A 57,671-nucleotide genomic window follows, 5' to 3' on the forward strand; every position below is an offset into this window, starting at 1 on the left:
ATTATGATTCCTCTTAGTTCAAACCGGCTAGCAGTTTATTTTTTATCGATAAAACCCTTCGACTTGGTCTTTGAATTTCTCCAAAACAACTCTTCGCTTTAGTTTCATGGTTGGTGTAAGTTCTTCACCTTCTATGCTCCACAGTTCGGGTAGAAGTTTTATTTTCTTCACCTGCTCCCACTTTCCAAATTGCTGGTTTATTCTATAAACCTCCCGCTCCATTTTATCTATAATCGACGGATGCTGGACAACTTGCTCATTGCTTTTAAATGGCAATTGCTTGATTTCGCAATAGTCTTTGATCCTTTCAAAATTGGGAACTATCAATGCTGCCGGGAATTTTTCACCTTCCCCTAATACCATCACTTGTTCGATAAACATGCTTTCCTTTAACTTATTTTCTAGATAGCCTGGCGCGATGTATTTCCCTCCTGAGGTTTTGAATATCTCTTTTTTGCGATCCGTGATTTTCAAATATTTGCCTTCTGCAATCTGTCCAATGTCTCCTGTATGAAACCAACCATTTTTCATCACTTCAGCAGTTAGCTCTGGCTCTTTATAATAGCCTTGCATTACATTCCAGCCTTTTACAAGTATTTCTCCATCATCAGCCAACTTCACCTCAATACCTTCCATAATCATTCCTGCATAGCCCAATCTGATATCCATTTTTGTTGCCAAGGAGCAGGAAACCAACGGTGTAGTTTCTGTAAGTCCATAGGCCTCACCAATGCGTATACCTGCTGCCCAAAATACCTGACCTAAGCGAGGTTGTAAGGGTGCTGCACCAACCAAAATCAATTCAATGTTTCCGCCTAAAGCCTCCCGCCATTTTTTGAAAATTAGCTTATCTGCTATACGAAGTTTAAGTTTATAGAGTAAACCTTGTCTTTTGTGCGGAACATATTTGAGACCTAAGTTTACAGACCAGAAGAAAAGATTCTTGAGTGGAAATGGCAAATCGTAGCCTTTAGCGATGATTTTATCATACATTTTTTCCAGAAGGCGAGGTACCGCAAAAAACATATGCGGCTTTACTTCTTGAATATTTTCTTTGATGCTCTCCAAGCTTTCAGCATAATATATCTCCGCGCCTAAAGCCAAATAAAGGAAGGTAACCGCACGCTCAGCAATATGACAAAGCGGGAGGAAACTTAAGGTACGTACATTTCCAGGCTGGATGTAATCAGGAAGACGATGCTCATAAGCACACAATATATTTTGCACTATATTATCATGCGTAATCATCACTCCTTTTGGTTTGCCTGTGGTACCGGAGGTATAAACGATCGTAAGCAAATCAGTAGCCTTGATTTCTTTTTTTCGTTCTTGTAGTTCAGCTTTTTTACTCTCATCTGCTAGAGAAAGTAATTGCTCCCAATGCGCAAAGCCTTCTAATTTATCAAAAGCATATATCTTCTGTATGTCCGTTCCTGCTTGAGCTTCTTTAGCTTTGGCAGCAATTTCAGCATCTCCCACAAATACATATTTGGCACTGGAGTGAGCAAAAATGTATTGATAATCGGCTACAGAAATCGTTGGGTACATAGGAATGCTAATTGCACCAATTTGCTGCAATGCCAAATCCACAAAAACCCATTCTGGTCTATTCGAAGAAATGATGGCAACTTTATCAGACTTATCCACACCCAATTCGAGTAAACTTAAGGATAAGTTATCCACAATTGCAATTGTGTCATCGGTCGAGTAATTTTTCCAATTTCCGTTTTGTTTGCTATTCAAGGACTTAGATTGTGGATAACTTTTCTTTTGCCATTGAAGCACATCAAACACTCGAGAAATTTCAATTTTAGGTTTATTGTGTAGAGTAGTTTTCATCTCAAAAAGGAAGAATGGTTTATTGGATATTTCTCCAATTTAAAAAATAAATTTAATTCCTAGCGTCAGCATTTTGCTTGTGATGACCTAGGTTGTAATTTGCTAAGGAATGGCAAAAGATAAAACAGTATATGTATGTCAGAGCTGTGGAGCACAGTCGGCGAAGTGGATTGGCAAATGCCCTGCATGCGGGGAATGGAATAGCTATGTGGAGGAATTTATCACCAAGGAAGCGAAAGGAGCACTAAGCAAAACACGTTCATCTGCCAACCAACCTGTATTACTTTCCGCAGTGGAGTATGAGCAATTGAGCCGCATCAATACCTATGATGATGAACTCAACAGAGTGTTGGGCGGAGGTTTAGTGCCAGGATCCGTTGTGCTGATTGGTGGAGAACCAGGAATTGGGAAATCTACATTGCTGCTGCAAGTGGCACTTGCCATAAAAGGAAAAAAGGTATTGTACGTAACGGGCGAAGAAAGTCAAAGCCAAGTGAAAATGCGTGCTGACCGACTTGGTAATGCTGAATCAGAAATATACTTATTGGCTGAAACCGGTCTTTCAGAAATTATCGATGCTGTGGATAACTTGAAACCTGCCCTTGTTATCATCGACTCCATCCAAACATTACAATCTCGACAGATTGAATCCTCTCCAGGCAGTGTTTCTCAAGTGAGAGAATGCACCAATGAAATTATTAAATCTGCCAAGTCAAGCGGCATTCCATTTATCCTGATTGGTCACATTACCAAAGAGGGAGCGATTGCCGGGCCAAAAGTACTAGAGCATATGGTGGATACGGTGTTGCAGTTTGAAGGCGATCGGCATTTGACCTATCGGATATTGCGAGCACAGAAAAACCGCTTTGGATCCGATGCAGAGCTAGGCATTTATGAAATGCGAGGTAATGGTTTGCGGGAGGTTTCCAATCCCTCAGAAATATTGATTTCGCAGCGAGAGGGAGATTTGAGTGGTGTGGCCATCGGTGCTATGATGGAAGGAAATCGGCCACTTTTGATTGAAGTGCAAGCGCTTGTGACGCCGGCATCTTATGGTACTCCACAGCGAAGCTCTACGGGATTCGACGGCAGAAGGCTCAATATGCTATTGGCTGTGCTGGAAAAGAAAATGGGTTTGCGATTGAGTTCGCAAGATGTATTTTTAAATATAGCTGGCGGAATGCGTATTGAAGACCCTGCCATTGATTTGGCAGTTTGTGCCGCCATCGCTTCTTCATTTCATGATATGGCGATCTCTCATAAAGCCTGTTTTGCTGGAGAAGTAGGTTTGGGTGGTGAAGTACGCGCAGTAAATAGAATTGAAAACCGAATTGCCGAAGCGCATAAATTGGGCTTTGAAGAAATCTATTTTTCCAAGTTTTCGGAAAAGGGATTAGACAAGCGTAAGTTCCCTTTGCATTGGTTTACATCCTCCCGCCTCGATCAGGTTTTTGTGAACTTATTTTAAGCGAAAATTGGTTCCAAAATTGTAGCTGCGCGCTGACATTTGAATTTTTGTCTGCTTATAATTTATTTTCATGGAAAGCTTCCTAACGAATATTTTTGGTTTCAGTAATGATACCTTTCATTTTATAATTTTACCTCTGCTTATATTCCTAGCTAGAGTTACCGATGTATCGATAAATACCATCAGGATCATGATGGTAATGGCAGGAAAGCGCAATATTGCACCGATTTTGGGCTTTTTTGAGGCTTTTATTTGGTTGCTTGCCATTGGACAAATCATCCAAAATATCGATAGCATAGTATCTTATTTTGCATATGCGGGAGGATTTGCTGCCGGTACTTATGTGGGAATGCTTATTGAGGAACGAATTGCCATGGGCAATGTGATATTGCGAGTGATTACACGTGAGCCTGCTCATGCAATGCTGGATAAAATGAAAGCAGATGGACTTCGCTTTACAAGTATAGATGGAGAAGGCAGTCGCGGCCCGGTGAGTTTGATATTTATGGTAATCAAAAGAGGCGAATTGAAAAGCAGGATCAAAAAAGTGCGTGAATATTATCCTAATGCATTTTACTCAGTGGAAAGCGTGCGCCACGTAAGCGACCCATTTATGGAAGGCGAACCAAACCGAGGTATGCTCGCCCGCTATTGGAATTGGAATAGGAAGTGAGTTAGGTTGGAATTTTAGAGGTTCTTTTATTTATTTAAAAGTAGCTAAAAAAGCTCCTTCCCAGCCCAGCCTTGCAGCCCACCGCTGTGGATAATGAGGATTCGCTTGTAAGCTTCCAGTTTCTGTTCAGCCAATAATGTGTCTATGCCATAAAGCATTTTGGAAGTGTAAATTGGGTCTAATAGGATATTATGCGTTTGATAAAAGGTACGAACAAAGTCTATCAATTCGTCTGTCATACGAGCGTATCCACCAAAATGGAAGTCTTGCTGAAGCTGCCAATTGTTGGTGGCTTTGCCAAAAGCACTGAGCTGAAGATTAGTGATTTCCTCTTCCATGAAATTGCCTTTTAGCGCTGAAAATCCAATAAATGCTTGATTGGGTTTTCCTCCTGCCAACCCAGCCAAACTCCCACCAGTGCCGCAAGCATGACATATTAAGTCGAAACCTTCGGGCAATATTTTCGCCCAATCTGCACAAGATTGTACACCGGCAATGCTACTTCCACCTTCAGGAATGTAATATGCACTTTCTGCCAAATGAGCCAAGGCTGGTATAGCCTGCAAGCCTTCCTCTCTTATTTGCCTATAAGCTTGCCTATCTACATAGTGGAGTTTCATCCCTTTTTGACGCGCGAAGGCGAGGGTGGGATTTAGGTGTCGATGTTCCTCACCGCGAATGAGACCAATACATGGCAAATTCAATTCAGCGCAAAGTGCGGCCGCGGCATATATATGATTAGAATAGGCGCCGCCAGCTGTTATTATTTGGGTATAACTTTCCGCAAGAGCCTTTTCGATATTGCCCTTTAGCTTCCAATATTTATTGCCTCCATATTCGGGATGACTTAGGTCTTCTCTTAGTATATAGATTTCCTGTGAAATAGGCTTATGCCAGTTTAACTTAACTATAGGTGGATTTTGATAAGTAGAAAAAGTAAATGGCATACCCGAATTGGCTTCGATTGGTGATGGCTAAAGATACGAAAGCAATAAATGAAGGCGGGAGGTTTTTGCTCTTTGAACTGTCAAATCAAAATTTGAATTGGGACACGGCTTTAGCCCGTCCATAAAAATAACCAACAATTTGATGCGGCTTTAGCCGAATAAACGTGATGGTACATTTAAACTATAGAACAGGTTCAAGAGGCTAATGTCAATTTCTCGAAAGATTCTAAAGTTAAACAATTTGCAATCTTCCCTAAAACAACGTTAAATTCATTCTGACCAATAAGGTCATCGCTATAAATTAGCCAAATCTAAATGCTTTTACTTTCTTGTACTCATAATATTAAATACTTATGGAACCACTTTCATCATTTGCAATAAGTATAGCTGCAGGAATTGTTCTAGAATACTATAATAAAACTCAAGGAACAGTAAAAAACGAGTTAAAGAAAGCATTTGAAAAGGCCTTAAAACTTTGGTGTGTGCATCCCGAAGTACGGGATAAAATGAAAAGTAAGCTGAAAATTGGATTAAAAAAATTCATTGATGAACCAGAATTACTAGCTGATTTACAAAACCAAAATCCGGATTTGTATTCTTTTTTTGAAAAATACAATGAAGCTTTACCTCAATTTACTGCTGCTTATAACTATGTAAAGTGGATAAGAGATTTGGAACGCTATAGAACCGAAGTGACATTTTTATCGAGTATAAAGGATACAGTTGAAGATACAAATAGAAAACTTACAGATTATATTGAAAGCAACTTCCCTGAAAGTACAAAACTACTAGAAGAAGAATGGAAAAGGCAAATTGCAGTCTATAAGGAAAGTATTTCAAGCTTTAAACCTAAAACCGCTCTCAACTTCCTCCTAAAACTAGAAGAAAGTTTTGCTTCAAATAATGCAATGCCATCAAGCCACTTATTGTCATCTATTGAATTCTTAAAAGCCCAGTGTTACGAATTAATTGGAAACCCTAGTAAAATGTACAAAAGCTTTATTAGAGCCAACAATCTAAATTCATCTACAATTCAGTTAAAGGAAAAGGCTTGTTATTCTTATGCAAAAACCGGAGAATCAGAAAAATCAAATTGTTTAGTAAATGAGATTTTAAAACATGATGAGTTTAACTCAATGGCATGGGCTGTGAAGATTATTCTTGATGCAGGAGAGAATTTAGAGTCTCTTATTTTAGCCACCCCGCAAGTTGTTAGAAGTAATTGGAATTTTAAAAGACTGGTATATTTTAACTTATTGAATGAGCGTGATTATAAAAAGCAGATCGAAATTTTCAATAGGTATAACTTCTTAACTGAAAGTTATGATGAGGCGCCTCTCACATTAAGTAAATATAAGAAAGCATTATTTGTCATTGAGATCACTCTTTCTCGATTATTTAGAACGTCTTCAATTGAATATTCTAGGAATCAAACGGACGAGTTAGATTTTATCAAAAAGACGAATAAAATGTTGGGGCATTTCTTAGAACAAATGTGGGAGTCGGAAATAATAACCAATTTTCAAACATTCGAATTCTGTTATTATTTTACTGAATTTGTTTTAACGGATAAGAGGGAGACAGTTCATAAAATGAGGTCATTATTTCGGGAATTAAAGAATAAAAATATATCCTTGATAATGATAATGGCAAATTCTCTTCAATTGATAGGGGAAATAGACGAGGCAATAAAAATTATAAATGAACAAGAATCTAAATCAATTGAAACTATCCATCTTGAGTCATATTGTTATCTGAAAAAATCAGAAATTCAAAATTATATAAGAGTTAGTAAAGACCTACTGACCTCAATTAAGAAGATTGATCTGAATTCAATTGAAATAATAGTACCAATACTGTATGTATTGTATGAAAATAATAGAATCAATGATATTGATTTCCTGAAATTAATTAGTAATAAGGAGTTTGAATCCGAGATCCTTAAAAGTTTTATTTCTTCTATCTATCAAATTCTCAATAAAGAAAATTTAGAAGATAATTTCAAGACTTTACAGTCTATTGAAGATAAAATTATCCAGACAAATTCAGTCATTAAATTCTATATTCCTTATTCCTATTTCATTCTTGAAAAGTGGGAGTTATCAGTCACAACTTTCAATAAATATATTTCTAAAGATAAAGAGTCGCGTGATTTATTCTTTTTTATTCTTGCCCTTGAAAGATCCCTTTCAAACCATAAAGAGCTTCTTGAATTATTAGAGTTCTGGCGAATAAATTTTTCATTTAATGAAGAGTTATTACAAATTGAAGCAAACATTTGCCACCAATTACCTGATTGGGGTAAATGCTTATTGATTTCAGAGAAATTCTTAGCCAAACATAGTACTGATGAATTCTTCCTAGTACTTAAACTAATTTCGATTAATGAATTAGAAATAAAAGATAAGGCTAGCAAAATTAAGTCTCTCGCAATGGTTTTTAAGGATTTTAATTTTAAATCATATACTAATGTACAAAATGTTTATAGGGTACTTATTGAAAATAAGTTTTATCAAATTGGCCTAGATATTTTGTACAAAAATGCATCTAACATTGAAAATATTCAGGCGCGAATGGATTATTTACTAGCAATAGCTCAAATGCCTGAAGGTTATATAAATGAAAAGGAGAAAGTTGAACTAGATAGTTATGTTAAATATTCATTAGAAGGTAAAGTAAACTTTATAAAAATACAGAATGGAAATTCATTAGCTGAGAGATTAATTGGTCTTCATAAGGGAGAATCAGTAAATATTGAAAGACCAATAGTTAGAAACATTGATACTATAATGGTACTTAGGATAATGGATAAGTATCTCTCATTACATGATGAAATACTTGAATATGTTAAATCAAATCCATACTCTGACATTCCTTTACAGTCATTTGATATCAAGGATTCCTCCCTAGAAGGTATAAATGAAACATTTAAAGAACTATTTGGTGCCCAAGGGACAATTCAAAATGAAAAAAAGGAAGGCATTTTTCTTAAATATTATAACTTCAATCTATCTTTTACAGAGCTTATTATTCAAATATATAATAGTAACTACTTTGGTGGATACTTTAACCTAATTAGATTTAAAGAAGGTATTACTCAAATACCCATGATGTATTACCCCCAATACAAATTAAAAGACGATGTAGAAATAGTTATTGATTTTAGTTCACTATTAATACTTTATCAAATATCTAGAGAACACAGTGTCGTTTTTGAGCATAAGTTTTTGATAGCAAAGGGTGTAGTTGAATATATTCGCAATTTTTTAAAAAAAGAAAGATTAGAGCCTAGAGAAAGAATGTCATTAAACATTACTCTTGAGAATGTTTCAGCTGACATAATACCAGAAGAAGCATCAAGAAGCAATGTAATATTTTTAGAAAGACTCTTGAAATGGATTGATTTGAATTGCTCTGAAATTATAGTTATCAGCAAGCTAAATTTTATTCGTAGGTTAGGGAGAAAAATAGAAAATGATTTATTGATTAACCTTCTAATAGAAAATATTACGTTAGTTATGGAAAGCGAAAACAGGATTTTGTTAACAGATGACTCAATTTATTTTAGATTTTACCCTGTTCAAAGTGGGAAGACAATCAGTTCAGAAATGTATTTGAATTCCACCATGGTTGATAATGCAGAGTTCCACCTTGAATTTGTCAAAAATAAATACATTGGGTTTACATATCAATCTAGTACTTTGATTCAAGAATTTAGTAAAAAGCTTAAGGGTCAGCCTAATAATTTTGCTCATTGTATTAGTAATACGGCCTTAAGATTAATTCCAAGCAAAAATACTATACTTACAATAATAGGGTTTTTAAAACAGATTGCATTAAACCCTTTAATTTCAGATGATACATTCAAACAAGAATCAATAAACGCTTTGGTGAACCTTTTAAAAGGTCAAAGAGAAGAAAAGCCATTTCAGATAACTGAATTATTGTTAAAAAAAGAGTTTAAGCTTTTAGGTTCAAAACTTGAATTAGTATTGGAAAGTTATTCTAGTGCACTTCTAATTTTAAGAGTAAGCTAAAACAAAACAGTTTAATCAGTTTTTGAATACCTACAAATAACCTCAACCCTCCTTCTTCCCCTCCCCCAAACCCTCCTCCTTTTTCACTTTCTTCTTCTTACCATCATCAAATAGCATTCGTACAGATGGTGAATAGGTGTCGTCGTATTGGCCGGAGCGGGTGGCCCAGATAAATGCCGCAAGAAAACCTCCCGCGATCACAACGCTAAATAATATCAGGATAATGATTACTTCCATGCTAGATTAATTTTCGCCATTTGGCCAAGCTAGTAATACTAAATGTGGCGAATGACACAACCGTTATGCTACTCAATGGCATAAGTATAGCAGCAAAAATGGGAGTTAGGTTCCCGGTAACGGCGAAGGCCAAGCCTACAATATTGTACAGAAATGAAATGCCAAATGCAGTATAGATAATGCGCTTGCCTATTTTGCTAAAAGAAAGTAAGTCAGGCAGCAAATGGAGTTTTTTTCCATCGAGGATGGCATCACTTGCCGGCGTAAATGTATTTACATCGTCGCTAATGGCGATGCCGGCATGGCTACTTCTTAAGGCTATTCCATCATTGAGGCCATCGCCAATCATTGCTACTTTATTTCCAGCACTCTTTTTAGCAATGATGTATTTCTCCTTATCACCTGGAGTTTGTTTAAAAAACATAGGTGTAGCAGCTGGGAAAATCCCTTCAAGTTCTTTCCTCTGCTGATCCGTATCTCCAGAAATTAGCGAGAGACGATAGTTTGCATTCAAATGTGCGATCGTGTCTTTTATGTTTTTTCGGTATTCTGCTTTGATCACAAATCGGCCTTTGAGTTCGCCATTGATGGCAAGCCATACTTCGCTACCAGAAATTGACTGCTGTGCTTGTATATCCCTAATTCCGTGATTTTGCAAAAAGGTTGCTGAGCCTAGAAGAAGTTCATTTGTACCAATTAGTGCTTTTATTCCAAGTCCGGGCAGCTCAGCATAATTAGAAAGTTGGCTACTTTTGGATGGTGCTAGTTTTAGGAAATCAAGAATTTGTCGGCTGAGAATATGCGTCGATTGGCTAGTCAATAGCGCGACCAATTTCTTGTCTTCCTCAGTCAATTCAGCTCCTTCGAAGCTTACTTTGTTTTTGCCAGTCTGCGTGATGGTGCCAGTTTTGTCGAAAACCAATTCATTAATATCTGCTAAGGTTTCTACCACTAAGGCATTTTTGAGGTAGAATCCATTGCGACCAAATACGCGCATTACGTTACCTAAAGTAAAAGGCGTGGCCATCGACAACGCACATGGACAAGCCACAATCAATACAGCCGAGAAGGCATTGAGCGCTTTTGAGCTATCAAAAACCAACCAATAGGCCAATGCTGCAAATGCTATAAATAGCACTACGATAGTGAAATTTTTGCTAATCTTATTGATGGTGGCTTCTTTGCTCAAATCGGCCTTTTCTTCACCGGCTTCATTCCAAAGGCTCGTTAGGTAGCTTTGCGAGACGGGTTTTATCACTTCTAATCGGACTTGTGAGCCCATTTGCCTACCTCCCGCATATATCAACTCCCCTCGGCCAACTTTCATCGGTTCTATTTCGCCTGAAACGAAACTGTAATCGATACGAGCGTCACCTTCTATCAATCTACTATCCGCTGGTATTAACTCTTGATTTCTGATCATAATATGATCGCCGCAATCGAGGTCATTTATAGGTGTAGAAATTATTTCTCCTTTTATCCATTTACCCACAGCCACTGGGAAATAGGCCTTGTAATCCCGCTCAAAAGACAGGCTTTCGTATGTTCTACTTTGAAACCATCTACCTACCAAAAGAAAAAACAACAAGCCAGCCAATGAATCGAAATAGCCTGCCCCCGTATTTGAAAGCAGCTCATAAGTGCTTCGGAAAAATAATGCAACGATTCCCAATACAATGGGGAAATCGATATTGATAAAGCCTTTTCGCAATGCTTTAAAGGCAGATTCATAATATGGCGTGGCACAAAAAAGAACTACGGGAAGAGCCAAAGCTAAATTTAGGTAGCCAATAAATACACGAATTGATTCATCGCTAAGTCCTTCGAAGCCAAAATATTCCGGAAAACTTAGAAGCATAATATTGCCAAAGCAAAAGCCGGCCACGCCTACACGTAATACCAATCCATTGCTGATCTTTTTCCCTTTTTTTCCTTCATAATCTTGCAAGGAAAATTCGGGTTCATAGCCAATGGTTGTGAGAAGTTCCGCAATTTGCTTTAAGCTAGTTTCCTGCGGATTGTAATCTAGTCTGAGCTCTTTGCTAAGGAAATTAACGCGGGAGGATATAATTCCCTCACTAAGTTTTGCGAGGTTCTCGAGTAGCCAAATGCATGAGCTACAATGAATTGCTGGTAATGAAAGACGTACTTTCTCTCTATCGTCCGAGGCAAAGTCAAGCAGTTTTGATTTGATGTCAGCATTATCCAAATAATCGAATTTTCCTTCGAACTGTCTAGCTTTTAGCCTGATGCCGGGATTTTTTTCAAGATCGTAATATTCACAAAGATCATTTTCGCTTAGGATTTCATATACAGTTTGGCAACCAAGGCAACAAAAGTCCTTGTCATGTATATGAATATGCTCATCTTCGATTGGGCCTCCACAATGATAGCATTCAGTAGCTACAAGTTTCTGCACGGGTTTTTCTTCCACCTCAATTGCCATGTTGATCGAATCATAAATTAGTGATGCAAAGATGCAGATGCAAGCTATCCGAAAATATGATATTGGTCAGCAATTGTGATTTGCTGTATAAATGCTTGAAAGTTAAATATTTCTAAGGCTGATTAAACTATGTCATAGCATTTGCAATCAAAGCATTGTGATTTGGAAAAACTAAACAAAAAATAATATGAGAAAGCAAATGATTTTCACTTTGGCATTACTGTTTGTAAGCCTAGTGAGTGCAGATCTAATGGCACAAAAAGTAGGTGCTGAAAACCAACAAGAAAGACAAAGACCAATGATGCAAAATCGAATGCAGCAAGGTCAAGGTCAGCGGGCAATGAATGTCTTTACTGAAGAGCAAAAAGAAGCAATGAAGCAGCTTAGGCTTGAGCATTTGGAAGCGACTACTCCGTTGAGAAATGAATTGAATGAATTGCGTGCTAGTCAGAAAAGCCTGATGGCAAGCGAAAGTCCAGATCAAGGACAAATCAATGCGGTAATTGATAGAATTACTCAGATTAATGGTCAATTGCTAAAAGAGAGAGCAGCGCAGCAGATTGAGTTTAGAGCATTGCTTACAGATGAGCAAAGAATTAAAATGGATGCTATGCGTGCAAATCGTGGCGAAAGAGGTGCTAAAATGCGCCAAGGACAGCAAGGAAGAAGGCAATCTGAAGGTCGCCGTTCGATGGCACCAAGAAGGCCAATGAGAGATAGATAGGTTTATGCCATTAAATAAAAATGCCCTCTGATAAATTTCAGAGGGCATTTTTATTATTTAAATATGTCGATCCTTATTTAGGATCTAAGATATTATCAATTCTTACAATCAAGTCATCCACATGTATTTGGCTCATACGATCACCAAATCTAGCACGTGCATTTCTTAGGTTCGTTTGAAGTGTTTTCAATTCAGCTCTTGAAATAGCTGGAATATCAGATTGGCTAGTGTTGATTGCAGTACCACCACCGAAGAAACCTCCCGCAGCTGGTTGTTCAGCCTTAACAAGGGTTTCTAATCTTTCAATATGCGCACGTTGCAATGCTCTTCTGTAAGGGTCTATAGTAGTTCCATTGGAAAGTTCAGACCAAATACCACTACGTAAGTCAGCATATAAGTCAGTCATTGTGTAAGCATTTGCTCCGTTTAGCGTTTGGTTTTCAATCATTCTACCAAGACGACGTGGCTCTAGAATAGAAGATAAAGTGCCTGTTTGCAATCCGCGAACTCTCTCTTGAATACCAAAATCTTGAGTTTTGGAAATGATATCCTTATCGATCATCCAAGTTGGCGTTTTGAATAATTGCTCATTCAAGAATGCTACGGCTCTTTTTTGAGTGTCTTTAGAAGCGTGAGTATATACAGCACCTTCTTCATCGTACGTTTTGTACACTTCATACACACCACCGATATTTGTGCGAACATGACCCATGTAACGACCAAATTGAGTAGCAACTTGACCATACATTTCTTCTAGATCGCTGTAATCTTTACCATCTTCTTGTGTCCATTCGATAAGGTTTGGAACAATTCTCTTCAAGTTGGCAATACCATAAGTACTCGCTTTCATGGCATCATCACCCAAATCTTCAGACTGTGCACTTGGATCATTAGGATTGCCTTGACGACCATAACGGTACGCTGGGGCACCTTTTTTGTCAAGAATCCACTGATTTAATGTAGGCACTTCTTCTTCAGGAGTGTTTGCATCCAATATTGGTCTATAGCCCCATGACACTGAAAATTCATCATATTCACCAATTTTGGCCAATAAGTTCACATCATCACCTGGCTGAGCGATGTAGTTGAATCTAGCATAATCCATAATTGATGGAGCAGTACCTCTGTCTTTAGTAAATGTAGACGAACGAAGACTATCTACAGGGTATGCATGGCTAGCTGAGAAATTGTGTGGTAGGCCTAAAGTATGGCCAACCTCATGAGATGAAACGAAACGAACCAAATCGCCCATTACCTCATCCTTGAATTTTACAGAACGAGCTTCAGGGTTTACTGCTGCTGTTTGGATAAAATACCAGTTACGAACCAAGTTCATTACGTTGTGGTACCAACCAATATGAGATTCCATAATTTCGCCTGATCTTGGATCAGAAACGTGTGGGCCATAAGCATTCTGAATATCAGAAGCGAAATAGCGAATTACTGAATATCTTGAATCATCCACATCCCACTCAGGATCTTCTTCAGGTGTAGGAGGGTCTAGTGCATAAATTGCATTTTTGAAACCAGCAGCTTCAAAAGCTACTTGCCAATCATCCACACCTTGCTTTAGGAATGGTCTCCATTTTTCTGGAGTAGCTGGGTCAATGTAGAAAATAATTGGTTTTACAGGCTCAACTAGTTCGCCTCTTTTGAATTTCTCCTCATCACCAGGCTTCACTTCAAGTCTCCATCTGTCCAAATACCTTCTAGTTTCAGCTTTTTGTGCATCAAGACCAAAATCTACCTGACGTGTTGTAAACCAACCAACCCTTTGATCTGCAATACGCGGCATCATTGGAACGGCAGGTAATAATAACATAGAGTTATTGATCTCAATTGAAATTGAGTTATTGCTTCTATTTGAAGGAGGCTCGGATGCGTTATAAGTTTTTACGTGTCTTATCTCAAGGTTTTCAGGGAAACTCTTTAAAAATTCAACGTATGAACGTGATGCGTCTAATGAGGTAACTCTATATTGAGTACGTCTATTTCCAGGCATACCGAAAGGACGTGTATCTTTTTCCCACAGATCTGTTACGTCAATTACGATAGTTTCTTCACCTTCACCTAAAGCTTTGATATCAAAAATACCAACGATAGGTTCAAAGTTTGAGTTTTTAACGGAAGTTGATATTGGTAATGAATCATTCGCAACATTTTGGTAAGAAACTTCTCTCAAGGTGATTTTATCATCTTTCAAGCGTTCCCATCTTAGCACTTGGCTATTGATTTGTTCACCACCATAACCAATACCTGTAGCAGTTTTGGCAATTCTAGACACCATTAGCATATCTCTGCCCAATAAGCGAACTGGGATTTCAAAGAAATATTTTTTGTCTAAATAGTGAACATCAAACATTCCGTTATCCGTAACTGCCTCATCAGTAATTACTTCTTTGTAAGGTTTGATGCCATTTTTGTTAGCAGCAGGCTTAGCTGGTGCTGTAGCAGCAGGGGGCGTCTCGGCCTGCTGATTTCTGTTTCGGCGATTTTGGGCATCTGCATCTAATGCAGAAGAACCCACAATCATAGCCGCCGCTACAATCATTGCCGACATTCTAATTCTCGTCATTCGTGTTTATGGTTTGTCTGTTTTTAAAATAATAGGAAGCCAAATTAGGTTTTTTAATGTGATTTTTACTAACAATTTTAATATAAATGGCTTTTAAAGAGGAAATATTTGTATATATAACCAATGAACGTAAATGTGAAAAATGTGGTAATTATCGGCGCAGGACTTTCGGGTCTTACAGCAGCCATATTATTAGCTCGAAAAGGGCGGGAGGTTACTCTATTTGAGAAGAAAAGATTTCCATTTCATAGAGTCTGCGGAGAGTATATTTCCAACGAAGCAAAACCCTTTTTGGAGCGAGAGAATTTATTACCTTCAGATATTGAACTTCCTAATATCACAAATTTTGAGTTTAGCAATTCCAAGGGGAAGGGCTTTCAGATTCCACTAGATTTGGGTGGTTTCGGTATTAGTAGATACCTCTTAGACATGCATTTATGGGACATTGCGAAAAAGGAAGGTGTCAATTGCCGTGAACTTACAGATGTAATTAAATTGGAATTTAAGGATCAAACTTTTGATCTAACACTTTCAGATAATTCAATTCTCACAGCCAAGCATGTACTTGGAGCATTTGGAAAGAAATCCAGACTTGATAATGTATTGTCACGCTCTTTCCTAAATGCAGAAGCTCCATACATTGGGGTGAAATATCATATCAAAGCCAAATTCCCTTCTGATAAGGTCGCTCTGCATAATTTCAATGGAGGCTATTGCGGAGTAAGTTCGATCGAATCAGGCAAAACAAATTTGTGCTATCTAGCTCATCGCAAGGATCTAAAGGCTCAAGGTAGTATTAGATCAATGGAGGAAGCCTTACTTTTTCAAAATCCACATCTTAAAAAGCTATTTCAAGAGAGTGAGTTTTTATTTGATCAACCAGAGGTTATCAATGCCTTTACATTCGCCAGCAAAGAACCTATCGAAAATCATGTGTTGATAATTGGCGATGCAGCAGGTTTGATTACGCCTCTTTGTGGTAATGGAATGTCTATTGCCATTCGATCAGGTAAAATGGCAGCGGAAAGCCTGCTAAATTTTTCAGACAGATCAGCGATTGAAAAAGACTATAAAACTGAGTGGACAAAAGAATTTGCCTTTAGACTTAAAGCTGGTAGAGCTATTCAAAGGATGTTCGGCAATAATCTAACAAGCAGTTTGGCTGCAAAAATGCCATTTTTAGGAAAAATGCTAATGCCTTTGACTCATGGGAAGACCTTTTAAAGATTCGAAATTTATGGATATTAACTTAGAAAACTTGCCCAACATTAGTGCGATCAAGCCAAAACCAAATAAAAAAAGCATTGAGACAAATAGCTGATACGAAATTCATCCACATCGTCCATTTGTAGGAGGCATATTTAGGTCGGTGACGAACCATCAAATACCACAACCCAAAGAAGAGGATAATTGGTGCTAAGAAAAATTGAAAGACCAATGCATATTTACTATTGTGGTAATGGTTAAAGTAAAAGATAAATCCTAAATCAGCGATGAGAAACATACCTGCTGCAAATCGAAATGTGCCTTTGATGCCTAGCAATTGACTAATGGTGATATCTCCCCGCTTTTTGTCCTCATCGTGCTGGTAAACCTGAGTAATAGGAAATGAGCCCCATAGGATGACAGAGCAAAGCAATGCTGGCGCTATTATTTGAGGCCTCAGAGCCAATTCCAATGAATAGCCATTTATACCAATATAAGCAGTGATAAATGTATAAAAACCTTGAAAGAGGCCTGCCGCCATCCAACCATACCAAGGGTATTTTTTTAGCCTTACCCAAGGATGACTATAGGCTCTCGAAATTAAGATATATCCTAAAACCAATAAAGCGAACGTGAGACCAATTTTATCGTATGATAGATACAATGCAGCAATATCTAGCACCGTTGCCGCCCAATACAACCCTAGGTTTACTTTAGGAGGATTTTTAAGTAAGCCGATACTTTTTTCATCTTTGTCAAAATAAGAATTGAAAGCGTTGCTTGCTGGATATACCAATAGGTGAAAAATTAAAAACACCCATAATATTCCATTTTCGGTGAAATTTGGTGAAATCGCTAAAGCAAAAAAGAATACTGGCATCAACAAAATGGAAAAGGGAATTCTCAGATGCAAAAGAATAGACTTCATAGACAAACAAGTTATGGTTTTTTTGTTTAATATAACATTATGCCAGCATACTTAACTGCACTTGGAACGTCCCTCCCACCTTTTGGTTTTTCACAAAGAGACCTTTTAGATTTTATGATCAAGGCGCATGAACTTTCCGCTTATGAGGCGCATCAATTATCAGTTTTGTATAGAGCAAGTGGCATTCAAAAAAGGCACTCCGTTTTGGCTGATTTCGGTCAAAAAAGTGAAGATCAAACATTTTTTCCCAACAATAAATCACTCGAACCCTTTCCTCATACTAGAAAGCGGATGGACACTTATTTCGAGAATGCCCTCCCGCTTAGTTTGAATGCAATAGAAAGCGGGAGGATAAATACCGAAGGAATCACGCACTTGATTACAGTGACCTGTACTGGTTTGCAAGCGCCAGGTCTTGATATCCAACTCTTAAGTCATCTCCATATTGAGCAAGGTGTCGAACGATATGGAATTCAGTTTATGGGTTGCTATGCAGCTATTCCAGCACTCCGCTTAGCAAAATCCCTCTGTGAAAGTAAGCCTGGCAGCAAAGTATTAATCGTTTGCTTGGAGCTATGCACCCTACATTTCCAAAAGGAACCTACAGCGGATAATTTACTTGCCAATTGCTTATTTGCAGATGGTTGTGCAGCTGCTTTGGTTTCAGCTAATAAGGGCACAGATGCTTGTTTCGAGATAATGGATTCCTTTTCAGCCATAATTGACGAAGGGAAAGATGATATGGCTTGGCATGCAGGCATTTTCGGTTTCGAGATGAAGCTCAGCCAGCAGATACCAGCCATTTTACAAAAGCATATTGTTAAGTTGCGTGGGTCATTAGAAGCTGCGCTAGGAATGGAAATAGATACTAATTGGGAGTTTGCAATTCATCCTGGAGGCAAAGGAATTGTAGAAAGTATTGGACGAGCATTTGAATTGGAGAAGGAAAAATTGATCTCCTCACTAAAAGTGCTTCGTGAACATGGGAACATGAGCTCTCCTACAATCTTATTTGTATTGAAGGAATTTATGAATATGGGTTTCCGAGAAAATAAAGAAATCCTCAGTTTGGCCTTTGGTCCAGGGTTGAGTTTCGAAGCACTTCATTTAACTTATCATGCCTGATTTTAGCCAAAGGTCATATCAAGCAGAAATAATGGATGACCTTGAGGCGGGAGGAGAAGATTTGTTGCAGGCGCTGCGTGAATTGGAAACCATCAACACTTGGCTTGGAGGTCATGATTTGACACTCGCAGGTTTAAATAAAATCATAGCGAAACATCCTCTGAAAAGAGATTGGGTAATTGTAGATGCAGGCTGTGGAAGAGGAGATAGTCTTTTACATATTGCCAAATGGTGTCGAGCAGAAAAGCTAAAAGTACAGCTTATTGGAATTGACGCCAATCCACATATAATCGAGGAAGCTGAAAAACATTGTCAAGCATGGCCAGAAATTTCCTTTATGGTTCTTGATGTGTTTTCTGCTGAAATGGCTAATCTCAAAGCTGATATTACCTGCTGCACATTGTTTACCCATCATTTTACTAAGGATCAACTAATCCAACTTTATAAGCAATTCCATCAGATATCAGAAATTGCCTTTTTGATTAATGATCTGCAGCGGCATCCTTTGGCATATTATTCTATTAATTTACTTACCAGTTTGTTCTCAAAATCCAAGATGGTGAAAAATGATGCGAGACTTTCTGTATTGAGAAGTTTCTATAAAAATGAATTGCAAGAGCTAATGGAAAAAGCTGCAATCAAAAAATTCAGCATCAAATGGAAATGGGCATTTAGATGGGAGGTAATTGCTTGGTCAAAATGGATCAATTAATGATCCCCAACTCAAGAGCTTTTAAAACTAATTCTACAGGACTATTGATTTCCCATTTTCGCAGTATCTTTTTGCGGTGTGTATTAATAGTGTGGTGGCTTAGGTTTAAGGAATCAGCGATTTCATGAGTTGATAATCCTTTTGCAATTAGTTTTACGATTTGCATTTCGCGTTCCGTAAGCGATTCTAAATTCCCTGAGGTATTTTTCGGTTGGACTTTATGCTCCATTAAAATGTCTAACACCTTATTGCAATAAAATTTCTGATTGAGAGAAACTGATATAATAGAGTTCTTGATTTCTAATTCACTGCATCTTTTTGTAATAAATCCTTTCGGTCCAGCATTTAAGAATTCCATTACCTTTTGCTTGTCACCAGCATGAGAAATAAAGATGAATTTAAGCTTTGGATGTTTTAGATTTAAGGATGATACTTCCTCCGGACTGGCATCAATGACAGAGTCAATATCTAATAACACTATGTCAGCTTCAGCTAAGGAGCTTTTTGCTAAGCAGTCTGAAACATTCAATAATTGAATACTGTCAATGCCTTGAATTATAAATTGAGCGGCACATGTGACTAAACCTTCAATACTTATTATTTGGAGTTTCATTGTTTAAGTAATAATAAAAGGCAAAACTATTCTTATTTAGATCAATTAAAAATAAGAATTGATGAATATTGAAATATTAGTTCTAATTGGTCTTTTTTCGGTTTCGAATTTCTTAATCCTCCCGCTCCAATTAACTAATGATTAGTCTTAGGCCATCAAAACATCGCTAGTAATAGCTATCAAAATAACTATTATAAGCGATTCATTTTCACTAATTTGAGTTATTGCTGATCAGTGCCATCAAGTATACCTTTGCCATTATTTAAAACGATTCTAAATAACATGAGCAATAAAACGTATCTAATAGCAAGTTTATTTCTGATGATCATCGTATCAGGGTGCGGAGGAGGAAAGGAAGCTACTACAGTAGAGTCTATTGAAACTGAAAAGCCAAAAATAATCACTATTGGCGGCACCATTACGGAAATTGTTTCGGCATTGGGGGAATTTGAGTCAATTGTAGCAACAGATCCAACAAGTACCTTCCCTGAAGAGGCAAAGGAATTACCAAGCTTGGGTTATAGAAATGCAATAAAGGCCGAAGGTTTGATTTCCTTGGGATCGGATGTGATTATTGCAGAAAATGGCCATTTATCGGAAGAAGTAAAACAGCAGTTAAGTTCGGCTGGCACAAATTGGTATGAAGTTGAAAACCAATACACAGTAGAGGGTACTTTGAACATGATTGATGAGGTTGCCAGAATTCTGAATTTGGAAGAAAAGGCAGGTTCCTTAAAACAAGAAATTGAAGATTCTATCACAGAACTTGAGCTTAAAGTACAAGCCAGAAAAGAAAAGCCTATTGTATTGATAGTATATGCGAGAGGAGCAGGTTCATTAACCATCGGCGGATCTGACACATTTGCTGAAACGCTATTTCCACTTGCGGGATGTACATTAGCTGTCCCAGAAATTGAAGGGTTTAAGCCACTAACTACAGAAGCTCTTGTAAAGGCGAATCCAGATTATATATTATTTTTTGATTCGGGCTTAGCAAGTTTAGGTGGTGTAGAAGGAGCTCTTGAAATACCGGGAGTTAACCAAACTATCGCAGGTCAAAAAAAACAAATCATTTCAATGGATGGACTCTTAATGTCAGGATTTGGCCCAAGGTTACACAAAGCACTCAATACATTATTTGAATTAACTGAAGCTACTGAGCAAGGAAATTAATGAGAAGTATTTTTATACATAGCTTCCTCCTATCCAAAGAATTGCGAAAGACAGTTTACTTAGGGTCACTGTCAGTACTTCTGATTATTGCTATTATTTTATCATTAGCAACGGGCGTATTTTCTATTTCTGCTTCTGAAATCTGGTCTATTGTATTATATAAATTGAATATAATTGATGGTACCCAATTGTTTTCCAAGCAGCAAGAAGTAATTCTCTGGAATATTAGGCTACCTAGAGTTTTACTTGCTGTATTAATTGGTGGTGCTTTAGGCGTTTCGGGTGCATCATTGCAAGGCTTGTTCAGGAATCCACTTGTAGAGCCAGGATTAATTGGCGTTTCAGGTGGAGCGGCTTTATTTGCCGCAATAGCCATTATTTTCGGTGGAAGTATTTCATTTTTATCAAGCCTAGCGCTGCCTGGAAGCTACTTTGTTTCTATATGTGCTTTTGCAGGAGCATTGCTCGCTTCGATTATCGTATTTTATATTGGAGGCACAGGTAGCGGGTCTTCTGTATCCATATTGATTTTGGCTGGTGTGGCAATTAATGCCTTATGTATGGCATTGATTGGCTTATGTATTTACTATGCTAATGATGAAAGTATTCGCCAATTCACCTTCTGGAGTTTAGGCGATTTGGGTGGTGCAAGCTGGGAGCGAATTGGACTTTCCATTCCACTCATATTGCTTCCATCATTAGCCTTACTGCGATTTCAGCGCGCTTTAAATGCTTTTGCACTTGGCGAGAATGAAGCCTACCATTTAGGTATAAAAGTAAAAACCATTAGAATATGGATTATTGCTTTGGTTGCGCTTGCAGTTGGCAGTGCAGTCGCTGTTGCTGGCAGTATTGGTTTTATTGGGCTGGTAGTTCCGCATATGCTTAGAGCAGTTTTAGGGCCAGATCATTCTTTTATTCTACCAGGCTCACTTCTGTTTGGAGCTCTATTACTCCTACTCGCAGATTTACTTGCGAGAACCATAGTCGCACCATCGGAAATTCCTATTGGAGTTATCACTGCACTACTTGGAGCACCCTTCTTCTTAGGATTATTAATTCAAGCCAAAAGGAAAAATACATTATGATTCAAGCCAAAAACATCCATTTCAGTATTGGCAAAAAGACCATACTACAAAACGTAAACCTGACAATTAAGCCAGGAAGTTTTACGGCTGTGGTAGGTTCAAATGGAGCTGGAAAATCTACTTTGTTGCGCATAATGTCTGGCGAGTTGACTCCAACAATGGGTAATGTATTTGTAAACGGGACGCCAGTACAAACAATAAAAACGCTTGAGTTGGCAAAAATTCGAGCGGTTATGAATCAAAAAGTTCTGGTGAGTTTGCCTTTCAGGGCAAATGAGGTTGTAATGCTTGGCAGACAGCCGCATCAAATGACGCATCATGACAATTTGAAAATAGTTGACAAAGTAATGAAACTCACCGACACCTTTCATTTGAGAAATAGGGTTTATCAAACATTGTCTGGCGGTGAACAACAGCGGGTACAAATGGCTAGAGTTTTAGCTCAATTGTTTGACTCCGCTAGTCTAAATACATTTTTGCTGCTTGATGAACCTACATCGAGTTTGGATGTGTCTTGCCAGCATTTAATTTTTCAAATAGCAAAAGATTTGGCAAAGTCAGGAATGGGAGTTTTTGCTATCGTACATGATTTGAATCTTGCTTCACAATATGCCGACGATGTTGTACTGTTGAAACAAGGAAAAATCTATGATAAAGGAATACCAAATGAAGTATTCACTGAGGAAATTCTAACGGAGGTTTTTGATTACCCAATCCAGGTCATTTCATTGTTGGATGAGCAAAAACCTATCATACTAAGTAGAGCAACTGAATTTAATAAAAGTTTAAACCACGTAAACAGCATATAATTATGAGTACTGAAACTATTATCGACAACATCATAGATCCCAAAGAGATAAAAGCCAAATGGGAGCAATTGCTTCAGGAAAAACCTGGAACTAGAATAAAGGATGCAGCAGATTTACTGCAATTGAGCGAAGCGGAATTGTTGGCCACTACAATTTCTGAAAATTGTATTAGACTTGAAGGTGATTGGGCTGAGTTATTAAAAAGACTCAAATCACTAGGTAAGGTGATGTCTCTCACGCGCAATGATCACTGTGTACTCGAAAATAAGGGCACCTTCCAGAAAATTAATATAATGGGAGAAGGCGAACGTCAAATGGCGACTGTCATTGGTCCTATCGAAACACGGGTATTTTTCAAGGCTTGGCATGTTGCCTTTGCTGTGAAGCAACCTAAAAAGGACAGATGGCTAGAAAGTATTCAAGTATTCGATAAGCAAGGAGTTGCGATCACAAAAATTTACCTACAGGATAAAAGTAATCGTGAAGCTTATCAACAATTGATTCAAGATTTTACATCGAGCGACCAGTCATTTGCTCAACAAGTTTTTCCAGCTGAGCCAACACAATACAAAGAGGATATTGATAGTGAAGCTTTTCTTAGTGAATGGGCTGGATTAAAAGACACACATGATTTCTTCGGAATGCTTCGCAAGTATGAAGTGCATCGTCAAAAGGCCATTCATTTGGCTGAGAGCAAATTTAGTTTTCCAATTGCGATATCTGCAATTCAGGATGTATTAGAGCAATCTGCTAGCATGAAACTACCAATCATGATTTTTGCAGGCAATAGTGGAAATATTCAGATCCACCAAGGAAAAGTAAGAACCATAAAACTACTAGGCCCGAATGAACGAATGACAGATTCTTGGCTCAATATAATGGATCCGGAGTTTAATATGCATTTGAGATTAAACGAAATCAATGAAGCGTGGATCGTGCATAAGCCTACTGAAGATGGTACCGTTTCTTCCATTGAACTTTTTGATAAAAAGGGAGAGTTGACCGCACAGTTTTTTGGCTTGAGAAAACCGGGAATTAGTCAAAAAGCTGAATGGGCTGAGTTGCTAGAAACAATACCTGTTTTACAATAGATTTTTTTAAACAAAAGCGGGAGGTTTTATATGGGGGGAATGCATATAATCTAAAGCAAATTTCCTCCCGCTTTTTCAAAAAACTAATCAAATGGCAAATCCTTCAAATAAAGGGCTCATGGCTGTGCTATGCCTAATTTTTACCTGTTTTTTCACTCAAATGGGTTTCAGCCAAACTCAAGTTTCAGGACAAGTAATGAGTGCAGAAGATAATTCACCTTTAGCTTTTGCCAATCTTCATATTCAGGGATTGAGCACTGGAACAACTACAGATTTCAACGGTTTGTACGCAATACTTTTTGAAAAGCCAGGGAGCTATATTCTAGAAATTAGTGCGGTTGGTTTTAAGAAACATACAGTGAAAATTGATATTGCAGAGAATGAACAAGCCACCTTGGATATTTTACTTGAAGAAGAATTGCTCAATCTTGAAACAGTAGTTGTTTCTGCTACACGTACCCAAAGGAGTTATGAAGATTTGCCCGCAGCTGTCACAGTAATTTCTGCTGAGCAAATAAAGCGTATGAACTCGCTGCGCTTGGATGAAGTGTTGCTAGAGCAAACGGGTTTGCAAGTAGTTTCTGATCATGGAACGGGCTTGCAAATGCAAGGTCTTAGTTCAGAATATATACTAATTTTGATTGATGGTGAGCCCGTAATTGGACGTACTGCGGGCACATTAGATTTAAGTAGGCTAGCTGTTGGAAACGTGAAGCAGATTGAGGTTGTAAGAGGTCCCGCATCCTCGCTATATGGGAGTGAAGCCATTGCTGGCGTGGTCAATATTATCACCGATTCGCCAAAAGCAGGCCTTAATGCCTCTCTTCAATCCCAATATCGCTCTTTCAATACATTGAATCTGCAAGGGCAAGCTGGAGTACGGTTGGATAAGTTTGCTTTCAATTTCTTTGCCGATCATCTAAGCTCTGATGGCTACGATCTTACACCAGAAAGCATCTCCAAAACAGCACCAAAATTTGACGCTCAAACCATACAAGGCAAGGTATCTTATCAAATAAAACCTTGGGCGAGGTTGCAAATGACCGCTCGATCTTATCTGGAAAATCAAGAGAATTTTGAATCTATAGTAGAAGCTGATGAAACGCAAAACCTGCAAATCTTAACCCAGCAAAAGGATATAAACCTGATGCCTACTTTGTCTTTGAGGTTTGGCGAAAGGCATAAAGCTGAACTGAGGCATTATTACACAAGCTTCTTCAATGAGTCAGAATCGAAGTATCAATCAAAAGATGGGCTGTTTGACGCAAGTTTTTTCGATCAGTCTTTTAGTAGGAATGAACTGCAATATGATTTTATGCCCAGCTCCTCACATATTGTAACATTTGGTGCGGGTCAATTTAGTGAGCAAGTAGAAGCCACTCGCTACAATGAAGAAAATCGATTTCTTTCGCAGTATATTTTTGGGCAATACCAATTGTTGCCTACAAACCTACCAGAACTTACGCTTGGTCTGCGATATGATAACCATAGCCAATACGCTTCCCAATGGAGTCCAAAAGCATCTATTAGACATCAATTCTCAGACAATTTGATTGTTCAGTTTGGTGTTGGTGCTGGTTTTAAGGCACCAGATTTCAGACAGCTACTATTAAATTTCACCAATGCGACAGCAGGATATAGCGTAGTAGGGTCTTCAATTTTGCAGGAGAGCATTCTTCAAATGCAACAGCAAGGTCTTATTTCTCAGGTGTTAAGAAACCTTGAAAACCTTGAACAGATTCAGGCAGAAAGCTCATTTTCATATAACTTAGGAGTAAATATAAATCCATACCCTGGAGTTAAGACCCAAGTTAATTTCTATCATAACTCAATTGAGAATCTAATAGACACTGCTCCAGTAGCGATTAAAACCAATGGGCAGTCAGTATTTAGTTATTTCAATATTGCTAGGGTCATAACGCAGGGAGCAGAATTGCAAACTAATTGGAAGCCTAATGAAAAATGGGATTTTGGATTAGGCTATGCATATCTCAATACGCGAGATGTGGATGTATGGGAAAGTATCAAAGCCGGCGAAGTCTTTAAAAGAGACATTAGTAGCGGGAGGGTAATGCAAGTAGAAACTTCGGATTATGGAGGACTGAGTTATCGTTCAGCACATTCGGGCAATTTGAAAATTGGCTACCAGTTTGTGAAGCCTTCACTCAATACGTACCTCAGAGCAATCTATCGCGGGAGGTTTGGGGTAGCCGATCTTAATGGGAGTGGCATTATAGACGATCCTAGAGAATACAGCAAAGGCTATGTTCTGCTCAATTTCGCTGCGCAAAAGTCCTTTGGAAAGCTATGGCAATTAGATGCTGGCATCAACAATATTCTAGGGTCAACAAACACTTACGAACCCTCATTGGCGGGGAGGGTCTTTTTTGTGGGCGCAAAAATCAATTTTTCAAAAACTCTTTAAACAATTAATAATATGTACACAAAACAATTTAATGTATTCAACATACGCATGACCATTTTACTTTTTGCAAGCTTATTTATGTTTAGTGCATGCGAAAATGATCCTGAAGACGAAACTCCGATAGAAACGATCGTATCTGAGGAGGTTAGAGATCTGCCTGCACTTTCGAGCAGTGAGTACACATTTTATAATTTGCGAACCAACCAAGAAGTGAGCAAAGCGGATTCTGCTAGCAGCAATTGGGATATCGCATTTGCTGGAACAACTATCCGCTTTAATGGCGGAGTAAGTGGGCCAGGCCAAGGTGGAGCAACTATGATTACAGGTACATTCGAGTCAATTTCTAGTGCTCCTGCTACGGGGATTGTAGCTGATAGTGAGGAACAATTAGCTATTTCAACTTCTGCCGAAACGCCTTGGTACAATTATACAGGGCAAGTAGGTAATCCTCCGCATGCTATTATACCAATACCAGGAAGGATCATTGTATTCAAAACAGCAGATGGAAAATATGGAAAACTGGAAATAGAAAGCTATTATCAAGGAGCACCAACGCCTGATTATTCTGATCCAGCATTTGTAGATTTAGCTACTCGCCCAGCAAGTAGATACTACAATTTCAGATATGTAGTACAGGAGGATGGAAGTACAAGTTTCGAGTAAGGAATAAATAGAGACAATAGAATAGCCTCGGAATTTTCTGAGGCTATTTTGCTTTAAATAAGATTGTACTTAGCATTTAGTCATTCCTGCTTATTGTCTACAAACCAAGATGCTACTAAAGCAGTGAATGTTCCAAATAGACCAACACCACAAGTCATTACCGCCACAGCAATCAATCTTCCAATACTTGTAACTGGATACAAATCTCCATAACCAACTGTTGTAACAGTTACAAAAGCCCACCATATGGCATCTTCAGCAGATCTAATATTGCTGTTAGGAGCATTTTCGGCTTGTAGAATAAATATGGAAGAACTCAATACTATAACCATTGTTAACAGAGATACACTGACAATTGTGCCGTAGGATTTGTTACTAAAAAGGCCATTAATGAATGCCTTTATGTCGGGAAAAGCTCTAAATAGTCTAATAATTCGAATTAGTCGAAATAAGCGTCCATAGCGAAAGATATCAAGATTTGGAATACTTGATAGAAGGTCAATCCATCCCCATTTCATGAATTGGAGTTTTGATGGAGCTTTATAGAAGCGATAAACAAAGTCCCCCAAAAAAATCATGCAAATACCAAAATCTAAGTAATTAAAGAGCAGGCTAGTTTCCTCATCAATTTTAGCGACCGTGTCTATAAACATAATCAACAGTACAAATACAGATAGTACAGCAATTAGCAGATTGATATAACTGAATGGGTCTTTGGTTTGAGCATTTGTATTCATAGAGGAAATTTCAAAAACCGTTTCTAATTTTTTATTTTAGTTGTTTTTTGATGGCAAATAACTCCGAAGCGCATCGAGGTAGTTCTCAAAAGCAGCCACACCTCTATCGGTAATTTTGAAGCTAGTGTGAGGCATTTTTCCCTTAAAACCTTTCTCCACTTCTATGTATCCAGCTTGACTCAGTTTATCCAATTGCACACTTAGGTTTCCGGCTGTAGCTTCAATCCGCTTTTTTAAAGTAACAAAATCTGCTTCTTCTTCAGATATCAGAATAGACATAGCGGCCAGTCTCAGAGGCACATGTAATAAGGGGTCTAGTTTTTTAAATGTCATTAATAATCAATTTATTAAATAGTATATGGATCAAATGGCAGAATGGTTTGTCATATAAAGTTAATTAAGATTGGAGAGAAGAAAAATGTATTTTACTTACTTCTGTATATTTTCCCTTGGATGAGAAGAAACTTTTGTCAATATTTCAGCCATGTTAAGGCATAATACACAATTAGCGATTACTTCTACCTTATCTCAAGGAAGTACATCCTATGCCTTTTTGGTAACCACTACCTCAACTACCACAACCCCGTAAGGGGGCACTCTTTCATATTATCCTATCCAAATAGGGTCTATTCCACATAGACTTAAACACGATTATTTTTTTCAATTTATAATATGGAGATAACTCATGCATATATTAAAATTCGGCGGTTCTTCAATTAAGAATGTAGAATCTATCAAGCAAGTAGAGACAATTGTTGAAGCTTATTTTGAGATGCCAAAAGGTGTTATTGTTTTTTCTGCAATTGCTGGAGTTACAGATAAACTTATACTCTCAGTGAAACGGGCTGTGCAAAATGATCTCAGTTACCAAACAGTTATTTCAGATGTAACTTCTCAACATATAGAGATAGTAAAATTGTTAATGCCAATTTCAAAGCAAAGTCATGTTTTGAGTGCAATTAAAGTTTTGTTGAATGAAGCAGAATCGCTGCTTGATGCCGTCTATAGGCTAAATGAAGCTTCCCCTAAAGTTGTTGATCACTTAATGAGCTATGGAGAGCGGCTTTCTTCTTTAATTATATTTAATTACTTGCAAGAGCGTGGAGAAAAAGTTGCCTTAATAGATGTAAGGGAATTTATTAAAACAGATGCAACTTATGGAGATGCTCAAGTAGACTTTGTAACCTCCCGCTCATTAATCCAAAATGCATATAATTCAAATATGAACTGGTTGATTGTGCCTGGCTTTATTGGCACTACAGCCCATGGAGATTTCACTACTTTGGGTAGAGGAGGATCAGATTATTCTGCATCCATTGTTGCTGATGCGCTTGATGCTGAAATACTTGAAATATGGACTGATGTAGATGGATTATTGACTGCTGATCCAAGACTTGTTCCAGAGGCGAAAGTAATTTCGAATATATCATTCGATGAAGCCATGGAGATGTCTCACTTTGGAGCCAAAGTTATATTTCCTCCAAGTCTTCAGCCCGTGGCTACAAAGAGGATTCCCGTTAGAATTAAAAATACATTCGCTCCAGAAAATTCAGGCACCTTAATACTTAAGAATGACTCAAAGGATCAACCTGTAACAGGGACTTCTGGGATAAGTAATATAGCACTTATTACTATTTGTGGTCCAGGAATGATTGGAGTGCCCGGTATTGCAAGCAGGTTGTTTGGTTCTCTTGCAACAGCTAAGATAAATGTGGTATTTATTACCCAAAGCTCATCTGAGCACAGTATTTCAGTTGGAATTAATGAAAGCCAATTGATTGAAGCGACAAAAATTCTGTCTGGGGAATTTAGTATAGAGATAAGTAAGGGCACAATTGAACCGCCAATATGTGAGGAGTCATTGGCAATTGTGGCACTTATTGGTGATGGGATGAAGAACCATCATGGGATATCAGGAAGACTGTTTTCAGCTTTAGGTCGATATGGAATTAATGTGAGAGCCATATCACAAGGATCCACAGAAAGAAACATTTCAATTGTATTGAAAGAGAGGGATAAGCGGAAAGCATTGAATGTAATCCATGATGCTTTTTTCTCTCCACCATTGAAACAACTTAACTTATTTATTGCCGGATTGGGAAATGTAGGAAGTCGTTTGTTAGAGCAAATCCAGCATCAAGAACAATGGCTTGGAGAGGAGTTAGGGTTGAGAATTAAAATTTTTGGCTTAGCCAATTCTAAGAATAGAAAAGTGAGTATGGAGCCATTTTCCTTAGTCGATTGGCAAAATGAACTACGACAACAAGAGGAATATAAAACGTTAATTGAGTGGCAGCAGGAAATCATAAATATGAATATGCGAAATTCAGTGTTTGTGGATAATTCAGCAAGCCAGGAGGTTTCTTTCCTTTATAAGAATTTTTTAAAGCATGGTATTGCTGTTGTTACTTGTAATAAAATTGCTTGTTCTTCTCTTTTGTCAGACTATCATGAACTCAAGTATTTATCAAGATTATATAAAGCTCCATTTCTATTTGAAACCAATGTAGGCGCTGGTTTGCCTGTAATTAATACGCTTAAGGATTTAATCCGCAGTGGAGATCGTATTTTACGCATTGAAGCAGTATTGTCAGGTAGCCTCAATTTCATATTCAATCAATATAATTCTACAAAGCCTTTTGCAGAGATAGTATTAGAAGCAATGAAGCAAGGTTACACAGAGCCAGATCCGAGAATGGACTTAAGTGGTCTAGATGTAATCCGAAAACTATTAATTCTAGCAAGAGAAAGTGGGGCGTCTTTGGAGCAAAGCGATGTTAAGCATCGAGGGTTTATACCCAATCATATTATGAACGCAGCTACCATTGAAGATTTTATTAGAGAGCTATATTTGAATGAGGATTTATTCAAAGAGATATATTTAAAATCTCGCAATAATGGGACGAAACTTAAAGTCGTTGCCAAATGGTCAGAAGAAGGAGCAACAACTTCACTTGAAGAGATCCCCTTAAATCATCCATTCTATAATTTGGAAGGGAAAGATAATGTCGTGCTTTATTATACTAAAAGGTACCAAGATCAGCCATTAATGATCAAAGGAGCTGGAGCCGGTGCAGAGGTTACTGCCTCTGGAATTTTTGCAGATATTATAAGAACTCTACAAGAACATTGATATGGAAAAGTTTTTAAAATTGAAGAAGCGGGAGGTTGTTGTAAGCGCACCAGCAACTGTTGCCAATGTAGTTTGCGGTTTTGATGTACTTGGATTTGCTCTAAATGAACCATCTGATTTGGTAAAGATTAGTTTATCAGACAGATCTTATACTAAAATAATAGAAATTAAAGGAGCTGATCTGTCTTATAAACTTGAGGAGAATGTGGTAGGCGTTGTGCTCCAAGCATTTTTTGAAGTCTCAGGAATATCACCTATTGGTTTGGATGTAAGCATATTTAAGGGAATTCCACCCGGAAGTGGAATAGGCTCTAGTGCTGCATCTGCAGCCAGTGCGGCATTTGCTATAAATTCGTTATTTGGAAATGTTTTGTCAAATGAGCAGTTAATCAGCATTGCCATGGTAGGTGAAAGATTGGCCTCCGGAACAGCTCATGCTGATAACGTTGCACCTAGTATTTTGGGTGGGTTTACCTTAGTCCGAACGCATTCTCCTTTAGATATAATCCGCATTCCATTTCCAGATGAACTTTTTGTGTCTGTTATTCACCCTCAGATTGAACTTAAAACATCTGATTCGAGAGCGCTATTAAAGGCGAAGGTTTCTTTGAAATCGGCTACCCAACAATGGGCAAATGTTGGGGCTTTAGTAGCTGGTTTATTTTCGAGCGACTATGGACTAATTGGCCGATCCTTACATGACGAAATTATTGAACCAGAGCGCTCTTTCTTAATTGCCGGATTTCAAGAAGCCAAAAAAGTCGCAATGGAGGCAGGAGCATTAGGAGGTGGTATATCAGGTTCCGGTCCATCAATTTTTATGTTATCCAAAGGGTTGGATATTGCTAAAAAGGTAGCAAAAGAAATGAGCCTACAATATGAGCAATTAGCGATTGAGCATGCAAGCTATGTAAACATGATTAGCCCCTATGGAGCCAAACTTATTTCTTCAATTGATATTTAAAATGATGAACTACTATAGTTTAACAAATCATAACCACAGAGTCAATTTTCAACAAGCTGTGATCAAAGGGCTTGCGCCAGATAGAGGTTTATATTTTCCGCAATTTATTCCTCATTATTCCACTGCTGAATGGAATGATTTTGCTACTCTGGAGTTAATTGAGCTAGCACAAATACTTATAAGTCCTTTTATAAATAAAGAAATTCCAGAAGATATCCTTCACGATATCATTTCTGATACCTTGAGTTTCCCATTTCCATTGAAAGAGCTTGATAAGGATGTATTTGCACTCGAACTTTTTCATGGTGCCACTATGGCATTTAAAGATGTAGGAGCCAAATTTCTTGCTGGCTGTTTAGCACATTTTCGTCAAGAAAAGGAATTAACCATTTTAGTAGCTACTTCGGGAGATACTGGTGGAGCAGTAGCGAATAGCTTTTTGAATGTAGAAGGTATAAATGTTGTAATACTTTACCCATCTGGCAAGGTGAGTGACCTGCAAGAGAAACAACTCACAACATTAGGTGGAAATATTAAAGCAATTGAAGTAAATGGAGACTTTGATTCTTGTCAGGCACTAGTTAAGCAGGCATTCACGGACGAAAATCTAAATAAAAAAATGAATTTGAGCTCGGCTAACTCTATAAACATAGCACGTTGGTTACCTCAGTTTTTTTATTATTTATCTGCTTGGACTCAGTTAAAGTCATATAGGCATCCTCCAGTGTTTTCGGTGCCTAGTGGAAATTTTGGAAATATCGCTGCCGGTGTACTAGCAATGAAAATGGGAATGCCAGTAAAGTCATTTATTGCGGCAACTAATAGTAACGATACGGTTCCACGTTATTTTAATAATGGGCTGTATTCTCCTGAGCCAACTGTTGCTACGATGTCTAATGCAATGGATGTTAGCAATCCAAGTAATTTTGTGAGACTTAGGGCATTATTTGATACTGATGACCACATGAAACAATATGTACAATCCATCGCAATCAATGAGATAGAAACCATAAATACGATAAAAAGTGTGCATCAAAAATTTGGGTATATTATAGAACCGCATGGAGCAGTAGCTTACACAGCATTAAAAAAATCTGAGGCCAAAAGTTACCCTATGGTATTTTTAGAAACGGCACATCCAATCAAATTTCCGCAAATTGTAGAGGAGGTGTTGGAGGTTAATATTCCAATTCCAGACCAAGTGGCTGGCCTTTTGAATATGCCAAAATTCTCTATTAAGATGGATGCAGATTACCAAATTTTCAGAGATTTTCTAGAGACGTGTTGATTTCTGTATTAAGATTGTGGGTCGGATTGGGCGTCATCATGAAGTTCCTGTATAAAACTGTTTATAATGCGTAACAACTTTTCAGGTTCTTCATACATCCCTACATGACCCGAATTTGGCAATACATGGAATTCTCCATTTTTAATCAGTTCTTTATGAGCTAGATTAAGTTCCATGTTAATAAGGCCATCATAGGCTCCTGCTACAAAAAGTATTGCTTTGTTTGTCTGCGATATCAAACTTGATCTATCTTCCCTATCTCGCATTGCAGCCGTGTAGGCAAGCATCGTTTCTTTGCTTGTTTCTTTAGTTAAGTTACTCAAAATCTGAATGGTACCTTGAAGTTCTTCTCTTCTTTCAGGATTGAAAAGGGATGGCACAAAAGTTTGCAAGAAAGTATCAGCACCATGTTTTTGGATAAACTCAATACTCTTATTTCGATTAATTTTCTTTTCTTCTCCATCTGCAAATGCATTGCTATGAATTAGGCCAATTGATAAGGTAAACTCAGGATGCTTTTCTTCAATGGCCAAGGCTACATATCCACCCAATGAATGACCAAAGATGTGACATTTGTCGATGCCGATATTCTTTAAGAATTGGTAAACACATTCACCTACATTTTCGATGGTAGTATTTTCTAAAAGAGGACTACCTCCAAAGCCAGGCAAGTCAATACTTACAAACCTGTGATTACTGGCAATATCTGGCATAAAATCATTCCAGATCGATAGGTTTTCACAAAAGCCGTGAAGAAAAACTACTGGCACACCTTTCCCAGCATCGGTATGAAATAGATCAGGCCACATCAGGAGGAAATCAAATTAAGCTATAGCTCGGCTGAAGAATTTTTCTTACTGTTTGAGCAATTCCATCTGGATCAAACCCACACTCTCTATGTAGTTCCAACTGTGTACCATGCTCAATTACACTATCTGGAATGCCCAATCTAATTACCTTGGCAGTATATCCTTTATCAGCCATATACTCTAACACAGCACTACCAAAGCCACCCATTAAGCAACCATCCTCTACTGTAATCACTTTGTTGAATTTGCTAAAAACCTCATCTAGCATTACTTCATCAATAGGTTTGGCAAAACGCATATCATAATGTGCTGGAAACACACCCTCTTCTGCTAATTTTTGACATGCCTCTACCGCATAATTACCAATATGTCCAAGTGTAAGAATGGCAACATCTTCCCCTTCTCGGATTATTCTTCCTTTTCCAACTTGTAATTCCTGCATAGGTGTCCTCCACTCAGACATCACACCTTCACCACGTGGATATCTAATAGTAAATGCCGTATCTCTTGGTAGCTGAGCAGTAAACATCATATTGCGAAGCTCTTCCTCATCCATTGGAGCTGCTACTACCATGTTTGGTATGCAGCGCATAAAAGCAATATCATATGCCCCATGATGTGTTGGGCCATCTGCTCCCGCAAAACCCGCTCTATCCAAACAGAAGACTACGTGCAGATTCTGCAAGCATACATCATGTACTACTTGATCGTAAGCACGCTGCATAAAAGAGCTATAAATATTGCAGAAAGGTACTAAACCCTGTGTAGCTAAACCTGCGGAAAATGTAACGGCATGCTGCTCAGCAATCCCTACATCAAATGCTCTATCCGGCATTGCATTCATCATAATATTCATAGATGAGCCGGAAGGCATTGCAGGTGTTACGCCCATTATTTTCTTATTTTTTTCAGCCAATTCCACGATCGTATGACCAAATACATCTTGGTATTTAGGTGGTTTTGGAGTGGTATTTACTTTTTTATATATCTCCCCTGTTACCTTATCGAAAAGTCCAGGTGCATGCCATTTAGTTTGATCTTTTTCAGCTGGGCCGTATCCTTTACCTTTTACAGTTACACAATGCAAAATTTTAGGTCCGGGAATATCTTTCAAGTCCTCAAGCACATGCGCTAAGTGATTTACATCATGACCATCTACAGGTCCGAAATAGCGGAGATTCAACGATTCGAACAGATTGCTTTGCTGCAATAAAAAGCTCTTAATGCTATTTTCAACTTTCGATACTATTTCTTGAGCACTGCTTCCGAATCGACTGAATTTGCCTAAGATATTCCAAATTTCATCTTTGGCTTTATTGTAAGTATGAGAAGTGGTAATGTCTGTTAAATATTCTTTGAGCGCTCCCACATTTGGGTCGATGCTCATGCAATTGTCATTGAGGATTATTAGCAAATTGGTATCAGAAACTCCTGCGTGATTCATCGCTTCGAAAGCCATACCTGCCGTCATTGCTCCATCGCCAATTACTGCAATATGTTGTTTTTGGCTATGCCCTAAGTATTTTGAAGCTACAGCCATTCCCAATGCTGCAGATATAGAGGTAGAAGAATGACCTACTCCAAAAGTATCATATTCGCTTTCTTTTCTTTTGGGAAAACCTGAAATTCCACCATAAATTCTATTGGTATGAAAGCGTTCTTTCCGGCCAGTTAAGATTTTATGTCCATAGGCCTGATGGCCTACATCCCAAACCAGCTGGTCTTCAGGAGTATTGAAAATATAATGTAGTGCTACAGTTAATTCAACTACACCTAAACTAGCTCCAAAATGCCCACCAAAGACGGACACATTGTCAATTATATATTGCCTTAGTTCTTCAGAAACTTTTACTAGCTGATTACGATCAAGCTTTTTAAGGTCTTCTGGTGAATTGATTCCCGAAAGAAGAGGGCCTGGTTTTATTTGCATAATCTCAATTAAAATTCTCTTTTCTAACCGACTCTACCACAAAATGTTTTGAACAATAGGGCTAAGTTAAAAAAACATTAGAGATGCAAAAATAGCCATTTATTATTGGAGATTAATAGTTTGGTAATTTTATCCTATTTTTAACCTCCCGCTTATGTCATTCGAAATAAAGTTACCGCTTTTTGAAGGTCCTTTCGACCTGCTACTTTTCTTTATAGAAAGGGATGAATTAGATATTTACGACATTCCAATTTCAAAGATTACAGCCGATTTTCTCGACTATCTTAAGCATTTGGAGAAAATGAATTTGGAAGTAGCTAGTGAATTTATTTTTGTTGCAGCCACTCTTATGCGTATAAAATCAAAAATGCTGTTGCCAAGGCCGGAGCTTGATGAAGAGGGCAATGAATTAGATCCGCGGGAGGAATTGATCAGGCATTTGTTGGAATATAAGAGATTCAAAGAAGTAGTTGGGCAGTTTAGCTCTTGGGAAGAAGAATGGCTTCAAAAAGAAAAGCGTGGTAATATCCAAAAAGAGATTCTGTCGATAGCCGGCAAAACTGATGTTGAGGCTGAGCTGCAACATGTAGATATGTACAAGCTATTGAAGGTGTACAAAAAAGTACTTGATCGCTATGAGCTTGAAAAAAATAAGCCACGCCATGAAGTAAGGGAGTTCCAATATACCATTGGCGAGCAGCGCGATTTTGTAATGCAAATGGTTTCAATCACTGGTAAAATTGCCTTCGAAGATTTGATTACCGAAATGCCAGATAGAATCGCCATTATTTTCAATTTCTTGGCTATTTTGGATTTGCTTCAGCAGCGATTAATTACCCTGCACTTGGGCGAAGGCTTCAATAATTTTTGGATTGAAAAACTGGAGGAAGTTCCTGAAGAAGTAGAATAGCCTCCATTGTCAATTCTTTCTTGCCACAAAAATCATCCGTTCAGATTGGTTTTCGTCAAAGGCCTGAAGATCATAATCTCCAAAAATTTCCTCAAGCATGAGTCCTGCGGCTAGGAAATAATGCTTAAACTCCTCACAAGAAATTGCCTTTACTCGTTCTTGGTATCTATAATCTTTACCTTCTGCGTGGAAAAGGATATCCTTTAAAATATACCCATTTTCCTCCCGCCTTTCTATGTGAAAATCGATGCCTTCGATAGACTTCGTTTCTTTGGAAACCAGTTTATTGACCACCCATTTTGGGTTCAGAAAATCTAAAAATAATATGCCTCCATCGTTCAGAGATTTGGAAACTTGCTTTATTACTTTTTCATTTTCTGTATCATCTTCAAAATATCCAAATGAGGTAAACAAGTTGAGTACAAAATCAAATTCCTTTTTGAAACCCAAATTTCTCATGTCCTTTTGGATAAAATGCAAGCGATTATTTGCGTAAATATTGGCCTTTTGAATATTGGCCTCAGATAAATCCACGCCAATAACATCGAAGCCTTTTTTATTCAGATAAATGCTATGTCGGCCTTTACCACAAGCCAAATCAAGAATTTTGTGCCGGCTATTAAAATTCAAAAAGGCAATGATATTATCTAGAAAATGCGCTGCATCTTGCTCGTTGCGATGGCGATATAATATGTGATAATAGGGCGAGTTGAACCACTCATCGAACCATTCAGTCTTTGCAGTTCGATCCATCATAAGTTTTCATCCACTATTTCTAAATTTAGCCCTTCAGAAGTGAAGGTCTTTATCTCGCCGGAATCATCGGCATAAATGAAAAACACTTGAATCTCGGGATGCTGTTTCAGAACGTTGATTGATGCCTCAAATCCAAGAACCATAAATGCGGTGGCGTAAGCATCTGCTAGCATGCAGTTTTCGGTCACCACTGTAGATGATAGAATGTTTTGCTCAGCAGGATAGCCGGTTTTTGGGTTTATTGAATGAGCGATTTTTTTGCCATCCTTTTCATAATAATTTCTATAATCGCCTGATGTGGCAATTGCTTTGTCTTCTAAGACTAAAATAGCCGAGCTTTCGCGTGAAAAATTATCTTGAACTGGTTTCTCAATGGCAATCCGCCAAGTATTATTTTCTAGGTTTTTACCCTTAGCTCTAAGCTCTCCACCGATATCTATCAAGTAATTGTAAATGTCATTTGCTTCTAGCAATTCAGCGACTAAATCAACAGCATACCCTTTGGCAATGGATGAAAAGTCTAAATATACGCCCTCATGCAGTTTACAAACTGAAATCGAGTCAAAGAAAATCTTATCGAAACCTACTTTTTCTTTTATTGCAGCAATGTCTTCGTCTAGAGGTGTTTTACGTCCTTCCGGCCCAAAACCCCAAGCATTCACCAATGGCCCTACTGTTGGGTCAAAAGCGCCATTTGTGGCTTCAAATACCTCTTTGCTAGCTGATAAAACTTTATAAAAATGAGATGTTTCGAATGGGAAGATGGTACCTTGGTTAAAAGTAGAGATTTCAGAATCAGTAATATATGTGGATAGAGACTGATTAAATGCTTTTAATAAAGAATCGGTACTTACTTTCAGGTTTTTACCTCCCGCATCAATGTATTTCACATTGTAGGCGATGGTTCCCATGGTTTGGCCGTGGTACTCTACATAAGTAGTAGCCTTATTTATTTCTTGATTTTGTCTGTATTTCCAAACTACAAATACAGCTAGTACCAGGATTAAGGAATAGATTATATTTTTCCGCTGATTGGGCCTCATCTTGTATTATTTTTTGCAAAATTGACTCTTGCAGGTGGATAATACAAGCTAACGAATTTAAAGCACGTCCGATCTATAATTCTTTAACTAGTTCATATTTGAGATAAGGAATCATATCCGGCTCTTCGTCAAAGTCCTCTAAGGACATTTTCAGGATAAATTGCTGATCCCCGATTCTATATTTAGGACCTATTGCAGAGAATTCTAATTCTGGATATCCAACTTCACCATTAACAATTGGAAAATGATATGCATTAACCATTTTGGATAACCTAGAATAGGCCTCAAAATCGTTGTCTTTCAATTCATCAATTAATACAGAGGACAGAGGAGTTCGATAAGAAATAAAGACTACTTCTTCTCCGTCAATCGCCATTGGATAGCTACCAAAAGTGAAGGATCCATTCTTTAGTCCATTTTTGTACCCTTGCCAAAAGTCTTCATTCGACGTAATTCTTTGGCTTGGAATGGCGGGAGGTAAGTCCATATTTTCCAGCGTCGGTGTAAATTTATTGAGGGTATATTCTTCTCCTGCTTTTTCCCATATTTCTATTTCGTTGGATAGCGGCATTTTAATATACACCCGCTTTTCGCTCCACAGAAAACGTGGTTTTAATTCTGTCAAATTCAAATCAGGAATTTGTAAATAGGGATCATCACTTGCGAGCGGAAAAGCACCAACTTTCTCTCCTGTTTCTAGATTTAATAATTTGAATCTATAAAAAGGCTCCTCACTTTTCTCATACTTCCTATAATCAGAATCATTTGTATTAAGGATTAAATGCGAGCTACCTTCCCATTCCACAATCTGAGCAGCCTGTTTGGCCATATTTATTACATAAAACTGAGCTTCAGACTGATTTTCTATTTTCTCAATGATATTCCAATCTGAATCGTAAATCAAAATATGAGTTGGTGTCTCAAGCACTCTTTTATCTGATCCGAAAAAGCCAATTTTCTCAATAAATCTACCGTACCCATTGGGGCCTTCTTTTCGATCGTAGGTGCCTATCAGTGAGCCATCTATATTCAATTCTACGATTTCACCATTGGTACCATTTATTCCCAACATTCGGCCACTTTCTTCATTTACTTCCATCAATCGCAAATCGCCCATAAAGTCAATATACAAGGTATCCACCACTTGAAAACTGTATTTTTGATTGTATTTGGCTGTTTCTGTCTCAGTAGAGGATTGCTCAGAGCAGGAAAAAAACAGGCTGACGAAAAAGGATAGAAAGGCAATATTTCTCATAGTCGAATTGGTTTGTCTTGTAGATGGATGCTCCTGCAATTTAGTTTTTTAGCAATAGGTTTTTATTGTTTTTCAACAATAAAGTAGAAGACAAAGGAATTGTTTAGCTAATTATTCAATCATGAATTGCAATCTATTTAATACAAATAGTTGTTAAGAATGCTATATAAGTAATTGATTATCATCGAATAAAACAACGGAGTCACACGGGGCACGCATGCGCCAGCGTTGGCTAGCGGTGATTAAAAAATGTTGTTGAAACGCGTGCGCAAGCGGAGGATAACACAAGCTAACGAAATTAAAGCCTCTTCAAACTAATTTTCTTTTACTAATTCGTATTTCAAATAAGGAATCATTTCTGGCTCTTCGTCAAAGCCTTCTAAAGACATTTTCATCAGGAATTGTCGATCATTGATTCGAAGTGCTCCAGCGGTTGGGTTGGTTAATTCTGATTCAGGATAGCCAATTTCTCCATTCACGATTGGGAATTGATAGGTTTTTATCATTTTGTTATACTCAATGTATTTTGCCATATCGCGATCTTCCATGTCATCTACAAGTGCCGCTGATAGCGGTGTTCGGTAGGAAATAAAAACTACCTCATCTCCATCAATCTCCATTGGATATACATTGAATGTGAAGGAGCCATTTTTAAGCCCGTTTTTAATTCCTTGCCAAAAGTCTTCATTCGACGTAATTCTTTGGCTTGGAATAGCGGGAGGTAAGTCCATATTTTCCAGCTTCGGGGTGAATTTATTGAGCGTATATTCTCCTCCCGCTTTTTCCCATATTTCTATTTCGTTGGATAGCGGCATTTTGATATACACCCGATTTTCGCTCCACAGAAAACGTGGTTTTAATTCTGTCAAATTCAAATCAGGAATTTGTAAATAGGGATCATCACTTGCGAGCGGAAAAGCACCAACTTTCTCTCCTGTTTCCAAATTGAATAGTTTGATTCGGTAAAATGGCTCCTCACTTTTCTCGTATTTTCTATAGTCAGTATCGTTTGTATTGAGGATTAAATGTGGGCTTCCTTCCCATTCTACAATTTCAGCCGCTTGTTTGGCTCTATTTATTACATAGAATTGTGCTTCACCTTTATGATCCAGTTTTTCAATCACATTCCATTGATCATCGTAGATCAGAACATTCGCGAGGCCTTCAAGCACTCGTTTATCTGGACCGAAGAAGCCAATTTTTTCGATAAATCTTCCGTGACCATTCGGCCCTTCCTTACGATCATAAGTGCCAATAAACGAGCCATCTAAGCCTAGTTCTACGATTTCGCCATTAGTGCCATTGATGCCAATCATCCTCCCGCCTTCTTCATTTATTTCAATCAATTGCAAATCGCCCATAAAGTCGATGTAAACTGTATCCACTACCTCAAAGCGGTATTTTTGATTGTATTTGGCTGTTTCTGTCTCAGTAGAGGATTGTTCAGAGCAGGAAAAAAACAGGTTGGTGAAAAGGAATAAAATGGCAATTTTTCTCATAGTCAATTAGGTTTGATCTGTAGATGAATGCGCCTGCAATTTAGTTTTAGGTTTGTAATAATAGATTTGCATTGTTTTTTCAACAAAAAAATAGAAGGCAAAGGAATTGTTTTGCTAATTATTCTATCATGAATTGCAATCTATTTGATACAAATAGTTGTTAAGGTTACTAAATAAGTAATTGATTATCAGAGAATAAACATCAGAGTCACACGAGACACGAGTGCGCCAGCGTTGGCTAGCGGTGATTAAAAAATGTTGTTAGATGCGTGCGCCAGTGGCGAGAAGTAATATCAGTTTTTTGGTAGTACGAGCCATTTCAAAAAGATAATTTCACCAAAACCAAGGCCGAATTGAGTATATATGTTTAATTTGAACTCTCATGCGCGAAGATTATATAAATCCCGATTCCGAAAGACTCAGTCCGGTTGAAAAGGAGTTTGAAAAAGCTCTTAGACCGCTGTCTTTTTCTGATTTCACGGGACAGCAAAAAGTAGTTGATAATGTGAAGATTTTCGTAACGGCTGCCAAAAATCGTCAGGAGCCGCTTGATCACGTATTGCTACATGGGCCGCCTGGTTTGGGCAAAACTACCCTTTCGCATATTATCGCCAATGAGTTAGGCAGCAGCATTCGCATTACTTCAGGGCCAGTATTGGATAAGCCGGGCGATTTGGCTGGTTTGCTCACTAATTTGGAGCCACATGATGTATTATTCATCGACGAAATACACCGTCTCAATCCCGTAGTGGAGGAATATCTTTATTCGGCCATGGAAGATTATCGGATTGATATTATGCTCGACTCTGGTCCCAATGCTCGCTCGGTGCAGATTAGTTTGAATCCATTTACGCTTATTGGAGCCACAACCCGTAGCGGTTTGCTCACCTCTCCGCTTAGAGCGCGTTTTGGGATCAACGCCCGATTGGAATACTACGATGCGCAATTGTTGACCACTATTTTGAAGAGATCGGCCAGCATTCTGAATACGCCATTGGAAGATGATGCAGCTTTCGAAATTGCCCGCCGGAGCAGAGGAACACCTAGAATTGCCAACAACCTATTGCGTCGTACAAGGGATTTTGCAGAAGTAAAAGGCAAGGGAACGGTAACCATGGCTATTTCGCAAATGGCACTTAACGCATTGGATGTGGATGAGGATGGCCTGGACGAAATGGATAACCGTATCTTGGCCACCATCATCGATAAGTTCAAAGGTGGGCCGGTAGGCTTGGGCACCATTGCAACTGCTGTAGGTGAAGAATCCGAAACCATTGAGGAAGTATATGAGCCATTTTTGATTCAAGAGGGCTATATCAAACGTACTTCTCGTGGTAGAGAAGCCACAGAATTGGCCTATAAGCATTTGAAGAGAATTCCACCCGCCCAAGCAGGCCGACTGTTTGATTAACTCATGAGCCAGCCTTTAGCTGCCAAACATACTGCCCTTATCAAGCAATTAGCTGCTCAGCATGGTTTTGACTTTTGTGGTATTGCCAAAGCTGATTTTTTGGAAGAAGAAGCACCAAGATTAGAAAATTGGCTGAAGCAAAGTATGCATGGCGAAATGAGTTATATGGCTAATCATTTCGACAAAAGGCTAGATCCTAGAAAATTGGTCGACGGCGCCAAATCTGTAATTGTATTTATGTATAATTATTTCCCTGAAAAGGATTTGGCAAAAGAGGGCAATCTGAAAATCGCTAAATATGCTTATGGGAAAGATTATCATTATGTAATCAAAGAGAAGCTTCGAAATCTATTTGACGAGCTACAGGAAAATATCGGAGAAATTGGCGGGAGGATATTTGTGGATTCTGCTCCTGTGCTCGAAAGACCTTGGGCCGCTAAAGCAGGTTTGGGTTGGGTAGGTAAAAACAGTCTGCTCCTCAACCGCCAAAAGGGAAGCTTTTTCTTTTTGGCTGAGCTAATATGCGATTTGGAGTTAGTACCTGATAATCCTGTGGGAGACTATTGCGGCACATGCACTCGCTGTATGGATGCCTGCCCTACAGATGCCATTCCTTCTCCCTATGTAGTGGATGGCAGCAAATGCATTAGTTATTTGACTATTGAGCTCAAAAATAAGATTCCTGATGAATTTCAAGGAAAAATGAAAGATTGGATTTTTGGCTGCGACATCTGCCAAGATGTATGCCCTTGGAATCGCTTTGCTAGTCCACATCAAGAGCCACAATTCAAGCCCAGCGATCAATTAACACAAATGCGCAAAAGTGATTGGCTTGAAATAACCGAAGATGTATTCCAACAATTATTTAAAGGCTCGCCTGTAAAAAGAGCAAAATATGAAGGATTTAGAAAAAATATAACTTTTGTTAGTTGAAATTTTGGATGCCAACTAATTCACTTTCTGTAGCGTTTGCTATTTTTGGTCAATCACATTTTCCAAACGCTAAAAGCATGACCCTACAAGAACTCAAAATACTGGTGGAAAAAGGTGAACATCAGAAATTGGAGTTCAAAAAGAAAATTGCTCATCCCGAAAAAGTCGTAAAGGAAATAGTAGCTTTTGCCAATAGCCAAGGTGGCACCTTGATAATTGGTGCCGATGATGATGGCACCCTAAGCGGACAGCGTTTTATTGATGAGGAAGTTTTTACGCTAGATAATGCCATCCAAAAATATATTAGGCCGCAATTAGACTTTACTAGCGAGCTTATTTTACTCAATGCCAAGAAAGGCTTGGCTATTTACCATATTCCTAGTGGGCAGCGCAAGCCTTACTATGTGCTCGATGAGGAAAAGCACAAAAAAGTATATTTCCGAGTACAAGACCGAAGCATACAAGCGAGTAAGGAATTGATTGAAATAATTCGCAAAAACAAACCCAATAAAGGCTGGAAATTCCAATATGGCGAAAAGGAGCATAAACTAATGCAATACCTAAATGAGCATGATTTTATCACGCTAGTTGAGTTTCGGAAAATTGCCGGCATCAACCGCTTCAAAGCCTCAAATACCCTCGTAAGACTCGTCCTAGCCAATGTACTCCGAATAGAACCTAAAGAAGATGGTGATCGGTATTTTATGGTTGTGTGAAAAAAAGAGCCAAGATTTTTTCGAGTTCCCGCCATTTATTACGGTATTTTTCCCTCTATCTATCAGTCATTTAGTTTATTTTCTACTCTTGCTAATTCATTTTTGTCGTATCTGAACAAGCAAATGCCGTTTAATTTTCTAACTTATTGGCATTTCGCATCTTGATCTTTTACTCGTATGGCTAAGGCACAAAAAGAAAAGAAAATTTTCGTCCTCGACACCTCTGTTATCCTTTATTCCCACGATTCTATTATGAACTTTGCAGAACACGATGTGGTCATTCCCATCACAGTTCTGGAGGAATTGGATCAATTTAAAAAGGGAAATGACACCAAAAATTTTGAAGCAAGAGAGTTTATTCGTCTGCTAGACAAACTTTCCAAGAGCAATATGCTTCACAATTGGAATCCGCTAAATGGCAAAACACGCGGCAACTTCAAAGTGATTATGAATGAAGATGCCAAAATGGACGCCATGAAAATATTCGGTGATGCCAAAAATGACCATCGCATATTGAATGCCGCTCTAAGGGTAAAGCAAGAAGAAGCTGGTCGAAAAGTCATATTGGTAAGTAAGGATATCAATTTACGCTTAAAAGCCAAATCACTGGATTTGATTGCCGAAGATTACGAAACTGGCAAGATCAAAAATGTAAACGAGCTATACACGGGCAGGTCGGTGCGGGAGGATATTGCGCCAGAGGTAATTGACAAGCTATACCAAACAGGCTCTTGTACTGTGCGTGAAGCCATGAAAAGAAGCAAGCCCGTACAAAATGGCTATTACATATTGAAGAGTGAAACCAACTCGGCTTTGTCGGTTTACAATCCGATAGAGAAGAGAATGGAAAAAGTGGATAAAGTACCTGTATATGGTATAAAGCCGCGAAATGCTGAGCAAACTTTTGCCATACATGCCATCATGAATCCAGATGTGCGCTTGGTAACTATACAAGGTGTGGCTGGTACAGGCAAAACCTTGCTAGCTTTAGCAGGAGCACTTGAGCAGAGGCGTGATTTCAAACAAATATATTTGGCAAGACCCATTGTGCCATTGAGTAATAAGGATATTGGCTATTTGCCAGGCGATATCAAATCCAAACTTAATCCCTATATGGAGCCACTATGGGACAACCTGAAATTTATCCAGCACCAATTCAAGGAAGCAGATAAGGATTTTTCACGGATTACCGACATGGTAAATCAAGAGAAATTAATGATACAGCCATTGGCCTATATTCGTGGCAGGAGTTTGTCTAATATTTTTTTTATTGTAGATGAGGCACAAAACCTTACGCCACACGAGGTCAAGACCATTATTACTCGAGCAGGTGAAAACACTAAGATTGTTTTTACAGGAGATATTTACCAAATTGATACCCCTTATCTAGATTCTCAAAGTAATGGTTTGTCATATCTGATCGATCGCATTAAAGACCATCCTTTGTATGCGCACATTACTTTAGAAAAAGGCGAAAGATCCGAATTGGCCAATTTGGCAAATGAGCTATTATAAATTTCATTATCAATAAGCTTGGTTAAGATATTACGGTAAATGTATATTCAGGTGAAGACAGTAGAAAGGGAGATTAATGAATAAAGAATATCCATCCTCCCGCTATTTTCGTCTCCTTGCTAGACACAGCAAGGAGCTAATGATGCTATTGGATAGCCATTTTGTGATTTCGGATGTCAACAACATCATTTCCAGAATTGCGAAATTCGAACCTGCTGAACTAGAAAATCAATCCCTCAAATCTTTTTTAGCATCCAATTCGGAAAAAAGGACATTACAAATACTTGAAGAGTTTGCCAATTCAGAAGCACAATCCAAACCTATACAATTAGAAATTCTTGATAAAACAGCGGGCATAGTTTCTCTTAAAGGAACTATCAGCCGAATATCTGAAGAAGCAGAAGAGCAAAGTTATCTATTGAATTTGCAGCAGGAGAAAACTAAAAATGTATTTGAAGGAGCAAGAACTCAGCTTGAAACGCTACTTGCGAACACTGAAGAATCTTTTATCGTGGTGGATGCAAATTTCAATATTTCCATCCTCAACAAAGCTGCAAAAATACACTCCAAAGCCATATTAGGTGAGGAAATGCAAATTGGCAGATCGATACTCGACTATGCGGATCCTGATAGGTTATCTGCGTTGAAAGCGATGTTTGAGCAAGTGCTTGCAGGTAATAAAGTTAGCTATGAAGTAGCTGTTGGACTTGAGAAGACAAGTGTTTACATATTGAAGTATATTCCTATCAAAAATCAGTATGATGAGATAAATGGGATATTTATCATTACCGAAGATATAACAAAGCAAAAGCAGCAGCTCGCACATATTAAAGAAAGTGAATTCAGATTTCGGTCTATCTTCGAAAACACTAAAGATGGTGTAATCCTCTCCTATACAGATGGGACAAATTTTGCAGCAAATTCAGCAATATTGGAGCTGATTGGATATAGTCATGAGGAGTTTACCAATTTGAAAAGAGAGGACTTACTTGACCTTAGCCATCCCAATATAAACAAGTGGCTTACTGAACGGGAGATAAATAGGTATTGGAATGGCGAATTGACGGCAATAAGTAAAAATGGAGATAAAATACCCGTGCATGTATCTAATGTGATATTTGAAGATGCCATTCACAAAGGAAATACATTATCTGTATTCACTGTGAGAGATAGGCGGGAGGAAAAGAAAATCGAAAATGAGCGATCCTTTATTACCTCCATTAGTCAAAGCTTACTTAGCGATTATTCATTCGCTCAAAGTTTACATCAACTACTAGTAATTGTAAACCAGTATTTTGGATTTAGTTTGGGCGAGGTATGGATGCCAGACATGGATTACAAACGAATGAGGTTGAAGGTAAATAGAGCAGAAAACTCAAGCTTAAGCCATATTGTTGAAAACTCGAAATATGTCTATTTTGATGTTAATGAAGGGTTTCCTGGCAAATGCTTCCATGCTAGTGAGGTTAGTTTTGTAAAGGATTTTATTACCGACATTAATTTTCACCGTAAGGAGCTATTTGGGAACTCCAAACTCAAAGGAGTATTTTGTGTGCCATTATTCACCGAAAGTGAGCGTTTGGGAGTGCTTTTACTATTTGTAGAAAATGTGCCAACACCAAAAGAACTTAACGAAACTAAGGCGCTGCTTCAGAGCATGGCCAATCAAATTAGTCCAGAATTTAAACTTAAAAAAGCAGAAGAAGAGCTCCGAACCTTTTTCGAGACTTCACCCGATCTGCTTGGGATTGCAGGAAAAGATGGAAACTTTAAAAGGATAAATAAAGCTTTCACTCAGTTGTTAGGATACACAAGAGAGGAAATCCTGAGCACCCAATTTTCAGAATTCTTGCATCCTGATGATTTATCCAAAACGAAGCAATTGATAGAGCAGCAATTTGAAAATAGCGGAACAAAGTATTTTGAGAATAGATATATCACCAAATCGGGTGAGATCGTATGGATAGCATGGGCAGGTCAAGTCTCAGTTGTAGATGAAATAGCCTATTTGGTAGGTAAAAATATTAGTGAGAGTAAAGCCATTGAAAAGGAGCTATCATTAAATCAAAGAGCACTTGAAACGGCCTTGAATAATTTGGATAGTCTCACCAATAATTCGCCAGATATTATTTGTACCATTAGCAAGGACGGACGGTTTATAAGTGTAAATAAGACCTGCGAGAAAATATTAGGGTATTCTCCTAACCAGCTACAAGGAGTAAAGTATATAGACCTCGTACGTGAAGAGGATAAACCTATGACGAATCGTGTAGCAGAGGCAATAATGAGTGGTAAACCTACCACTAATTTTGACAATAGATATTTATCAAAGAATGGTGATTTAGTTCCGCTAATCTGGTCTGCATGGTATTCGCAAGAGGATGAAATCATGTATGCCGTAGCTAGAGATGGCCGTGAAAAGATTGCTCAAGAGGAGGAAATAAAAAAGATCAATGAAAAACTTGTGGACGTCCTCGAAAACACGGGTGATGGTTTCAGTTCAATTTCAAATGATTATAAGATTACTTATTGGGACAAACTGGCAGAGCGTTACAGTGGGCTTTCAAGAAATGAGGTATTAGGCAAAGATATTAGAGAAATTTCTTATGCGTATCCCGGCTCAAAATTTTATAAGGAATTGGATATTGCTATGCGCAATAGAGAGATTAGTCGATTCGAAGAGTATATGCCTGAATTAGACTATTGGTATTCCACAAGTTTATATCCAACTCATTATGGCATTTCCATTTTTGTTCGGAATATAACCAAGGAAAAGAAAGGAATGGAGTTGTTTAAAGCAAGTCATGAACGCTACCAGTTTGTCTTTAAGGCGTCTAATGAGGCAATTTATGATTGGGACGTTATAAACAAAAGATTAATGTTTGGTGATGGATATACCACCACTTATGGATATGAAGCTGGTGCTAATATGCCCTTAGCTGAATGGAGCAGCAAAATCCACCCTGAGGACCAAGAAAGAATTGAAGCTGACCTAACCCAAGTTGTTGCGAACTCAACGGAGGATATATGGAAAGCCAGTTACAGATACATGCGCAAAGATGGTGAATATGTTTATGTAAATGATGTAGGACATATTATAAGAAATCGAGAAGGAGAAGCCATTCGAATGGTTGGTGCTATGCGCGATGTAACCGAAGACAAAAAACATCAAAAACTGCTCGTAGAATTAAACACTGAACTTGCCAAGCAAGCCAAGGAGCTGGCTAACTCAAATGAGGAATTGGAGAGTTTTGCTTATGTCGTATCCCATGATTTGCAAGAGCCTTTACGTATGGTCACTAGTTTCTTACAATTGCTCGAAAGGAAATACAATGATTTGATTGATGATAGAGGAAAGCAATACATACACTTTGCAGTAGATGGAGCATCTAGAATGAAGACCATATTAGTAGATTTGCTGGAATATTCGCGGGTGGGAAATGAGAAAGGTGGAATCAAGGATGTAAACCTAAATGAGGTGATGGAAAGTGTTCTCAAAAACATGAGAAGCACGTTAGAATCTATACCAAAAAGTAGAATTGATTGGGATGAATTGCCCACCATCAAAGCAAATCAAACGGAGATGGTTCAGTTATTTCAAAACCTGCTGAGTAATGCCCTAAAGTATAGAAGCAATCAACCTCCCGCTGTTTTTGTACACAACAAAAGCACAGCAGATTATTGGCTCATCGGAGTGAGAGATAATGGTATTGGTATCGATAAACTCTATTTTGATAAAATTTTCATCATTTTTCAACGATTACATACAGATAAAAAGTACCAAGGGACAGGAATTGGTTTAGCTATTTGTAAAAAGATTGTGGAGAATCTCCACGGGAAGATTTGGGTAGAATCTGAAGTTGATAAAGGGAGTACTTTCTGGATGGAATTGCCGAAAAACAGTTATTTTGTGGGCTGATATTTACTATAAGTCTAGTCTGAGTTTATAATTATTAAATAAATCAGAAAGATTATGAAAGGTAATATTAAGTTTTTATCGTTAATTAATCATACTTTAGCCTAATTATGTATTGCAGCTAATGGGTGAATCGAAAAGAATTTTAATTATTGAGGATAATTTCGGTGATCAACTGATATTAAAGGAATATTTGTCAGACTCGAGTATCGATTTTATTCAAACCGATTGTGTTGAAAGTCTTACAGAAGGAATTGCCCATATCGAAAATCAGTCCTATGATATTGTGTTTCTTGATTTAAATTTATCTGATAGCAAGGGACTTGTAACATTCAACCATTTGCTTCAAAGATTTCCTAATCAAGGGATATTGGTTCTATCTGGATTGGATGATGAGGCTATTGGAATGCAGGCGGTGAGTGACGGAGCACTTGACTATTTGGTAAAAGGCAAACTCGATCCCTTTCTATTAGAGAAAACATTACGCTATGCTTTCGAGCGTATGCGCTACATCAAGGAACTAAAGGACTCTGAGCAAAAATATAAGTATCTGTTTAAGTATAATCCATTCCCAATGTGGATTACAGACCGGAAGGCACACCGGATATTGAATGCAAATGAAGCTGCTTTAAATACTTATGGTTATACTAGAGAAGAGTTTCTTGGGATGTCCACTTTTGATTTTCGTTCGGATGCTGAAAAGGTGCGACTGAAAAACTACTATACTCGTGAAAGTGACGCATTTGGATATATCAATGCAGGAGAATGGAAACACTTGACTAAAGCAGGAAAGGAAATTGAAGTATCTATTTATACTCAACGACTTACCTATGAAGGTGCAGATGCTAGGTTAGTGGCTATTTATGATATTACTGAACAAAATAAAACGAAAGAGAAGCTAAGTAAAAGTGAATTGAAGTTTCGCTCATTAGCTGAAAATTTCCCAAATGGTGTAATAGCACTGCTGGACAAAGATTTGAAAATTGTTTACACTGATGGGACAGGCTTCGCTAGAGAGGGCCTAAATCCTAGAGATTTTGAAGGGCGATTTTATCCAGATTTGTTTGATATTGATAATAAGCAGCTTGCAGAAAGTGAATTGAACAAAGTATTAGCAGGCGAATCTTCCATTTTCCAATTATCTGCTGAATCCAGAACCTATTTGGTTAGTGCAATAGCACTTGAAAATAAGGGTCATGAAGATGGGGGAATTATTCTCAGCACTTTTGAAATCACTGAGCAAAGAAAGGCTGAGGAACAGATTTATTTCCAGGCAGAAATATTACAAAATATCAAAGAATCTGTTGTGGTAACAGATTCCAAAGGCATTATCACTTATTGGAATGGAGGTGCAGAGGCATTTCTAGGTTTTGAGGCAAGTGAAGTGCTTGGTAACAACATCAAATCGATTTACCCTGAAACTTCTCGACTCAGTAATAGCGTACGTGAGGAATTGATTAAGCATGGTCAAATTTCTGACGAGATCAATCTTAAGCATAAAAATGGTGAAATCAAATGGATACTATCCATCAGGAAAGGACTTTTTGATAAGCATGGTAACTTTATGGGTATTATTGGAGTGAGCCATGATATTACAGAAAGGAAACAAATTGAACATGAGCAAGCCCTACTAACTGAAGAACTGAGCAGACAAAACAAAGAGCTTCAGCAATTCTCTTATATAGTTTCGCACAATTTGCGAGCGCCAATAGTGAATATCCGATCCTTTTTAAATTTGCTTGAAATAGATGATATCCAAGATGATTGGAATAAAGAGATAATTGGGAAACTTGATATTGCTATCCAGAGGATGGAAAGCACATTAGGGGATTTAATCAACGCTATATCATTCAAAAAAGATACAACTGTTCCTAAAACAGAGATTTATCTTGACTCATTTTGTGAAGGGATTTTGCAAAGTATTGAGCATCAATTTAAAAAAGCTAAGGCTGAGATTAGCACGGACTTCTCCAAAGCTTCATCAATCTTGTACTTGCCTTTTCATCTGGAAAATATTTTGATGAACTTATTTACAAATGCTATAAAATATAAAAAACCAGATGTGCCGTTGAAATTGGCTATACAGTCTTATAACGAAGGTCAGTTTTTGATAATCGAAGTTTCGGACAATGGGTTGGGAATTGATTTAGCCAAATTCGAAGATAGAATTTTTGGCCTATACCAAAGATTTCACGAAAACGTGTCTGATGGAAGAGGAATAGGTTTATATTTGATAAAAAATCAACTAAAGGCCATGGGCGGAGATCTATTGATTGAGAGTCAAGTAGGTGTTGGTTCTACATTCAAAGCTTACATCAAAAGAAGTTAATATGAAGAGAGTTTGGATAATCGACGATGACGATCTTTATGTTTTTATATGCAAGAAAATGCTGAATAAATTGGGTCTAGAGAATGACATGATAGAGAGTTTCCCGAATGGAAAAGCAGGGCTTGACAGTATTAAGAATAGAGATGACAAGGATAAACTGCCTTCGCTTATTCTTCTTGACATAAATATGCCAATTATGAATGGCTGGGACTTTTTAGACGAAATTGATCCTTACCTCAAAAAACTTCCCGATGACCTTACCATAGCCATTCTTTCATCTTCGGTAGAGCCATCCGATAAGGCCAAAGCCCTTAGCTACAACGAGGTGCAAGACTACATTTCGAAGCCGGTAAATATTGAAGATTTAAAACGCTTCCTTTTTGTAAACCAAGCATAGCATTTGCTTATTCCTCTACAGCGATTGCTTATCTTAGCTATTGTAAAGAGAGATTGTGAGCAAAAAAAGAAAAAAGAAAAGCCTGGTAATAGGAACCTCAAGCGTGTTCCTGCTAATGTTGATCCTCATAATTTACCTATGGTGGTCACCAGGCGGAGTACTCACTCGTATGATCGAACGTTGGCTGCAAGCCGAGCTTGGCTCAAATGTTGAATTCAGCCTCGGTAAAGCTAAAATCCAACTAATCAGCAATAACCTAACACTTGAAAATATTAGTTTCTATCAAATTGATGATGATTTACAGCCAGAACCATGGATTATCCAATCATTATTTGTAGAAGATATTTCTCTATGGAAATTTCTAAGAACACGAGAATTAGAAATAGACAAAATAATCATTAAGGATCCATCCTTTAAAATAAACTGGAAAACCACCGAACAAGGGCCTGATAAAAATATCCCTCAAGCATTGGGCAATCTCTTCAGAAGAGGTAAAATCAATTATGTAGAGGTTCAGAATATCGATCTCAATATAATTGGTGAAAATGAGCAGGGCTATTTCCTTCAAAACTCAATGATGGACCTAAAGCTTTGGCAGCTTCAATTGAACCTAAGCGAAACCAATGAGGTGAGTGTTTCATTAGATGATTTTGCCCTGGTGATTACCGATTATGAATTGATGCTTCCTGATAACCTCCATTTGTTGAAAGCCAGTAAGGCTGAAATAAATACGCTTTTCGGAGAAATAAAGGCTAGCAATGTCTCCTTAATAGCCATCGATAGTTTAGGGCGGGAGGATAAACTGCTATTCGACTTCCATTTTCCAGAAATCCGCATAAGAAGTGATATCATGGCCAATTTCGAGCAAAAGAACCTGAAAATTGATACACTCATTATACAGGATCCTTCACTAAGACTCATCAGTGATTTATCATTTTCGGTGATAGATAATGAAGTAGAAAACCCAAATCCATACGACCTGATCAATGGGATGTTTAGCTCATTAGAAATTGGGTGGTTGCAAATAGTAGAGGGCAATCTGAAAATTGGGAGGTATTGGGATGAACTCGATGGCAGAATCAATGCAAGTAGAGTCAATATAGAACTCAATGACTTCTTGATCGATTCCACCTCATATCTCGATCCATTGAGGATAGCTCTTTCGCAAAGTATTGAAGGGAGTATGGAAGGACTTTCATTGGAGCTAAATGATAGCATTCACGTATTGACTTCCACAGAGCTAATATTATCCTCCCGCGACAACGTATTTCGTGGTACCAATATCGAAATTCAACCTAATGATATATCTGATGCGCAATTAATGGCGCAAGGTTCTCCATTTTTTAAAATTTACGTACCAGAACTCGATTTATCTGGTGCTCGATTAGACGAGATGTTTCATGGCAAATTTTTCGAATCTCAAAAACTATTAATTAACCAACCGAGAATTTTTCTAAATTTCTCCCAAACCAATAAAGAAGAAGACCAAGCCTCACAAGACATTGATTTATACAGCCTTGTTTCAGAGTTTTTCCAATTTGTGAAGATCGAAGAGCTCAACATTAATGAAGGACGTCTAATAATTACCAATCAAAAGGATGTGGGTAGAGATACGCTTTCGATTGGGAAAATTGCCTTCAATCTATATGGTTTTGAGATTGATTCTACCACCTCTCAGCGTACTATGGACAAGCTTTTCTACGCAAGGGATTTGTCGATGGAAATAGAAGATTATCAACTTAAATTGGCGGATGGTATTCATCAGCTTCGAGCTTCTGGATTGTCACTAAATACAATTGACTCAACCATTGCTATTCAAAATGTGCGCTTATCGCCCATAAATAGCTCTAGACGAAGAAATCGCAATGCCACAACCTATTTCGATATTAGCATTCCCCAGTTGCAATTAGCTGGCGCCAGTATTAAAGATGCCTTTTATAAGGAGAATGTCACAATTAGGCTAGTAGAGGCGACAAAGCCAATTTTTGATACTGAAACTATTAGTCAAGCCAAGGTAAAAGACCCTTCCGAAAATCGAAACCCAATGTCTAGCTTAGAAGGTTTGGAGGAAATTTTCGAACAATATATTAACCATCTGTATATTGGTGAAGTAGCCATTTCGCATGGCGAGTGGAATTCTACATTGACACAGTCAAATAAACTTAATTGGGCAGTGAACACGAAAATTGATGCATCTATATATGAATTATCATTTTCACCAAAGTTGAGCACACAAGCTGAATTTGATGCAACGAATACCACTTTTCAGCTGAGAGATTTTGATCTAACATTGCCAGATAATCTGCATAAAGTAAAAGCGCAAATGGTAGATTTTGATTGGCTCACGGGAAAGCTCAAAGTAGCTGGACTCGATATTGATCCTTCTGGACCAGAGCAAAATAAAACCACTTTACGCGTTTCAGCTGATTCACTTATATTAGATAACTATTCGCCCAGTAAGACAACCCTATTTATAGCAGCTACTGGGCCACTCAGTTTGTACAATCCGGATGTAGAAATAGTTTTGTCTGCAATGGATAAGCAAGCTTCCGTAGACTCAGTGGTGGCGAATGTACTTGGGCCAACTATGCAAGTAAATGGAGGGTTGGTCCAGAATGGCAAATTTCGATTATTGCAGCAAAAAGGCGAGGAAGTCTTGCCCTTGCTTAGCACCAAATTTGAATGGGTAGGCGATACGGTGAATGTGCTCGGCGATGAGAAGGATTATACGCTCAAAGTAATCCAAAACACCTTATTTACTCAGTTGCGAGACCTAACCTTCTATGGAGGAGACTCTAGTAAACATCATTTGACGATGGAGCTGCTGAATTACCGTAAAACAGGTAACAGGCTGGAGGCAAGAAACTTGAAATATATACCGCTTGATTCTGTGAGTAAACCTGAATTGCGTCTTCAGCTGGAAGGATTGATATTGAGTGATTTTGATCCTGTTTTGCTTTATACCAAAAAGGAAATGCGGGCTGGATTGGTGGAGTTTTATAAACCCGAGGCTTGGATTATTCCCAACCAATCCGATATGGAAATGGAATTGAAAATACCTGCCGGGCTCAATGCATTGGACCTACAAACGATCAATTTAGCTGAAGGAAAATTACATACAATCAATGTAACGAATAATAAGTGGGATACACTCACGATCGGAGGATTGCAAGGCCAAACCCGTGGATTTCTAATTGATAATCAGCACTCCAGCAATATTTATGGGAAGGAATTGCAACTCTCCTTAGAAGGCATTTCAGTTGATTTGCCAGATAGCTTACACAGAATCAGTACAGGCCCCATTAGCTTCGATACGGAGAATAACTCCATGACAGTAGATTCATTTTTCTTCACTCCAGTGCTAGAGCGGGATGCTTATTTGAAGAAAGTAGGCTATTCTACAGATTACATAAATGTAAGAACAGGTAAGGTCAATTTCGAAGGTATTGATGTAAAGGCTTTTCTAGATAATAAGGATGTTGTTGCTGATAAGGTGCATGTATATGATATGGTGATAGATGATTTCCGTGATAGAAATTACATGGAACGCGACACTCAATTACCAGTAATTCCCATGCAGGCAATTATGAACTTGGAAAATAGCATTATCATAAATGAGCTGCTAGTTCATAATGCAGATATCAGTTATAGCGAATTAGCCAATGATGGCGTCGTACCCGGAGTATTAAGATTTGAAAATGTAAATGCGAGTATATCTAATATTTCCAACCAATTGCCAATTGGTGGAGATACGCTTCTGACAGAATTAAAAGCTACGGCTGATTTGATGGGTCAAGGTAAAATGGAAATGCAGTTTAGTACCCAAATTGCTGATACAATCAATCATCAATTTCGCTTAAGCGGGAGGGTATATTCCATGCCTTTAATTGCTTTTAATGATATTTTGAAGCCAGTTACATTTGTAGAAGTTACCTCTGGCAATTTGCGTCAAATGGACTTTTACTTCGATGCAAATAAGGATGCCGCAAATGGAAAACTACGTATGGATTACCGTAAACTGAGAGTAGCTATATACAATGCTGAAACACAGAATATGGATGAAGAGCGCGTATTTATGTCTTTTATGGCTAATACATTTGTGATCAAAAACCGAAGCAGCCGAAGATTGGGTCGAGCCAAAGAACAGGACATCCTATTCAAAAGAGATCCTGAAAAGTCTATATTTAATTATTGGTGGAAAAGTATCCTGAGTGGTATTAAACCTTCGCTTGGGTTGAAGAACAATGACTAGATAGACCCTAACCTCCCGCCTTTTTCAGAAATGCAGTATGCTGAATGTCTGAATTTTACATTTCAGAGTGATTTATGTTATGTAGATATTAACAAATGAATGGCGCTTAGTAACATTGTGGAAATACTAAACTATTTCAACAGTGCCTTTTTCGGACTCTAAGTTAACAATAACCAAACGTATTGGAGATATCACTTTACATGGCTTTGTAACGGGCTATGTGAAAGTGAAGAAGGCGCATTTCGATTCTTCATTTCGTTCGGGACTTTCCATTTTTGACAAGCGCTGGACTAATTGGTTACCCATATTGTGTTGGGTAATTGAGCATCCTGACAAAACAATTTTGGTAGATGCGGGAATGCATCCAGATATGGAAAAGGCTGCATACTACCAAGATGGCGGAATTAATGGCTGGGTAAATGGTCGAATTGTACGCCTATTGGGTATTGAAGATTTTTCTTTTGAAAGAGGGCTTGTATCCATTGGCCACTCTCCATCTAGTATCGACGAGGTGATTGTGACCCACTTGCATTTGGATCATGTCGGTAATTTGGGATTATTGGCAAATAAACCCATTAGAATAGCAAAAAGTGAGAAAAAACACGCAATAGGCGTCATGGAAAAAAGTCTGCCAAAAGAAATAAAATGGACCTATAGCCAATGGGAAGTGAATACTGAAATTCCTCAATTCTCTAGTCAATTGCTTACGGAAGATGGAAAGGTTGCCTTGCTCAATACTCCGGGGCATAGTGCAGGACATCAATCGGTGCTGATTCGCACCAGAGAAGCAAATATTTTGATTGCGGGTGATGCTACATTCAGTCAAGAACAACTTGTCGATGAGGAAGTTCCTGGTATCAGTCAAAAGAAGGATTTGGCAAAGGAAACCATCCGAAGTTTGAAAATTCTGGCTGTAAAGTACCCTATGGTGTATTTGCCAAGTCACGATCCATATTCCATGGACAGGCTGGAAAATTTGCGTGTGGTTTATTAGAGGATTTCTTCAAAAAACTGATAAGCTGAGAGTGGAGCTTTCAAAGGATTTTCACTTGGCAATTTGATGTGATTATTATGGCCATATTAAGAAATATGGAATTGT

At 38.1% G+C, this 57,671-nt stretch carries 42 protein-coding genes; 27 read left to right on the forward strand and 15 right to left on the reverse strand.

The genetic code is table 11. The features are described 5' to 3' along the window. Window positions 1-42 precede the first annotated feature (42 nt). Window positions 43-1,839 (reverse strand): AMP-dependent synthetase/ligase, encoded by a 1,797-nt coding sequence (locus ACOXY8_RS07075; RefSeq protein ID WP_458330861.1) that lies wholly within the window; start codon window positions 1,837-1,839, stop codon window positions 43-45. Between the two features lie 109 nt (window positions 1,840-1,948). Between ACOXY8_RS07075 and radA the strand changes: the two genes are divergently transcribed. Beyond that, window positions 1,949-3,307 (forward strand): DNA repair protein RadA, encoded by a 1,359-nt coding sequence (radA, locus tag ACOXY8_RS07080; protein WP_458330862.1) that lies wholly within the window; start codon window positions 1,949-1,951, stop codon window positions 3,305-3,307. A 70-nt stretch (window positions 3,308-3,377) separates the two neighbouring features. Then, on the forward strand, window positions 3,378-3,980 hold the full coding sequence (locus ACOXY8_RS07085; RefSeq protein ID WP_458330863.1) for a DUF2179 domain-containing protein: 603 nt from the start codon (window positions 3,378-3,380) through the stop codon (window positions 3,978-3,980). Between the two features lie 44 nt (window positions 3,981-4,024). Here the strand turns inward: ACOXY8_RS07085 and ACOXY8_RS07090 are convergent, their stop codons facing one another. Continuing rightward, window positions 4,025-4,927: a 1-aminocyclopropane-1-carboxylate deaminase/D-cysteine desulfhydrase gene (locus ACOXY8_RS07090; protein WP_458330864.1), complete on the reverse strand. Its 903-nt coding sequence runs from the start codon at window positions 4,925-4,927 to the stop codon at window positions 4,025-4,027. Here ACOXY8_RS07090 and ACOXY8_RS07095 point away from each other — a divergent pair. Then, a complete protein-coding gene (locus tag ACOXY8_RS07095) occupies window positions 4,921-5,052 on the forward strand; it encodes a hypothetical protein (protein ID WP_458330865.1) in 132 nt (43 codons plus the stop codon). The two genes, ACOXY8_RS07090 and ACOXY8_RS07095, sit on opposite strands and share 7 nt — an antisense overlap. A gap of 228 nt (window positions 5,053-5,280) precedes the next feature. Further along, window positions 5,281-8,964 carry a hypothetical protein gene (locus ACOXY8_RS07100; RefSeq protein WP_458330866.1) on the forward strand — a complete coding sequence of 1,228 codons (3,684 nt, stop codon included), beginning with the start codon at window positions 5,281-5,283 and terminating at the stop codon, window positions 8,962-8,964. Window positions 8,965-9,006: 42 nt separating this feature from the next. Here ACOXY8_RS07100 and ccoS read toward each other — a convergent pair whose 3' ends face one another. Beyond that, window positions 9,007-9,201, reverse strand: a complete 195-nt coding sequence (ccoS, locus tag ACOXY8_RS07105; protein WP_458330867.1) for a cbb3-type cytochrome oxidase assembly protein CcoS — start codon at window positions 9,199-9,201, stop codon at window positions 9,007-9,009. 1 nt (window position 9,202) lies between these two features. Next, window positions 9,203-11,647, reverse strand: a complete 2,445-nt coding sequence (locus tag ACOXY8_RS07110; protein ID WP_458330868.1) for a heavy metal translocating P-type ATPase — start codon at window positions 11,645-11,647, stop codon at window positions 9,203-9,205. A gap of 187 nt (window positions 11,648-11,834) precedes the next feature. Between ACOXY8_RS07110 and ACOXY8_RS07115 the strand changes: the two genes are divergently transcribed. Then, on the forward strand, window positions 11,835-12,371 hold the full coding sequence (locus ACOXY8_RS07115) for a Spy/CpxP family protein refolding chaperone (protein ID WP_458330869.1): 537 nt from the start codon (window positions 11,835-11,837) through the stop codon (window positions 12,369-12,371). A 73-nt stretch (window positions 12,372-12,444) separates the two neighbouring features. Here the strand turns inward: ACOXY8_RS07115 and ACOXY8_RS07120 are convergent, their stop codons facing one another. After that, the gene (locus tag ACOXY8_RS07120) at window positions 12,445-14,946 is read right to left on the reverse strand and encodes a zinc-dependent metalloprotease (protein WP_458330870.1); all 2,502 of its coding nucleotides are present in this window, start codon (window positions 14,944-14,946) and stop codon (window positions 12,445-12,447) included. Window positions 14,947-15,069: 123 nt separating this feature from the next. Between ACOXY8_RS07120 and ACOXY8_RS07125 the strand changes: the two genes are divergently transcribed. Next, window positions 15,070-16,170, forward strand: a complete 1,101-nt coding sequence (locus tag ACOXY8_RS07125) for an NAD(P)/FAD-dependent oxidoreductase (RefSeq protein ID WP_458330871.1) — start codon at window positions 15,070-15,072, stop codon at window positions 16,168-16,170. Window positions 16,171-16,195: 25 nt separating this feature from the next. Here the strand turns inward: ACOXY8_RS07125 and ACOXY8_RS07130 are convergent, their stop codons facing one another. Continuing rightward, a complete protein-coding gene (locus ACOXY8_RS07130) occupies window positions 16,196-17,080 on the reverse strand; it encodes a UbiA family prenyltransferase (RefSeq protein WP_458330872.1) in 885 nt (294 codons plus the stop codon). 39 nt (window positions 17,081-17,119) lie between these two features. On the opposite strand from ACOXY8_RS07130, the gene ACOXY8_RS07135 reads away from it, so the two are divergent. Both ACOXY8_RS07135 and ACOXY8_RS07140 read left to right on the forward strand, forming a co-directional pair. Next, on the forward strand, window positions 17,120-18,205 hold the full coding sequence (locus ACOXY8_RS07135; protein WP_458330873.1) for a type III polyketide synthase: 1,086 nt from the start codon (window positions 17,120-17,122) through the stop codon (window positions 18,203-18,205). Beyond that, window positions 18,198-18,917 (forward strand): methyltransferase domain-containing protein, encoded by a 720-nt coding sequence (locus ACOXY8_RS07140; protein ID WP_458330874.1) that lies wholly within the window; start codon window positions 18,198-18,200, stop codon window positions 18,915-18,917. Before ACOXY8_RS07135 ends, ACOXY8_RS07140 begins: the two co-directional genes overlap by 8 nt. Here the strand turns inward: ACOXY8_RS07140 and ACOXY8_RS07145 are convergent. Beyond that, window positions 18,910-19,530, reverse strand: coding sequence for a LuxR C-terminal-related transcriptional regulator (locus ACOXY8_RS07145; RefSeq protein ID WP_458330875.1), 621 nt, complete (start codon window positions 19,528-19,530; stop codon window positions 18,910-18,912). The two genes, ACOXY8_RS07140 and ACOXY8_RS07145, sit on opposite strands and share 8 nt — an antisense overlap. A 282-nt stretch (window positions 19,531-19,812) precedes the next feature. Here ACOXY8_RS07145 and ACOXY8_RS07150 point away from each other — a divergent pair, with 282 nt between their 5' ends. The 6 genes from ACOXY8_RS07150 to ACOXY8_RS07175 all read left to right on the forward strand — a co-directional run bounded on the left by ACOXY8_RS07150 (window position 19,813) and on the right by ACOXY8_RS07175 (window position 26,779). Beyond that, window positions 19,813-20,703 (forward strand): heme/hemin ABC transporter substrate-binding protein, encoded by an 891-nt coding sequence (locus tag ACOXY8_RS07150; RefSeq protein WP_458330876.1) that lies wholly within the window; start codon window positions 19,813-19,815, stop codon window positions 20,701-20,703. Continuing rightward, window positions 20,703-21,791 (forward strand): FecCD family ABC transporter permease, encoded by a 1,089-nt coding sequence (locus ACOXY8_RS07155; protein WP_458330877.1) that lies wholly within the window; start codon window positions 20,703-20,705, stop codon window positions 21,789-21,791. Before ACOXY8_RS07150 ends, ACOXY8_RS07155 begins: the two co-directional genes overlap by 1 nt. A gap of 41 nt (window positions 21,792-21,832) precedes the next feature. Next, entirely contained in the window at window positions 21,833-22,600 is a 768-nt protein-coding gene (locus ACOXY8_RS07160) for a heme ABC transporter ATP-binding protein (RefSeq protein ID WP_458330907.1), read from the forward strand. Window positions 22,601-22,602: 2 nt separating this feature from the next. Continuing rightward, window positions 22,603-23,691 carry a hemin-degrading factor gene (locus ACOXY8_RS07165; RefSeq protein ID WP_458330878.1) on the forward strand — a complete coding sequence of 363 codons (1,089 nt, stop codon included), beginning with the start codon at window positions 22,603-22,605 and terminating at the stop codon, window positions 23,689-23,691. A gap of 91 nt (window positions 23,692-23,782) precedes the next feature. Further along, a complete protein-coding gene (locus tag ACOXY8_RS07170; RefSeq protein ID WP_458330879.1) occupies window positions 23,783-26,116 on the forward strand; it encodes a TonB-dependent receptor in 2,334 nt (777 codons plus the stop codon). Window positions 26,117-26,128: 12 nt separating this feature from the next. Further along, on the forward strand, window positions 26,129-26,779 hold the full coding sequence (locus ACOXY8_RS07175) for an HmuY family protein (RefSeq protein WP_458330880.1): 651 nt from the start codon (window positions 26,129-26,131) through the stop codon (window positions 26,777-26,779). A gap of 80 nt (window positions 26,780-26,859) precedes the next feature. Here ACOXY8_RS07175 and ACOXY8_RS07180 read toward each other — a convergent pair whose 3' ends face one another. After that, window positions 26,860-27,516, reverse strand: coding sequence for an ion transporter (locus tag ACOXY8_RS07180; protein ID WP_458330881.1), 657 nt, complete (start codon window positions 27,514-27,516; stop codon window positions 26,860-26,862). A 36-nt stretch (window positions 27,517-27,552) separates the two neighbouring features. Continuing rightward, window positions 27,553-27,849: a winged helix-turn-helix domain-containing protein gene (locus tag ACOXY8_RS07185; protein WP_458330882.1), complete on the reverse strand. Its 297-nt coding sequence runs from the start codon at window positions 27,847-27,849 to the stop codon at window positions 27,553-27,555. A gap of 352 nt (window positions 27,850-28,201) precedes the next feature. On the opposite strand from ACOXY8_RS07185, the gene thrA reads away from it, so the two are divergent. Genes thrA through thrC form a run of 3 tightly spaced genes read left to right on the forward strand, consistent with a single transcriptional unit; the run spans window position 28,202 to window position 32,901 of the window. Beyond that, window positions 28,202-30,649: a bifunctional aspartate kinase/homoserine dehydrogenase I gene (gene thrA / locus ACOXY8_RS07190; RefSeq protein WP_458330883.1), complete on the forward strand. Its 2,448-nt coding sequence runs from the start codon at window positions 28,202-28,204 to the stop codon at window positions 30,647-30,649. Between the two features lies 1 nt (window position 30,650). Further along, a complete protein-coding gene (locus tag ACOXY8_RS07195; protein ID WP_458330884.1) occupies window positions 30,651-31,613 on the forward strand; it encodes a homoserine kinase in 963 nt (320 codons plus the stop codon). A gap of 1 nt (window position 31,614) precedes the next feature. Continuing rightward, window positions 31,615-32,901: a threonine synthase gene (gene thrC / locus ACOXY8_RS07200; protein ID WP_458330885.1), complete on the forward strand. Its 1,287-nt coding sequence runs from the start codon at window positions 31,615-31,617 to the stop codon at window positions 32,899-32,901. 8 nt (window positions 32,902-32,909) lie between these two features. Here the strand turns inward: thrC and ACOXY8_RS07205 are convergent, their stop codons facing one another. Both ACOXY8_RS07205 and dxs read right to left on the reverse strand, forming a co-directional pair. Beyond that, the gene (locus ACOXY8_RS07205) at window positions 32,910-33,710 is read right to left on the reverse strand and encodes an alpha/beta fold hydrolase (RefSeq protein ID WP_458330886.1); all 801 of its coding nucleotides are present in this window, start codon (window positions 33,708-33,710) and stop codon (window positions 32,910-32,912) included. 10 nt (window positions 33,711-33,720) lie between these two features. Beyond that, on the reverse strand, window positions 33,721-35,640 hold the full coding sequence (gene dxs, locus ACOXY8_RS07210) for a 1-deoxy-D-xylulose-5-phosphate synthase (protein WP_458330887.1): 1,920 nt from the start codon (window positions 35,638-35,640) through the stop codon (window positions 33,721-33,723). A gap of 154 nt (window positions 35,641-35,794) precedes the next feature. Between dxs and ACOXY8_RS07215 the strand changes: the two genes are divergently transcribed. Then, on the forward strand, window positions 35,795-36,550 hold the full coding sequence (locus tag ACOXY8_RS07215) for a segregation and condensation protein A (protein WP_458330888.1): 756 nt from the start codon (window positions 35,795-35,797) through the stop codon (window positions 36,548-36,550). A 9-nt stretch (window positions 36,551-36,559) separates the two neighbouring features. On the opposite strand, the gene ACOXY8_RS07220 is transcribed toward ACOXY8_RS07215, so the two are convergent. The 4 genes from ACOXY8_RS07220 to ACOXY8_RS07235 all read right to left on the reverse strand — a co-directional run bounded on the left by ACOXY8_RS07220 (window position 36,560) and on the right by ACOXY8_RS07235 (window position 41,103). Further along, window positions 36,560-37,306 carry a class I SAM-dependent methyltransferase gene (locus ACOXY8_RS07220; RefSeq protein ID WP_458330889.1) on the reverse strand — a complete coding sequence of 249 codons (747 nt, stop codon included), beginning with the start codon at window positions 37,304-37,306 and terminating at the stop codon, window positions 36,560-36,562. Beyond that, on the reverse strand, window positions 37,303-38,349 hold the full coding sequence (locus tag ACOXY8_RS07225) for an FAD:protein FMN transferase (RefSeq protein ID WP_458330890.1): 1,047 nt from the start codon (window positions 38,347-38,349) through the stop codon (window positions 37,303-37,305). Before ACOXY8_RS07225 ends, ACOXY8_RS07220 begins: the two co-directional genes overlap by 4 nt. Window positions 38,350-38,422: 73 nt before the next feature. Next, window positions 38,423-39,604, reverse strand: coding sequence for a hypothetical protein (locus tag ACOXY8_RS07230; protein WP_458330891.1), 1,182 nt, complete (start codon window positions 39,602-39,604; stop codon window positions 38,423-38,425). Window positions 39,605-39,918: 314 nt separating this feature from the next. Then, window positions 39,919-41,103: a hypothetical protein gene (locus ACOXY8_RS07235; RefSeq protein ID WP_458330892.1), complete on the reverse strand. Its 1,185-nt coding sequence runs from the start codon at window positions 41,101-41,103 to the stop codon at window positions 39,919-39,921. A gap of 382 nt (window positions 41,104-41,485) precedes the next feature. Here ACOXY8_RS07235 and ruvB point away from each other — a divergent pair, with 382 nt between their 5' ends. The 9 genes from ruvB to ACOXY8_RS07280 all read left to right on the forward strand — a co-directional run bounded on the left by ruvB (window position 41,486) and on the right by ACOXY8_RS07280 (window position 57,566). Beyond that, complete coding sequence (gene ruvB, locus ACOXY8_RS07240) at window positions 41,486-42,514, forward strand: Holliday junction branch migration DNA helicase RuvB (protein WP_458330893.1); 1,029 nt, start codon at window positions 41,486-41,488, stop codon at window positions 42,512-42,514. A 3-nt stretch (window positions 42,515-42,517) separates the two neighbouring features. Then, on the forward strand, window positions 42,518-43,447 hold the full coding sequence (queG, locus tag ACOXY8_RS07245; protein ID WP_458330894.1) for a tRNA epoxyqueuosine(34) reductase QueG: 930 nt from the start codon (window positions 42,518-42,520) through the stop codon (window positions 43,445-43,447). Between the two features lie 77 nt (window positions 43,448-43,524). After that, the gene (locus ACOXY8_RS07250; protein ID WP_458330895.1) at window positions 43,525-44,163 is read left to right on the forward strand and encodes an AlbA family DNA-binding domain-containing protein; all 639 of its coding nucleotides are present in this window, start codon (window positions 43,525-43,527) and stop codon (window positions 44,161-44,163) included. 177 nt (window positions 44,164-44,340) lie between these two features. Next, window positions 44,341-45,678 (forward strand): PhoH family protein, encoded by a 1,338-nt coding sequence (locus tag ACOXY8_RS07255; RefSeq protein WP_458330896.1) that lies wholly within the window; start codon window positions 44,341-44,343, stop codon window positions 45,676-45,678. 76 nt (window positions 45,679-45,754) lie between these two features. After that, window positions 45,755-49,597 carry a PAS domain S-box protein gene (locus ACOXY8_RS07260; RefSeq protein WP_458330897.1) on the forward strand — a complete coding sequence of 1,281 codons (3,843 nt, stop codon included), beginning with the start codon at window positions 45,755-45,757 and terminating at the stop codon, window positions 49,595-49,597. 121 nt (window positions 49,598-49,718) lie between these two features. After that, window positions 49,719-51,923 carry a PAS domain S-box protein gene (locus ACOXY8_RS07265; protein ID WP_458330898.1) on the forward strand — a complete coding sequence of 735 codons (2,205 nt, stop codon included), beginning with the start codon at window positions 49,719-49,721 and terminating at the stop codon, window positions 51,921-51,923. A 1-nt stretch (window position 51,924) separates the two neighbouring features. Further along, window positions 51,925-52,320, forward strand: coding sequence for a response regulator (locus tag ACOXY8_RS07270; protein ID WP_458330899.1), 396 nt, complete (start codon window positions 51,925-51,927; stop codon window positions 52,318-52,320). A 115-nt stretch (window positions 52,321-52,435) separates the two neighbouring features. Continuing rightward, window positions 52,436-56,572, forward strand: a complete 4,137-nt coding sequence (locus ACOXY8_RS07275) for a hypothetical protein (RefSeq protein ID WP_458330900.1) — start codon at window positions 52,436-52,438, stop codon at window positions 56,570-56,572. Between the two features lie 142 nt (window positions 56,573-56,714). After that, on the forward strand, window positions 56,715-57,566 hold the full coding sequence (locus tag ACOXY8_RS07280; protein WP_458330901.1) for an N-acyl homoserine lactonase family protein: 852 nt from the start codon (window positions 56,715-56,717) through the stop codon (window positions 57,564-57,566). The last annotated feature ends 105 nt before the right edge of the window (window positions 57,567-57,671 follow it).

Origin of the sequence: Peijinzhouia sedimentorum, from assembly GCF_049340005.1 — a bacterium.
GTDB lineage: Bacteria > Bacteroidota > Bacteroidia > Cytophagales > Cyclobacteriaceae > CAXBDP01.

Excerpts from the sequence above, each read along its gene's own strand:
- ACOXY8_RS07085 (WP_458330863.1), top strand. The coding sequence starts at position 3,378 with ATGGAAAGCTTCCTAACGAATATTTTTGGTTTCAGTAATGATACCTTT.
- ACOXY8_RS07180 (WP_458330881.1), bottom strand. The coding sequence starts at position 27,516 with ATGAATACAAATGCTCAAACCAAAGACCCATTCAGTTATATCAATCTG.
- ACOXY8_RS07275 (WP_458330900.1), top strand. The coding sequence starts at position 52,436 with ATGTTGATCCTCATAATTTACCTATGGTGGTCACCAGGCGGAGTACTC.
- ACOXY8_RS07195 (WP_458330884.1), top strand. The coding sequence starts at position 30,651 with ATGGAAAAGTTTTTAAAATTGAAGAAGCGGGAGGTTGTTGTAAGCGCA.
- ACOXY8_RS07205 (WP_458330886.1), bottom strand. The coding sequence starts at position 33,710 with ATGTGGCCTGATCTATTTCATACCGATGCTGGGAAAGGTGTGCCAGTA.
- ACOXY8_RS07075 (WP_458330861.1), bottom strand. The coding sequence starts at position 1,839 with ATGAAAACTACTCTACACAATAAACCTAAAATTGAAATTTCTCGAGTG.
- ACOXY8_RS07130 (WP_458330872.1), bottom strand. The coding sequence starts at position 17,080 with ATGAAGTCTATTCTTTTGCATCTGAGAATTCCCTTTTCCATTTTGTTG.
- queG (WP_458330894.1), top strand. The coding sequence starts at position 42,518 with ATGAGCCAGCCTTTAGCTGCCAAACATACTGCCCTTATCAAGCAATTA.
- ACOXY8_RS07230 (WP_458330891.1), bottom strand. The coding sequence starts at position 39,604 with ATGAGAAATATTGCCTTTCTATCCTTTTTCGTCAGCCTGTTTTTTTCC.
- ACOXY8_RS07125 (WP_458330871.1), top strand. The coding sequence starts at position 15,070 with ATGAACGTAAATGTGAAAAATGTGGTAATTATCGGCGCAGGACTTTCG.
- ACOXY8_RS07135 (WP_458330873.1), top strand. The coding sequence starts at position 17,120 with ATGCCAGCATACTTAACTGCACTTGGAACGTCCCTCCCACCTTTTGGT.
- ACOXY8_RS07235 (WP_458330892.1), bottom strand. The coding sequence starts at position 41,103 with ATGAGAAAAATTGCCATTTTATTCCTTTTCACCAACCTGTTTTTTTCC.
- ACOXY8_RS07170 (WP_458330879.1), top strand. The coding sequence starts at position 23,783 with ATGGCAAATCCTTCAAATAAAGGGCTCATGGCTGTGCTATGCCTAATT.
- ACOXY8_RS07155 (WP_458330877.1), top strand. The coding sequence starts at position 20,703 with ATGAGAAGTATTTTTATACATAGCTTCCTCCTATCCAAAGAATTGCGA.
- ACOXY8_RS07225 (WP_458330890.1), bottom strand. The coding sequence starts at position 38,349 with ATGAGGCCCAATCAGCGGAAAAATATAATCTATTCCTTAATCCTGGTA.
- ACOXY8_RS07115 (WP_458330869.1), top strand. The coding sequence starts at position 11,835 with ATGAGAAAGCAAATGATTTTCACTTTGGCATTACTGTTTGTAAGCCTA.
- radA (WP_458330862.1), top strand. The coding sequence starts at position 1,949 with ATGGCAAAAGATAAAACAGTATATGTATGTCAGAGCTGTGGAGCACAG.
- ACOXY8_RS07150 (WP_458330876.1), top strand. The coding sequence starts at position 19,813 with ATGAGCAATAAAACGTATCTAATAGCAAGTTTATTTCTGATGATCATC.
- ACOXY8_RS07260 (WP_458330897.1), top strand. The coding sequence starts at position 45,755 with ATGAATAAAGAATATCCATCCTCCCGCTATTTTCGTCTCCTTGCTAGA.
- ACOXY8_RS07110 (WP_458330868.1), bottom strand. The coding sequence starts at position 11,647 with ATGGCAATTGAGGTGGAAGAAAAACCCGTGCAGAAACTTGTAGCTACT.
- ACOXY8_RS07145 (WP_458330875.1), bottom strand. The coding sequence starts at position 19,530 with ATGAAACTCCAAATAATAAGTATTGAAGGTTTAGTCACATGTGCCGCT.
- thrC (WP_458330885.1), top strand. The coding sequence starts at position 31,615 with ATGATGAACTACTATAGTTTAACAAATCATAACCACAGAGTCAATTTT.
- ACOXY8_RS07100 (WP_458330866.1), top strand. The coding sequence starts at position 5,281 with ATGGAACCACTTTCATCATTTGCAATAAGTATAGCTGCAGGAATTGTT.
- ACOXY8_RS07185 (WP_458330882.1), bottom strand. The coding sequence starts at position 27,849 with ATGACATTTAAAAAACTAGACCCCTTATTACATGTGCCTCTGAGACTG.
- ACOXY8_RS07095 (WP_458330865.1), top strand. The coding sequence starts at position 4,921 with ATGGCATACCCGAATTGGCTTCGATTGGTGATGGCTAAAGATACGAAA.
- ACOXY8_RS07255 (WP_458330896.1), top strand. The coding sequence starts at position 44,341 with ATGGCTAAGGCACAAAAAGAAAAGAAAATTTTCGTCCTCGACACCTCT.
- ACOXY8_RS07090 (WP_458330864.1), bottom strand. The coding sequence starts at position 4,927 with ATGCCATTTACTTTTTCTACTTATCAAAATCCACCTATAGTTAAGTTA.
- thrA (WP_458330883.1), top strand. The coding sequence starts at position 28,202 with ATGCATATATTAAAATTCGGCGGTTCTTCAATTAAGAATGTAGAATCT.
- ACOXY8_RS07250 (WP_458330895.1), top strand. The coding sequence starts at position 43,525 with ATGACCCTACAAGAACTCAAAATACTGGTGGAAAAAGGTGAACATCAG.
- ACOXY8_RS07175 (WP_458330880.1), top strand. The coding sequence starts at position 26,129 with ATGTACACAAAACAATTTAATGTATTCAACATACGCATGACCATTTTA.
- ACOXY8_RS07140 (WP_458330874.1), top strand. The coding sequence starts at position 18,198 with ATGCCTGATTTTAGCCAAAGGTCATATCAAGCAGAAATAATGGATGAC.
- ACOXY8_RS07215 (WP_458330888.1), top strand. The coding sequence starts at position 35,795 with ATGTCATTCGAAATAAAGTTACCGCTTTTTGAAGGTCCTTTCGACCTG.
- ACOXY8_RS07120 (WP_458330870.1), bottom strand. The coding sequence starts at position 14,946 with ATGACGAGAATTAGAATGTCGGCAATGATTGTAGCGGCGGCTATGATT.
- dxs (WP_458330887.1), bottom strand. The coding sequence starts at position 35,640 with ATGCAAATAAAACCAGGCCCTCTTCTTTCGGGAATCAATTCACCAGAA.
- ACOXY8_RS07270 (WP_458330899.1), top strand. The coding sequence starts at position 51,925 with ATGAAGAGAGTTTGGATAATCGACGATGACGATCTTTATGTTTTTATA.
- ccoS (WP_458330867.1), bottom strand. The coding sequence starts at position 9,201 with ATGGAAGTAATCATTATCCTGATATTATTTAGCGTTGTGATCGCGGGA.
- ACOXY8_RS07220 (WP_458330889.1), bottom strand. The coding sequence starts at position 37,306 with ATGATGGATCGAACTGCAAAGACTGAATGGTTCGATGAGTGGTTCAAC.
- ruvB (WP_458330893.1), top strand. The coding sequence starts at position 41,486 with ATGCGCGAAGATTATATAAATCCCGATTCCGAAAGACTCAGTCCGGTT.
- ACOXY8_RS07165 (WP_458330878.1), top strand. The coding sequence starts at position 22,603 with ATGAGTACTGAAACTATTATCGACAACATCATAGATCCCAAAGAGATA.
- ACOXY8_RS07265 (WP_458330898.1), top strand. The coding sequence starts at position 49,719 with ATGGGTGAATCGAAAAGAATTTTAATTATTGAGGATAATTTCGGTGAT.